Origin of the sequence: Microbispora sp. KK1-11, from assembly GCF_006874435.1 — a bacterium.
Lineage (GTDB): Bacteria > Actinomycetota > Actinomycetes > Streptosporangiales > Streptosporangiaceae > Microbispora > Microbispora catharanthi.
This window is the reverse complement of sequence record NZ_VIRJ01000013.1, coordinates 171,814-225,905: the sequence shown is the minus strand read 5'-3', so window position 1 is coordinate 225,905 and position 54,092 is coordinate 171,814. Positions and strand designations below refer to the sequence as shown.

46 protein-coding genes (1 of these 46 running past the window's edge) are annotated in these 54,092 nt (G+C 72.6%); 28 read left to right on the top strand and 18 right to left on the bottom strand.

The genetic code is table 11. The annotated features are described in order from the left end of the window. Positions 1 to 391: 391 nt before the first annotated feature. Positions 392 to 1,180 carry a dienelactone hydrolase family protein gene (locus FLW16_RS20560; protein ID WP_142561709.1) on the bottom strand — a complete coding sequence of 263 codons (789 nt, stop codon included), beginning with the start codon at positions 1,178 to 1,180 and terminating at the stop codon, positions 392 to 394. Positions 1,181 to 1,484: 304 nt separating this feature from the next. Then, positions 1,485 to 2,729: a D-alanyl-D-alanine carboxypeptidase family protein gene (locus FLW16_RS20555; protein ID WP_260615420.1), complete on the bottom strand. Its 1,245-nt coding sequence runs from the start codon at positions 2,727 to 2,729 to the stop codon at positions 1,485 to 1,487. Positions 2,730 to 2,823: 94 nt separating this feature from the next. Here FLW16_RS20555 and FLW16_RS20550 point away from each other — a divergent pair, with 94 nt between their 5' ends. The 11 genes from FLW16_RS20550 to FLW16_RS20500 all read left to right on the top strand — a co-directional run bounded on the left by FLW16_RS20550 (position 2,824) and on the right by FLW16_RS20500 (position 15,226). Continuing rightward, positions 2,824 to 3,024 (top strand): SCO4848 family membrane protein, encoded by a 201-nt coding sequence (locus tag FLW16_RS20550; RefSeq protein ID WP_079316017.1) that lies wholly within the window; start codon positions 2,824 to 2,826, stop codon positions 3,022 to 3,024. A gap of 66 nt (positions 3,025 to 3,090) precedes the next feature. Beyond that, on the top strand, positions 3,091 to 4,263 hold the full coding sequence (locus FLW16_RS20545) for a glutamate--cysteine ligase (protein WP_142561707.1): 1,173 nt from the start codon (positions 3,091 to 3,093) through the stop codon (positions 4,261 to 4,263). Positions 4,264 to 4,503: 240 nt separating this feature from the next. Further along, positions 4,504 to 5,745: an amidohydrolase gene (locus FLW16_RS20540; RefSeq protein WP_396686664.1), complete on the top strand. Its 1,242-nt coding sequence runs from the start codon at positions 4,504 to 4,506 to the stop codon at positions 5,743 to 5,745. A 45-nt stretch (positions 5,746 to 5,790) separates the two neighbouring features. Next, a complete protein-coding gene (locus FLW16_RS20535; RefSeq protein WP_142561705.1) occupies positions 5,791 to 7,107 on the top strand; it encodes a serine/threonine-protein kinase in 1,317 nt (438 codons plus the stop codon). 104 nt (positions 7,108 to 7,211) lie between these two features. Further along, positions 7,212 to 8,240 carry a BMP family protein gene (locus tag FLW16_RS20530; protein ID WP_221891183.1) on the top strand — a complete coding sequence of 343 codons (1,029 nt, stop codon included), beginning with the start codon at positions 7,212 to 7,214 and terminating at the stop codon, positions 8,238 to 8,240. Positions 8,241 to 8,408: 168 nt separating this feature from the next. Then, a complete protein-coding gene (locus tag FLW16_RS20525; protein ID WP_260615419.1) occupies positions 8,409 to 9,476 on the top strand; it encodes a BMP family protein in 1,068 nt (355 codons plus the stop codon). Positions 9,477 to 9,577: 101 nt separating this feature from the next. After that, complete coding sequence (locus FLW16_RS20520) at positions 9,578 to 11,116, top strand: ABC transporter ATP-binding protein (protein WP_142561704.1); 1,539 nt, start codon at positions 9,578 to 9,580, stop codon at positions 11,114 to 11,116. Beyond that, positions 11,113 to 12,243, top strand: coding sequence for an ABC transporter permease (locus FLW16_RS20515; protein WP_142561703.1), 1,131 nt, complete (start codon positions 11,113 to 11,115; stop codon positions 12,241 to 12,243). Before FLW16_RS20520 ends, FLW16_RS20515 begins: the two co-directional genes overlap by 4 nt. Before the next feature lie 28 nt (positions 12,244 to 12,271). Next, positions 12,272 to 13,543 carry an ABC transporter permease gene (locus FLW16_RS20510; protein ID WP_142561702.1) on the top strand — a complete coding sequence of 424 codons (1,272 nt, stop codon included), beginning with the start codon at positions 12,272 to 12,274 and terminating at the stop codon, positions 13,541 to 13,543. Continuing rightward, complete coding sequence (locus FLW16_RS20505) at positions 13,540 to 13,929, top strand: cytidine deaminase (protein ID WP_142561701.1); 390 nt, start codon at positions 13,540 to 13,542, stop codon at positions 13,927 to 13,929. Before FLW16_RS20510 ends, FLW16_RS20505 begins: the two co-directional genes overlap by 4 nt. A gap of 10 nt (positions 13,930 to 13,939) precedes the next feature. Then, a complete protein-coding gene (locus FLW16_RS20500; protein ID WP_142561700.1) occupies positions 13,940 to 15,226 on the top strand; it encodes a thymidine phosphorylase in 1,287 nt (428 codons plus the stop codon). 27 nt (positions 15,227 to 15,253) lie between these two features. Here the strand turns inward: FLW16_RS20500 and FLW16_RS20495 are convergent, their stop codons facing one another. Next, positions 15,254 to 16,597, bottom strand: coding sequence for an MFS transporter (locus FLW16_RS20495; RefSeq protein ID WP_142561730.1), 1,344 nt, complete (start codon positions 16,595 to 16,597; stop codon positions 15,254 to 15,256). On the opposite strand from FLW16_RS20495, the gene FLW16_RS20490 reads away from it, so the two are divergent. Beyond that, positions 16,598 to 17,359, top strand: coding sequence for a helix-turn-helix transcriptional regulator (locus FLW16_RS20490; protein ID WP_142561729.1), 762 nt, complete (start codon positions 16,598 to 16,600; stop codon positions 17,357 to 17,359). Here the strand turns inward: FLW16_RS20490 and FLW16_RS20485 are convergent. The 3 genes from FLW16_RS20485 to FLW16_RS20475 are packed head-to-tail and all read right to left on the bottom strand — an operon-like array spanning position 17,346 to position 19,585. Next, positions 17,346 to 17,978 (bottom strand): LysE family translocator, encoded by a 633-nt coding sequence (locus FLW16_RS20485; protein WP_142561699.1) that lies wholly within the window; start codon positions 17,976 to 17,978, stop codon positions 17,346 to 17,348. The genes FLW16_RS20490 and FLW16_RS20485 overlap by 14 nt on opposite strands. Before the next feature lie 50 nt (positions 17,979 to 18,028). Further along, a complete protein-coding gene (locus tag FLW16_RS20480) occupies positions 18,029 to 18,574 on the bottom strand; it encodes an XRE family transcriptional regulator (protein WP_142561698.1) in 546 nt (181 codons plus the stop codon). A gap of 27 nt (positions 18,575 to 18,601) precedes the next feature. Beyond that, on the bottom strand, positions 18,602 to 19,585 hold the full coding sequence (locus FLW16_RS20475; RefSeq protein ID WP_142561697.1) for a helix-turn-helix transcriptional regulator: 984 nt from the start codon (positions 19,583 to 19,585) through the stop codon (positions 18,602 to 18,604). 40 nt (positions 19,586 to 19,625) lie between these two features. Between FLW16_RS20475 and FLW16_RS20470 the strand changes: the two genes are divergently transcribed. Both FLW16_RS20470 and FLW16_RS20465 read left to right on the top strand, forming a co-directional pair. Then, entirely contained in the window at positions 19,626 to 20,846 is a 1,221-nt protein-coding gene (locus tag FLW16_RS20470; protein ID WP_221891181.1) for an MFS transporter, read from the top strand. Positions 20,847 to 20,918: 72 nt separating this feature from the next. Next, on the top strand, positions 20,919 to 21,737 hold the full coding sequence (locus FLW16_RS20465) for a VOC family protein (protein ID WP_142561696.1): 819 nt from the start codon (positions 20,919 to 20,921) through the stop codon (positions 21,735 to 21,737). A gap of 19 nt (positions 21,738 to 21,756) precedes the next feature. Here the strand turns inward: FLW16_RS20465 and FLW16_RS20460 are convergent, their stop codons facing one another. Beyond that, the gene (locus tag FLW16_RS20460) at positions 21,757 to 22,959 is read right to left on the bottom strand and encodes a sensor histidine kinase (RefSeq protein ID WP_260615418.1); all 1,203 of its coding nucleotides are present in this window, start codon (positions 22,957 to 22,959) and stop codon (positions 21,757 to 21,759) included. Between the two features lie 210 nt (positions 22,960 to 23,169). Beyond that, entirely contained in the window at positions 23,170 to 23,628 is a 459-nt protein-coding gene (locus FLW16_RS20455; protein WP_142561694.1) for a MarR family winged helix-turn-helix transcriptional regulator, read from the bottom strand. Between the two features lie 103 nt (positions 23,629 to 23,731). Between FLW16_RS20455 and FLW16_RS20450 the strand changes: the two genes are divergently transcribed. After that, complete coding sequence (locus FLW16_RS20450) at positions 23,732 to 25,150, top strand: MFS transporter (RefSeq protein WP_260615417.1); 1,419 nt, start codon at positions 23,732 to 23,734, stop codon at positions 25,148 to 25,150. A 129-nt stretch (positions 25,151 to 25,279) separates the two neighbouring features. Here FLW16_RS20450 and FLW16_RS20445 read toward each other — a convergent pair whose 3' ends face one another. Next, a complete protein-coding gene (locus FLW16_RS20445; RefSeq protein ID WP_142561692.1) occupies positions 25,280 to 26,158 on the bottom strand; it encodes a GNAT family N-acetyltransferase in 879 nt (292 codons plus the stop codon). A gap of 131 nt (positions 26,159 to 26,289) precedes the next feature. Between FLW16_RS20445 and FLW16_RS20440 the strand changes: the two genes are divergently transcribed. The 4 genes from FLW16_RS20440 to FLW16_RS20425 all read left to right on the top strand — a co-directional run bounded on the left by FLW16_RS20440 (position 26,290) and on the right by FLW16_RS20425 (position 30,578). Next, positions 26,290 to 26,643: a cupin gene (locus FLW16_RS20440; RefSeq protein ID WP_142561691.1), complete on the top strand. Its 354-nt coding sequence runs from the start codon at positions 26,290 to 26,292 to the stop codon at positions 26,641 to 26,643. Positions 26,644 to 26,694: 51 nt separating this feature from the next. After that, positions 26,695 to 27,783 (top strand): adenosine deaminase, encoded by a 1,089-nt coding sequence (locus FLW16_RS20435; protein WP_142561690.1) that lies wholly within the window; start codon positions 26,695 to 26,697, stop codon positions 27,781 to 27,783. After that, positions 27,780 to 28,361, top strand: coding sequence for a PH domain-containing protein (locus tag FLW16_RS20430; protein WP_142561689.1), 582 nt, complete (start codon positions 27,780 to 27,782; stop codon positions 28,359 to 28,361). Before FLW16_RS20435 ends, FLW16_RS20430 begins: the two co-directional genes overlap by 4 nt. Before the next feature lie 69 nt (positions 28,362 to 28,430). Then, positions 28,431 to 30,578, top strand: coding sequence for a histidine kinase (locus tag FLW16_RS20425; RefSeq protein ID WP_221891180.1), 2,148 nt, complete (start codon positions 28,431 to 28,433; stop codon positions 30,576 to 30,578). Here the strand turns inward: FLW16_RS20425 and FLW16_RS20420 are convergent. Next, on the bottom strand, positions 30,575 to 31,183 hold the full coding sequence (locus FLW16_RS20420) for a DNA-binding response regulator (RefSeq protein WP_221891179.1): 609 nt from the start codon (positions 31,181 to 31,183) through the stop codon (positions 30,575 to 30,577). The two genes, FLW16_RS20425 and FLW16_RS20420, sit on opposite strands and share 4 nt — an antisense overlap. 98 nt (positions 31,184 to 31,281) lie before the next feature. Between FLW16_RS20420 and FLW16_RS20415 the strand changes: the two genes are divergently transcribed. From FLW16_RS20415 to FLW16_RS20405, 3 genes are read left to right on the top strand one after another with little or no spacing between them, the layout of a single operon-like run. Beyond that, complete coding sequence (locus FLW16_RS20415; protein ID WP_142561687.1) at positions 31,282 to 32,016, top strand: ABC transporter ATP-binding protein; 735 nt, start codon at positions 31,282 to 31,284, stop codon at positions 32,014 to 32,016. After that, complete coding sequence (locus FLW16_RS20410) at positions 32,013 to 34,418, top strand: FtsX-like permease family protein (protein WP_142561686.1); 2,406 nt, start codon at positions 32,013 to 32,015, stop codon at positions 34,416 to 34,418. Before FLW16_RS20415 ends, FLW16_RS20410 begins: the two co-directional genes overlap by 4 nt. Positions 34,419 to 34,460: 42 nt before the next feature. Continuing rightward, positions 34,461 to 35,933, top strand: a complete 1,473-nt coding sequence (locus tag FLW16_RS20405) for an alpha/beta hydrolase (protein WP_142561685.1) — start codon at positions 34,461 to 34,463, stop codon at positions 35,931 to 35,933. A 6-nt stretch (positions 35,934 to 35,939) separates the two neighbouring features. On the opposite strand, the gene FLW16_RS20400 is transcribed toward FLW16_RS20405, so the two are convergent. The 3 genes from FLW16_RS20400 to FLW16_RS20390 are packed head-to-tail and all read right to left on the bottom strand — an operon-like array spanning position 35,940 to position 38,887. Continuing rightward, positions 35,940 to 37,574 (bottom strand): phospho-sugar mutase, encoded by a 1,635-nt coding sequence (locus tag FLW16_RS20400; RefSeq protein ID WP_142561684.1) that lies wholly within the window; start codon positions 37,572 to 37,574, stop codon positions 35,940 to 35,942. A gap of 9 nt (positions 37,575 to 37,583) precedes the next feature. Further along, positions 37,584 to 38,381: a purine-nucleoside phosphorylase gene (locus FLW16_RS20395; protein ID WP_396686651.1), complete on the bottom strand. Its 798-nt coding sequence runs from the start codon at positions 38,379 to 38,381 to the stop codon at positions 37,584 to 37,586. Positions 38,382 to 38,434: 53 nt separating this feature from the next. Next, a complete protein-coding gene (locus tag FLW16_RS20390; protein ID WP_142561682.1) occupies positions 38,435 to 38,887 on the bottom strand; it encodes a gamma-glutamylcyclotransferase in 453 nt (150 codons plus the stop codon). A gap of 140 nt (positions 38,888 to 39,027) precedes the next feature. Here FLW16_RS20390 and FLW16_RS20385 point away from each other — a divergent pair, with 140 nt between their 5' ends. Continuing rightward, a complete protein-coding gene (locus tag FLW16_RS20385) occupies positions 39,028 to 40,422 on the top strand; it encodes an NAD(P)H-quinone dehydrogenase (protein WP_142561681.1) in 1,395 nt (464 codons plus the stop codon). 21 nt (positions 40,423 to 40,443) lie between these two features. Here the strand turns inward: FLW16_RS20385 and FLW16_RS20380 are convergent, their stop codons facing one another. Continuing rightward, the gene (locus tag FLW16_RS20380) at positions 40,444 to 41,613 is read right to left on the bottom strand and encodes an MFS transporter (RefSeq protein WP_142561680.1); all 1,170 of its coding nucleotides are present in this window, start codon (positions 41,611 to 41,613) and stop codon (positions 40,444 to 40,446) included. 46 nt (positions 41,614 to 41,659) lie between these two features. Here FLW16_RS20380 and FLW16_RS20375 point away from each other — a divergent pair, with 46 nt between their 5' ends. Beyond that, on the top strand, positions 41,660 to 42,688 hold the full coding sequence (locus tag FLW16_RS20375; protein ID WP_142561679.1) for an ROK family transcriptional regulator: 1,029 nt from the start codon (positions 41,660 to 41,662) through the stop codon (positions 42,686 to 42,688). 11 nt (positions 42,689 to 42,699) lie between these two features. On the opposite strand, the gene FLW16_RS20370 is transcribed toward FLW16_RS20375, so the two are convergent. Further along, the gene (locus FLW16_RS20370) at positions 42,700 to 43,938 is read right to left on the bottom strand and encodes a pentapeptide repeat-containing protein (protein ID WP_142561678.1); all 1,239 of its coding nucleotides are present in this window, start codon (positions 43,936 to 43,938) and stop codon (positions 42,700 to 42,702) included. Between the two features lie 197 nt (positions 43,939 to 44,135). Further along, positions 44,136 to 45,545 (bottom strand): hypothetical protein, encoded by a 1,410-nt coding sequence (locus FLW16_RS44555; protein WP_260615424.1) that lies wholly within the window; start codon positions 45,543 to 45,545, stop codon positions 44,136 to 44,138. Between the two features lie 195 nt (positions 45,546 to 45,740). On the opposite strand from FLW16_RS44555, the gene FLW16_RS20350 reads away from it, so the two are divergent. Continuing rightward, positions 45,741 to 47,669: an asparagine synthase-related protein gene (locus FLW16_RS20350; RefSeq protein WP_142561676.1), complete on the top strand. Its 1,929-nt coding sequence runs from the start codon at positions 45,741 to 45,743 to the stop codon at positions 47,667 to 47,669. Between the two features lie 17 nt (positions 47,670 to 47,686). Here FLW16_RS20350 and FLW16_RS20345 read toward each other — a convergent pair whose 3' ends face one another. Next, entirely contained in the window at positions 47,687 to 49,453 is a 1,767-nt protein-coding gene (locus FLW16_RS20345) for a biotin carboxylase N-terminal domain-containing protein (protein WP_142561675.1), read from the bottom strand. Between the two features lie 211 nt (positions 49,454 to 49,664). Here FLW16_RS20345 and mycP point away from each other — a divergent pair, with 211 nt between their 5' ends. The 3 genes from mycP (at position 49,665) to FLW16_RS44550 (ending at position 53,487) form a co-directional block, all read left to right on the top strand. Beyond that, positions 49,665 to 50,819, top strand: a complete 1,155-nt coding sequence (mycP, locus tag FLW16_RS20340) for a type VII secretion-associated serine protease mycosin (RefSeq protein ID WP_142561674.1) — start codon at positions 49,665 to 49,667, stop codon at positions 50,817 to 50,819. Positions 50,820 to 50,935: 116 nt separating this feature from the next. Next, entirely contained in the window at positions 50,936 to 53,146 is a 2,211-nt protein-coding gene (locus FLW16_RS20335; protein WP_185949514.1) for a serine/threonine-protein kinase, read from the top strand. Between the two features lie 137 nt (positions 53,147 to 53,283). Beyond that, the gene (locus FLW16_RS44550; protein WP_221891177.1) at positions 53,284 to 53,487 is read left to right on the top strand and encodes a hypothetical protein; all 204 of its coding nucleotides are present in this window, start codon (positions 53,284 to 53,286) and stop codon (positions 53,485 to 53,487) included. A 4-nt stretch (positions 53,488 to 53,491) separates the two neighbouring features. On the opposite strand, the gene FLW16_RS20320 is transcribed toward FLW16_RS44550, so the two are convergent. Beyond that, a protein-coding gene (locus tag FLW16_RS20320; RefSeq protein ID WP_142561672.1) for a WXG100 family type VII secretion target crosses the window boundary here: on the bottom strand, positions 53,492 to 54,092 show its 3' portion. 527 nt of this gene lie beyond the right edge of the window; 601 of the gene's 1,128 nt are visible here — the last part of the coding sequence; the start codon falls outside the window, past its right edge; its stop codon occupies positions 53,492 to 53,494.

The window sequence follows — 54,092 nt, the reverse complement described above, 5'->3', positions numbered from 1 at the left end:
TCTCCGCGGCGAAGGACTCCAGTTGCTGCCGGACATGCGCGAGGTGCTCGGGGGTCACGCCCGCATCGCACCACTACACCCCGATGCCGACCAGCCACAAAAGGCTGACCTAACAAAGCACTACTAGGGAGTGTCTGACAAATGCTGCCCGTCGCGAGCGGGGATCCAGGTGGATGCATCGCAAGGCGGAGGAGGAGGCCATAGCGGAGCCGGGCGTCTTTCCCGGGCCCCAGGGAAATCCTGAGCCTGCGAGGGATTTTCGTGGGTGGGGCGACAACGCAGCGAGGCGCCGCCTGGGCCCCGCGCAGCAGGGCCATGATTTGTCAGACACGACCTGGCGCGTGCCCCCGGGGGCGCCGGCGCCCGCGGCCGGGCGCCGGCACCTGTCAGGTCAGGCCGGCGCCGTGCCGGCCCGGCCGAGATGGCGGGCGAGGAACCGCACCGCGCTGTCGGCCTCGAACCTGGGCGTCTCCTTGTGCCTGCCCGCGTTGGCGTGCAGTGTCTTCTCCTTCGAGGCGAAGGCGTCGAACAACGCCAGACCGGACTCGCGCGGGATGTGCTCGTCGTCCCACTGCAGCACGAACTCGATCGGGATGGTGATCAGCCTCGCCGTCTCGACCAGGAGATCGGGCCAGTGGAGGCCGAAGACCGCGGCCGTGATCCTGGGCTCGGCCGCTGCCAGCGGCACGCCGATAGCGGTGCCCATGTTCAGGCCGAAGTAGCCGACCGGCCCTTCGGCGCGGATCTCCGGCAGTTCCTGGAGCGCGTCCAGGGTCGCGCGCCATTCCGGCACGGCCTGCCGGGCCAGATGGGCGTTGTACCGGACGACGATCGGGCCTTCCGGCTCGCCCGCCGCCCTCGCCCGGAACAGCTCGGCGATCTCCTGCTCGTCGTGGGCGGTGGGGGGCCTGTCGCCGTGACCGGGCGCGTCGATGACGGCGACGTGGAAGCCGCAGCCGGTCACGAGGAGGTGCGCACGGCCCGCCATCGCCGGATGCTTCTTGTGGTTGCCGCCGCCGTGCCCCATCAACACCAGCGGAGCTCGCTCGCCGCCGGACGCGGGCGACCAGAGCACGCCGGGGATCTCGTTCACGGTGCCGTTCAGCGGGGCGTTCAGGATGAAATCGCGTTCGACGACGCCGTTCGACGAGGTCTCGCCGGTGAATCGAAGAGAGTGCACAGATTTGTCCTTCGGGGAGTGCCTTGTCACCACGGCGCTCCCGGCGACCCCTACGTCGATCGCCCGACCGTGAAGACGAGGGGGAGCACCCACATCGATACAGCGTTCATGGGTCTCACCTCCTCGCGTGATGTCACGGTTCTCGCACGCTACAGCCCGGGGCCGCACCCCGCGCAACCCTTTTTCCGCCCGCCGGCGCCGAACGCCGGGGGGACGGCGCGGCTGACGGCCGGGTCTGGGACGGCATGCATGCGCGCCGCCTGCGGCGGTGTCGCGGCGGCCTAGGCGGCCGTGTTCCTGGGCTCTAGGCGGCCGTGTCCCTGCGGCCGCGCCGGCGCAGACCGTACGCGCCGAGGGCGAGGACCACGAGGGCGCCGCCGCCGATCAGCAAGGGGGTGGTCACGCCCGCACCCTTCGAGGCGGAGTCCTCTCCGCGCGCCTTGGCCGCGTCGGCCGCGCCCGGCGTCGCGGAGGGCCGTACGGCCAGGGGAGAGGAGGAAGGCTTGGGATCGGGCGCCGGGCCGACCAACTGGCCCACGGGGGCCGCCTTGCCCCTCGCGGCGAAGCCCCAGTCGAGCAGCTTGCCGACCTCCTCCCAGAAACCGCCGGGGTGATGCATGATCACGACGAGGATGGTGTGGCCGTCACGCCGGGCCGCCCCCACGAAGCTGCCCAGGGCCTTGGACGTCCAGCCGTTCTTGACGCCGAGCATGCCCTTGTAGCTGCCCAGGAGCCGGTTGTGGTTGGCCATCTCGTAGTAGGCGGGCGCGGGAGACTCGCTGGCCTCGGAGTCGTCGCCGCGCTTCTTCTTTTTCTTCTTCAGGTAGTCCTTGGGCGCGGGGAACTTGGCGACCTTCGTGCTGATGTACTCGCGGAAGTCCGGGATCGCCAGCCCGGCCCGCGCGATCAGGGCGAGGTCGTAGGCCGAGCTGCGCTGGCCCGGGGCGTCCAGGCCGTTCGGCGTCTTGGCCACCGTGTCGTACGCCTGGAGCTTGCGCGCCTCGGTGTTCATGTCGGCGAGCGTCTTCTTCAGGCCGCCGTTCGCCTCGGCGAGCGCGACCGCGGCGTCGTTGGCGGACACCATGAGGAGCGCCCGCATGAGGTCGTCGATTTTGTAGATCGGCTCGGGGACGATGCCGACGGCGCTGCCCTCCACGTTGCACGCCTCGTCGCTCGGCTTGATCTTGCGGTTCTTGTCGAGCTTGGGGATCAGCGTGACGGCCGTCAGCGTCTTGAGCGTGCTCGCGGGCAGGTAGTGCCCGTGCGGGTCCTTGGCCGCGAGCACCGCGCCGGTGTCGGCGTCGGCCACGACGTACGCGCTGGCCTCGGTCTTGGGCGGGGCTTTGATCCCGGCGGGCCGGATGATCCCGTGGCCGGCGAGCAGGTCCCCGCCCACCGTCCCGTTCCCCGTCGCCGCCATGCCGGTCTCCCGCGGCGTCAGGTCCGGCACGGCCCGCGCGCCCGCGGCGCGAGGGGCGCCGAGCAGCGCCGTCGTCAGCACTCCCGCCGTCGTCACGGTCGCGGCGAGAGCCCGCAGGTTCGTCCCCATAGGTCGCTCAGCCTAGCCTTGACTGCCTTCGCATGAAGCGACATATGCCCCATATGCCACAGGGCCACGCAGGTGGCCGCCCGATACTGTGTGCATGACGAGACGTGTATCGATCTTTCTCGTGGCACTCGCCGCTTTCATGATCTTCGAATGGATCAACCTCGGCTTCAACCTCGCCGACGGGCACGAGACTTCCTTCTACGTCGTCCACGGCGTACTCATCGCGGTGAACATCCTCCTGGCACTGGCGCTCGGGGCGGTCGGCGTGCGGGGATGGATGAAGGGTAGGGCCTGAGCCTGGAAGGACCTTGTCCCCTGTGACCTGAGGGTCCACAGGGACCGAACGTGATGGAGGCAAGCTTTGACGATCGACTTCAACCCCTCGCGTGGCGCGACCCTCGGCGTCGAGTGGGAGCTTCAGCTCGTCGACCGGCATACGCGTCATCTCCGCCAGGACGCCAAGGAGGTGCTCGCCGCGGTTCCCGACCTCAGTGAGGGGCAGCGGCCCAAGGCCATGCACGAGCTCATGCAGTCGCAGGTCGAGATCATCACCGACGTCTGCCACACGGTGGCCGAGGCGGTGCAGGACCTGAAGAAGAGCATCGGCCGGCTGACCGAGGCCGTCGAGCCGCGCGGCATCGGGCTCGCCTGCACGGGAACCCACGCGATCAGCGACTGGCGCGACGCGGTCTACGCGCCGAGCCAGCGCTACGTGGAGCTGGTCGAGGACCTGCAGTGGCTCGCCTGGCGGATCCAGACGTTCGGCGTGCACGTCCACGTGGGGGTCAAGGAGCGGGACAAGGTCATTCCGATCGTCAACGCCCTCGCGGCCTACCTGCCGCACTTCCTCGCGCTCACCTCCTCCAGCCCCTATTGGGGCGGGCAGGACACCGGGCTGGCGTCGAGCCGGGCCATCGTCTTCGGCTCACTGCCCACGGCCGGGCCGCCGCACCTGCTGGCCGACTGGACCGAGTTCGAGGAGTACATGGACACGCTGCTGCGGGCGGGCACGATCCGCAGCATCAAGGAGGTGTGGTGGGACATCCGGCCGCATCCCGACTTCGGCACGATCGAGATCCGGATGTTCGACGGCATCCCGACGCCGCGCGAGGTGGGCATGGTGGCCGCGCTGTCCCAGTGCCTCGTGCAGCAGTTCGATCAGCAGATCGACCGGGGATACAAGCTGCCGCATCCGGCGGCGTGGGTGGTGCGCGACAACAAGTGGCGCGCCACGCGCTACGGCCTCGACGCGGACGTCATCACCGACGACCATGGCTCCACGGCGCCGATGCGCGACGTATTGTATGAACTTCAGCGTGAACTCGAACCCGTCGCCGAGCGGCTCGGCTGTGCCGACGAACTGGCGGTCGTGACCGAGGTGCTGGAGCAGGGGAGCTCATCCGAGCGCCAGCGGGCGATCCTCGCCGACGGAGGGACCCTCCAGGACGTGGTCGACGCCACGGTCATCGAGCTCGCCGAGGACAGGTTCGTCACCTCGAACCCCAATCGTGAGATCGGACAATCGGGCGCCTGACGGGGTAGGCCTGATATGTCCGGTAACAGTGCCTCAGTTCTGACAACGTGCGGAGGCCGGTGTAAATACTGGGCAATCCGCCGTATCGGAGGGTCGCGGCATGGAAGGATTGTGAATGAAGGGTCGGTGGAGGCGAGGCACGCCCGCTCGACCCTTTTGGGCTTTTTCGTGACTTTTCGTGATCATATGGACGATCCGGCGATCCGTGGCGGGACGGCGCGCCGGAGAAGGGAAAGACCCGTGGCCACCTCATCGAAGCTCGCTACGCCGGACGCGGCCGTGCCGGGAAGCAACGACCTGGCCGGACAGTTGGCGGAATTCCTTCGCGAGCACAACGATGAGCTGATCGAGTTCCGGCGCGACGTACACGCACACCCGGAGATCGCCTTCAGCGAGCATCGCACGACCGAGAAGATCGCTGAGCGGCTGACGGACGCCGGGCTCACCCCGCACCCGCTGTCGCGTGGCACCGGACTGTGGGTGGACCTCGGCCGGGACGAGGGCCCTACGGTCGCCCTGCGCGCCGACATCGACGCGCTGCCGATGGAGGACGAGAAGGACGTTCCCTACCGCTCCACGAACCCGAACGCGTGCCACGCCTGCGGCCATGACGTGCACACGGCGATCGTCGTCGGCGCCGGGCTCTTCCTGGCGTCGCAGGCCGACGCGGGAGCGCTCCCCGGCCGGGTGCGGCTGATCTTCCAGCCCGCCGAGGAGGTCGCGGGCGGCGCGCTTGAGGTCATGCGCGACGGCGGCCTCACCGAGGTCGACCGCATCTTCGCGGTGCACTGCGATCCCCGCCTCGACGTCGGTCACGTCGGCCTGCGGACCGGCCCGATCACCGGGTCCTGCGACAGCCTGCGCATCCGCGTCGCGGGCCCGGGCGGGCACACCGCCCGGCCGCACCTGACCGTGGACCTCGTCTACGCGCTCAGCAAGATCGTCACCGAGTTGCCGGCCGCGCTCTCGCGGCGCGTGGACCCCCGCTCCAGCCTCAGCCTCGTGTGGGGCCAGATCTCCGCCGGGTCCGTGGCCAACGCGATCCCGGACGTCGGGGTCGCCCAGGGCACGGTCAGGTCGCTCGACGAGGACGCCTGGCACCAGGCCCCCGACCTGGTCAAGGCCCTGCTCGACTCGGTGGCCGGCGCGTACGGCGTGGACGCCGAGATCGACTACCGGCGCGGCACGCCGCCCACGGTCAACGAGGCCACCAGCATCCAGATGCTGCACGACGCGGTCACCCAGATCATCGGCGAGGGGGCGGCCGTGCCCACGCCGCAGAGCCTCGGTGGTGAGGACTTCTCCTGGTACCTCGAGTCGGTGCCCGGCGCGCTCGCCCGGCTGGGCACCCGGCCGGTGGGCGCCGTCGACGAGGTCGACATCCACCGGCCGCAGTTCGACGTGGACGAGCGGGCGATCGGGATCGGCGTCAAGGTCCTCGCCGCCACCGCGCTGACCGCGCTGTGGGGCGGCGCCCGCTGAACCGCGTTCACCCAACCGGCCGAGCCCGCTGAGCCGTACGCCGCCATGCCCGACGTCTCCCCCCTGCGTCCCGAGGATCCCCGCCGCCTCGGGAACTACCGCCTTGACGGACGCCTGGGCGTGGGCGGCCAGGGGATCGTCTTCCGCGGCGCCGGCGCGTCGGGCGGGCCGGTGGCCGTGAAGCTCCTGCACGCGCGGCTCGACGACACCTCCGCCCGGCGCGCCTTCGCCCGTGAGATCGAGGCGGTGCGCCGGGTCGCGCCCTTCTGCACCGCCCAGGTCCTCGATGCCGACCTCGACGGCGACCGGCCGTACATCGTGAGCGAGTACGTCGACGGCCCGTCGTTACGCGAGCACGTGACGGCGGCGGGCCCGCGGACGGGCGGCGACCTCGACCGGATCGCCGTGGGGACGGCCACCGCGCTCGCCGCGATCCACCGGGCGGGGGTCGTCCACCGCGACTTCAAGCCGGGCAACGTGCTCCTGGGCTCGGACGGGCTGCGGGTCGTCGACTTCGGTATCTCCCGGCTCGCCGACGCCACCGCGACGACCGGGAATCCGGTCGGCACCCCGGCCTACATCGCGCCCGAGCAGCTCGAAGGACGACCGGCCGGGCCGCCGGCGGACGTGTTCTGCTGGGCGCTCACGCTCGTCTACGCGGCGAGCGGGCGGCACGCCTACGCCGGAGACACGTACGCGGCCGTCATGGCCCGCATCCTGTACGGCACGCCGGACCTCGGGCCGCTCACCGGCCTGCTGAAAGACCTCGTCGTGGCGTGCCTGGCCGCGGAGCCCGCCGACCGGCCGGACGCCGGACAGGTGCTGAGCGCCCTGCTCGACCGATCCCCGACGCGGCCGGGTCCGGCGCCGCCCGGACCAGTGCCGCCCGGACCCGAGGGCGCCGTGGTGGACGGGCCGACGGAGCGCGCCGGGACCGGTGGGCGCCGTCGCGGGCGGGCGCGTGTGGTCGCGCTGGTCGCCTCGCTCGCCGTCCTGGTCGCGGTGGGCGTCGCGGCGGGCGTCGCGTGGGTGCTGAAGGACCGCGAACCCGGGCGCCTGGACGGGACGTGGACGGGCGCCGCCCGCTATCCCTCGGCCGGCCGCGTCTTCCCGGTCGAAATCCGGCTGGCCTCCCCGGCGCGGATGAGGTGGGGCGCCGACCTGCACTGCTCCGGCCGTCTCACCCCCGCGAGCGGGCCGGGCGATGTGCTCGTGCTGACCCTCGACCAGGTGAAGGGCGACGCCTGTTATCCCGGAAGCGTCTCGATCACCTGGCGGGGCGAGAGCGCGGCCGACTTCGAGGTGACACGCGCGGGGGAACAGGACGCCCGATACTCGGGATCCCTTACCCGCACGAATTGACTCAAATGGGATAAATCTGTCAGAGCGTTTTGTGTGGCGCGTTCTCCCGTGCGCACAGCGGGTATCGCGGATCGTGGGACCACCATTCCGGGTTGGAGGTCCGATTGCGGGCTTTCCGGGCGGTGATGGCGGGCGTCGTCGCCGTCGCCGTGACCGCCGCCGCGGGATGCGGCGGCAGGGTGAGTACGACGTCGCCGCCCACCCGCCCGCTGCGGGTCGGGCTCGTGTACGACATCGGCGGACGGGGCGACAAGTCGTACAACGACGCCGCGGCCGCCGGAGTCGACGAGGCCAAGCGCAACCTGAGCGGCCTGCAGGTGCGGGAGGTCGAGGCCGCGCCGGGCGAGCCCGCCGTCCGGAAGGTGGAGCGGGTGCGGGCGCTCGCCGAGGCCGGCTACGACCCGATCATCGCCGTCGGCTACTCGTACGCGCCGGCGCTGGCGCGGATCGCCCCGAAGTTCCCCAGGACACGGTTCGCGATCGTGGACGAGCCGACGGTGTCCGGTCCCAACATCACCAACCTGCTGTTCGCCTCCGAGCAGGGCTCGTTCCTGATGGGCGCGGCGGCGGCGATGAAGTCCCGCACCGGCGACGTCGGCTTCGTCGGGGGCAACCGGTCGCCGCTGGTCAGGAAGTTCGAGGTCGGCTACGTCCAGGGCGTGAAGCACGTGAACCCGCGGACGCGGATCAGGATCGCCTACCTCACGGACCCGCACGACCTCAGCGGATTCGAGCGGCCGGACAAGGCGCGGCGGGCCGCTCGGCGCATGTACCGGGCGGGCGCCGACGTGGTCTACCAGGTGGCCGGGGCCTCGGGGGCCGGGGTGTTCCGCGCGGCGAAGAAGGCAGGGGCGTGGGCCATCGGCGTCGACTACGACCAGGCCAAGAGCGCCGACCCGGCCGTGCGCGACGTGATCCTGACCTCGATGATCAAAAGGATCGACGTCGCGGTCTACGACTACCTCGCCGACGTCGCCGACCAGACCGTCACCAGTGGCCGGGTCGTGTACGACCTGAAGCTCGGCGGCGTCGACTACAGCCTCACCGGCGGCCACATCACCGACATCCAGCCGCGCCTGGAGCAGCTCAAGCAGGAGATCATCCACGGCAGGGTCAAGGTTTCCCCAGGCTGACACCCTGGTCACGGTGTGGACTGGGCTCAATAACGGACATGTTGCGGACTGGTGTGCGGGTTTGGTCTATGCAGGTCAAACAACTATCTTCCGTGCAGGGTTGCCGTGCGTTCCTGCGTGCGTGCGACGAGAGTCAGACGGGCGGGGAACGGAAGGGGAGTCACGACCTTGCTCCACAATCGAGTTATCAGACTGGCCGCCGCCACCGCGGGCGGCGCCTTGCTCATGGCCGCCGCCGCGTGTGGGGGTAGCGACGACACCACCACGACCGGAGCTTCGGCCGGCGCGTCCTCCGCGCCCGCCGCCGCGCAGGTCAAGGTCGGCCTGGCATACGACATCGGTGGCCGCGGCGACGGTTCCTTCAACGACGCGGCCGCGGCCGGCCTGGACAAGGCCGAGTCGGAGCTCAAGGTCGAGAAGAAGGAGCTGGAGGCCACCCAGGGCGAGACCGACGCTCAGAAGGAGGAGCGGCTGCGCCTGCTCGCCTCCGGGGGTTACAACCCGGTCATCGCAGTGGGCTTCGCCTACTCCGGCTCCGTGGCGAAGGTCGCCAAGGAGTTCCCCGACGTCAAGTTCGCCATCGTGGACGACGACGCGGCCAAGGGCGACAACATCACGAATCTGATGTTCGCCGAGGAGCAGGGGTCGTTCCTCGTCGGGGTCGCGGCTGCGCTGAAGTCCGAGAAGGGCAACGTCGGCTTCGTGGGCGGCGTCGACGTGCCGCTGATCCACAAGTTCGAGGCGGGCTTCAAGGCCGGCGCGAAGGCCGTCAAGCCGGACATCAAGATCCAGAGCAAGTACCTCACCCAGCCCCCGGACTTCGGCGGCTTCGGTGACCCGGCCAAGGGCAAGACGGCCGCGCAGGGCATGTACGACGCCGGCGCGGACGTGGTCTACCAGGCGGCCGGCGGTTCGGGCGCGGGTGTCTTCGAGGCGGCCAAGGCCGCGAACGCGATGGCGATCGGCGTCGACTCCGACCAGGCGGCGCTCCCGGCGTACGCCGACTTCAAGGACGTGATCATCACCTCGATGATCAAGAAGGTCGACGTGGCGGTCTTCGACTTCCTGAAGAACTTCACCACCGGCGCGGTCAAGTCGGGCCCGTCGGTCTACGACCTCAAGGCGGGCGGCGTGGACTACTCCACGACCGGCGGCAAGATCGACGACATCAAGTCGAAGATCGACGAGTACAAGCAGAAGATCATTAGCGGCGAGATCACGGTCCCGACGTCCTGACCTGCGTAATCGAGGGGCCCGGAGGCACCCGCCCCGGGCCCTTTGCTCTACTCTCACTATCACTTGACCGTCACCGGGCACTCCGCGAGGAGGAGGCCGACATTACCGCCGCGACCGTTACGGAACCCGCAGTAGAACTCACCGGGATCACCAAGAGGTTCCCGGGAGTCGTCGCCAACAGCGACATCCACCTCCGCGTCGCCAAAGGGCACATCCACGCCATCGTCGGCGAGAACGGCGCGGGGAAGTCCACACTGATGAAGATCCTGTACGGGATGCAGCGCCCCGACGAGGGCGAGATCCGCGTCAACGGGTCGCCCGTGGGCTTCCACACCCCCGCCGACGCCATCTCCGCGGGCATCGGCATGGTCCACCAGCACTTCATGCTGGCCGACAACCTGACCGTGCTGGAGAACGTGGTTCTGGGCAGCGAGCCGCGCCGAGGCGGCCTCGCCCTCGACTTCGCCGCCGCGCGTAAGAAGATCAAGGAGATCTCCGACGCGTACGGCCTGGGCGTACGGCCGGACGTGCCGGTCGAGGACCTGGGGGTCGGCGACCGGCAGCGGGTGGAGATCCTGAAGGTGCTCTATCGGGGCGCCCGCATCCTGATCCTGGACGAGCCGACCGCCGTGCTCGTACCCCACGAGGTGGACGAGCTGTTCGACAACCTGCGCGGCCTGGTCCGCGAGGGGCTGACGATCCTGTTCATCTCCCACAAGCTGGACGAGGTCCTGCGAGTCGCCGACGAGATCACCGTCATCCGGCGCGGGACCACCGTGGCGACCGTGAACCCCAAGGACGTGACCTCACGCAAGCTCGCCGAGCTCATGGTCGGCAGCGAGCTGCCCAGCCCCGAGACCCGCGAGTCGACCGTCACCGACGTCGTCGCCCTGTCCGTACGCGACCTGACCGTGCGCACCGGCGACGGGCGTCCGGTGGTCGAGAACGTGAGCTTCGACATCCACAAGGGCGAGGTGCTCGGCATCGCGGGCGTCGAGGGCAACGGCCAGGCGGAACTCGTCGAGGCGATCATGGGCATGCGCCCCTGCGAGGCGGGCGCGCTCACGCTCGGCGGCGCCGACATCTCCCAGTGGTCGACGCTCAGGCGGCGCGCGGGCGGCATCGGCTACATCCCCGAGGACCGCCACAGGCACGGCCTGCTGCTGGAGTCGCCGCTCTGGGAGAACCGCATCCTCGGCCACCAGACCCGCCGGCCCAACGTCAAGGGCCCGTGGATCGACCGCGCCGGCGCGCGGGCCGACACGCGGCGCATCGTCGAGGAGTACGACGTGCGCACCCCCGGCATCGACGTGGACGCGGCCACGCTGTCCGGCGGCAACCAGCAGAAGCTGATCGTCGGGCGGGAGATGAGCGGCGACCCCGTGCTGCTCATCGCCAGCCACCCCACCCGGGGCGTGGACATCGGCGCGCAGGCGGCCATCTGGGACCACCTGCGCACCGCGCGCGCCGCCGGGCTGGCCGTGCTGCTGATCTCCGCGGACCTCGACGAGCTGATCGGGCTGTCCGACACGCTCAAGGTGATCCTGCGCGGCAGGATCGTCGCCGACGTCGATCCCGCGAACGTGACCCCCGAGCAACTGGGCTCGGCGATGACCGGTGCCGGGGAGGAGACGGTATGAACGGGTTCCTCGACCGGGTGCTCGGCCGGGTGCGGCTGGGCGGCTGGCTCGCCGTCGCCGCGCCGGTCATCGCGGTCGTCTTCGCGGTCCTGATCACCTCGGTGGTCCTGCTCGTCGCGGGCAAGGCGCCCGTGGAGGCGTTCACCACCCTCGCGGACTACGGCACCCAGCCGCGGTCGATGGCCATGATCCTCAACACCGGGGTCATGTACTACATCTCCGCGCTCGCGGTGGCCGTCGGCTTCCGGATGAACCTCTTCAACATCGGGGTGGACGGTCAGTACCGGCTCGCGGCCGTGGTCGCCGCCGGGCTCGGCGGCGCCGCCGTGGTGCCCGGGGTGCTCAACATCGTCCTCGTGATCGTCGTCGCGGTGGTCGTCGGCGCCCTGTGGGCCGCGATCGCCGGGCTGCTGCGGGTGTACCGGGGCGTGAGCGAGGTCATCTCGACCATCATGCTGAACGCGATCGCCACCGGCCTCGGGTCGTGGCTGGTCAGCGAGCACTTCGGCGTGCTGACCGGCAACGACCTCGGCACCAGGCCGATCCCCGACGACGCGCACATGCCGGGCATCCCGCTCATCGCCGGCACGCCGGTGCTGGTCAACGGGTTCATCGTGGTCGCGGTCCTGCTCGGCGTCGCGTACTGGGTGGTGCTCAACCGCACCCGGTTCGGCTTCGAGCTGCGGGCGACCGGCAAGTCCGAGTCCGCGGCGGTGGCCAGCGGCGTCAGCGTGAAGAAGATGATCGTCGTCACGATGGTCATGTCGGGGGCGGTCGCCGGTTTGATCGGCATGCCCGAGCTGCTCGGCGCCTCCTACAAGTACAGCAACAACTTCCCGGCCGGCCTCGGCTTCACGGGCATCGCGATCGCCCTGCTCGGCCGCAACAACCCGATCGGCATGGCGGTCGGCGCGCTGCTGTGGAGCTTCCTGGACAACTCGTCCAACCAGCTCCAGCTGCTCGACATCTCCAAGGAGATCGTCCAGATCATGCAGGGCGTCGTCGTGCTCTCCGTGATCATCGCGTACGAGCTGGTCCACCGCTACCGGATCGTCGCGGAGCAGCGCAGGGTCAGCCGCGAGCTCGCCGCGCCACAGGAGGCGCCGAAGGCGGAGGCGACGGCATGACAGGGCCGGACGGAATCGAGGAGACGGCATGACGGCGACGGACCTCCCGGTCGACCGCCCGGTCGAGGCGCCCCCGGCGCGGCGCTTCCGGCTGTCGGGGCCGGTGCTCCTGCTCGGCCTGGCCGGGCTCGTGGTGCTGCTGTCGGTCGCGCGGCTGGTGACCGGGGCGAACGACATCACCTCGGCGGGCACGGTCAGCGCCGCGCTCGGCCTCGCCGTGCCGATCGGGCTCGCCGGTCTCGGCGGCCTGTGGTCGGAACGGGCCGGCGTGGTCAACATCGGCCTCGAAGGCATGATGGTGCTCGGCACCTGGTTCGGGGCCTGGGGCGCCCTCCAGTTCCACAGCCCCTGGGCGGGCGTGGTCGCCGGCGCCGTCGGCGGGGCGCTGGGTGCGGCGATCCACGCCGTCGCGACCGTGACCTTCGGCGTCGACCACATCATCTCCGGCGTGGCGATCAACATCGTCGGCGTCGGCTTCACCCAGTACCTGTCCCAGCTCGTCTTCGACGGCATGCCGGGCGGCGGGACGAAGAACTCGCCGCCGCTGCCCAAGATGGGCACGGTGAGCCTGGGCTTCCTCGACGATCCGCTGCGGACCGTCGAGGCCAAGCACTGGTTCGTGCTGTCGGACTTCGCGGGCGTGCTGCGGGGCATCACCCAGGGCGTGTCCTGGTTCACGATCCTGGCGATCCTGCTGGTCCCGCTGTCGTTCTACATCCTGTGGCGCACGCCGTTCGGCCTGCGCCTGCGGGCGTGCGGCGAGCGTCCGGTCGCGGCGGAGTCGCTGGGCGTCAACGTCTACCTGTACAAGTGGGCCGCCGTGATCGTCTCCGGCGTGCTCGCCGGGCTCGGCGGCGCGTTCCTGTCGCTGGTGGCCGCGGGGATCTACCGCGACGGGCAGACGGGCGGACGCGGCTACATCGGCCTCGCCGCCATGATCTTCGGCAACTGGCGTCCCGGCGGGCTCGCCGGTGGCGCGGCGCTGTTCGGCTACACCGACGCGCTCCAGCTCCGGCAGGGCGGCATCTCCGTGCACGCGCTGCTGCTCGTCGTCGCCTTGCTGCTCGTCGCCGTGGCGGTCTACCAGCTCGTACGGCAGCGGCGCGGCGGCGCGGCACTGATCACCGGGGTCGTGGCGATCGCGGTGTTCGTGGTGTTCGCCGTGACGGACACCGTGCCGGAGCAGTTCACCTCGTTCACCCCCCACCTGACCACGCTGCTGGTGTTGTCGCTGGCCTCACAACGCCTGCGCATGCCGGCGGCCGACGGCGTTCCGTATCGAAGGGGGCAGGCGAAATGAGCATCGACTGGGAGGCGCTGCGGGTCGCGGCCCGCGAGGCCATGACCCACGCGTACGCGCCGTACTCGAAGTTTCCCGTGGGAGCCGCGGCGCTGGTCGACGACGGCCGTGTCGTGACCGGCTGCAACGTGGAGAACGCGTCGTACGGCGTGGGGTTGTGCGCCGAGTGCGGGCTGGTCTCGGCGCTGCACGCGGGCGGCGGCGGCAGGCTGGTTGCCTTCACGTGCGTGGACGGCCACGGCGAGCTGCTGATGCCGTGCGGCCGCTGCCGTCAGCTGCTGTTCGAGCACGGCGGCGCCGAGCTGCTGGTGGAGACGCCCGACGGGCCGATGCGGATGGCCGACTTCCTGCCGTTCGCCTTCGGGCCCGACGATCTGTCGCAATAAAGGGGGAAGCGTGGGGTTCGACGCGATCGAGGTCATCACCGTCAAGCGCGACCGGGGTGAGCTGTCGACCGCCCAGATCGACTGGGTGATCGGCGCGTACACACGGGGCGAGGTGGCCGACGAGCAGATGTCGGCGCTGCTGATGGCGATCCTGCTCAACGGCATGAACCGCAGGGAGATCGCGGACTGGACCCAGGCCATGATCAGGTCGGGGGAGCGGATGGACTGGTCCTCCCTCGACCGGCCCACGGCCGACAAGCACTCCACGGGCGGGGTCGGCGACAAGATCACTTTGCCGCTGGCTCCGCTGGTCGCCGCCTGCGGCGCGTACGTGCCGCAGCTGTCCGGACGGGGTCTCGGGCACACCGGCGGCACGCTGGACAAGCTGGAGTCGATCCCCGGCTGGCGGGCGTCGCTGTCGAACGACGAGATGCTCGCCGTGATCGGCTCGGCCGGGGCGGTCGTCTGCGCGGCGGGCGCTGGCCTCGCGCCCGCCGACAAGAAGCTCTACGCGCTGCGCGACGTCACCGGCACGGTCGAGTCGATCCCGCTGATCGCCTCCTCGATCATGTCCAAGAAGATCGCCGAGGGCACGGGGTCGCTCGTGCTCGACGTGAAGGCCGGCTCGGGCGCGTTCATGAAGAACGTGGACGACGCCCGGGAGCTGGCCCGGACGATGGTCGAGCTCGGCACCGACGCCGGGGTGCGCACGGTCGCCCTGCTGACCGCGATGGACCGGCCGCTGGGCCTGAAGGTGGGCAACGCGCTGGAGGTCGAGGAGGCCGTCGAGGTGCTCGCCGGCGGCGGCCCCGCCGACGTGGTCGAACTCACCGTACGGCTGGCCAGGGAGATGCTGGAGGCCGCCGCCGTCCCGGGCGCCAGGGACCCCGAGGAGGCGCTGAAGGACGGCTCGGCGATGGACGCCTGGCGGCGCATGATCGCCGCTCAGGGCGGCGACCCGGACGCGCCGCTGCCGACGGCCGCCGAGTCGGCCGTGGTCGTCGCCCCCGCCTCGGGTACGCTGCGCACGCTCGACGCGCTCAAGGTCGGCGTGGCCGCCTGGCGGCTCGGGGCCGGACGGGCCCGCAAGGAGGACCCCGTGTCGGCCGGCGCCGGGATCGTCCTGCACGCCAAGCCCGGCGAGACGGTCCGCGCCGGAGCCCCGCTGATGACCCTGTACGCCGACGAGGCCGCCAGGTTCGACCGGGCCCTCCAGGCTCTGGAGGGCGCGTACGAGATCGGCGACCGGGACGGCGCCGAGCTGCTCCCGCTGGTGATCGACCGCCTCACCGCCTGACCGGCCCACCCGAAGGGGAGGCGGACCTCACGACTGGCGCCTCGGGAGGGTGCAGGCGGCTACGGCGGTGACCAGCGCGAGGGCGGCCTCGACGAGTTCCGCGGTGACGGTGGCGGAGCCGAACCCGTGTCCGGCGGCCACCGAGAAGAACAGGGTGCCGATGCCCGCGACGCCCAGCGCTGTCGCGGTCTGCTGGGTGGTGGTCAGCACGCCGCCGGCGACGCCGGCCCGTTCCGGAGGGACGCCGGTGAGGACCAGGCCGGTCAGGGGGATTGCGATCAGCCCCTGACCGAAGCCGATCACCACCAGCGCGGGCGCCAGCGACAGCGGGGTCAGGCCGTCGTAGTCCGACCAGGCCTGCAGGGCCGTGATGGCGAAACCCGCGGCGAGCAGGAGAGCGCCGGCGACGGTCACGTACTTGCCGAACCTGGGGACCAGCCGGGGGCACAGCAGCGAGGCGGTCAGGAAGGCGATGGCGTAGGAGATGTAGGTGAGGCCCGACTCCAGAGGCCCCAGGTGCATGCCGTACTGAAGTGAGACCGTGGTCGTCAGGATCATGCCGCCGAACGCGGGGAAGAAGGCCAGCGTCGTCAGCAGGCCGCGCCGCATGCTCGGGGCGCGCAGCAGTGACGGCGGCAGCAGCGGTGCCTTGCCGTGGCGCTCCTCACGCGACTGCACGACGGCGAAGCCGACCGCGGCGAACGGCGCCGCGGCCAGGAGTACCCGGCACCACAGCGGCCAGTTCTCGTCCCGGCCGAGAGTCAGGGGCAGCATGAGCAGCAGGACGGTGGTGGCGAGCAGGGCGGTGCCCGGCCAGTCGATGGACAGGGCCTTGGGCGCGCGGCTCTCCGGGACGACGCGACGGGCGGCGAGGATGCCCAGAATGCCGATCGGGATGTTGACGAGGAAGATCGGCCGCCAGGACAGGCCGAAGAGGTCGGCGGACACCACCAGCCCGCCGAGGATCTGCCCGGCGGCCGCAGAGACGCCCAGCGTCGCGCCGAAGATCCCGATGGCCCGCCGGCGTGCCGCGCCCTGGTAGAAGACCTGGATGGTGGCCAGCACCTGCGGCACCATGAGGGCGGCGGCGCCGCCCTGGAGCACCCGCGCGACGATCAGCAGCGCGGCGTTGGGCGCGAGACCGCAGATCGCCGAGGCGACGGTGAAGCCCGCCATTCCCGTGACGAACAGTCTCCGGCGTCCGAAGGCGTCACCGAGCCGCCCGCCGATGACCAGGAGGCAGGCGTAGGCGACGGTGTAGCCGGCGACCACCAGCTCCAGCTCGGCCGGACCGGCGCCGAGAGTGCGGGAGAGAGTGGGCAGCGCGACGTTGACGACGAACACGTCGATGATGTTGAGGACGTATCCCAGCTGCCGTCCACGGGCCGCCGCAGGGCGCCCGGCCTGCGCCGGGAGGAGGTCGCCCAGCTCGCCGGCGTCGGAGTGACCTGGTACACCTGGCTGGAGCAGGGGCGGCCGATCAACGTCTCGGCCCAGGTCATCGACGCGATCGCCCGGGCGCTGCGGCTGGACAACGACGAGATCGCCCATCTGTTCACCCTGGCGGGGCTGCCCGCACCCACCGTCGTCAGCGAGGACGAGGTCATCGCCGCGTCGCTGTCGGCCATCCTCGACGGCCTCGATCCGCTGCCCGCCTACGCCGTCTCCGCCCGGTACGACTTTCTGGCGTGGAACCGTTCCTGCACGACGCTGATGGGCGACTTCGCCCGGCTGGCTCCGCACCGCCGCAACATGCTGTGGCTGCTGTTCGCCGAGCGGTCTTTACGCGAGCTGGTGGGCGGCTACGACACCGAGACCGGAACCCAGTGCGTGGCCAGGTTCCGCCGGAACTTCGCCGCCCACATCGGTGACCCCGCCTGGCAGGCTCTGGTCGACGAGCTGTACGAACGGTCCGAGGAGTTCCGCCGGCTGTGGGACCGGCACGACGTCGCCTCGAACTCCTCCAAGATCAAGGACTTCCGCCACCCCGTGGCCGGCCGTCTCCGCCTCGCGTCCACCACGCTCTGGCTGGCGGACCAGCCCGGGGCGCGCCTGGTCGTCTACAACCCCGTGGACAGCCATGGCCGGGAACTCCTCGAACGGCTGACGTGCCGCACCGTCAGCGGGGGATGAGCAGCGCGCCCATGCCGACGAACAGGCCGCCGGTGAGCAGGTCGAGCCTCTTCCTCAGCCGCCGGTAGCCCCTGGTGATCCACGGGCTGCCGGCCAGGAAGGCCACAGTGGAGAACCAGGCGAACGCGACGGCCAGCATCGCGCCGAGCGTGACCGCCCGCATGACGAGGTCCGTACGGTGCGGGAGCAGACTGGCGAACAGGGCACCGAAGAAGACCAGGGCCTTGGGGTTGGCGAGGTTGGTCAGCAGCCCGGCGCGCCACTCGCGCAGCCTGCCCGGATGGTGCGCGGCGATGGCCGGCGCCGCGTCGTCGTCGGCCTGGGATGACTCCTTGCGGGCCGCGCGGATGGTCGCGACGCCGAACGCGACGAGGAACAGCGCGCCGGCGACGCGGGCGGCGGTGTAGAGCCACTCGAACCGCTGGAGGAGCACGGTGACGCCGAACAGACCGGCGACCGCCCACACTCCGATGCCGGTGACGACGCCCGCGGCCACGCGTACGCCGCTGCGCCGCGACCCGCCGGCCGAGTATCTGAGCACGATGAGGAAGTCGGGGCCCGGGCTCATCACGACCAGGATCCAGACGCCGAGCAGGGGGAGCAGCGGTAACCACGACATGGGCGGGTCCTTCCTGGCCGGTCCGGCCGGCCGTGGACGGTTTGATCGGCTCAGCCGGTCACGGGCGAGGCGATGACGACCGTGACGTCCGCAGGGCCGTCGCCGGTGTGATAGCGGTGCGGGCGGTCGCCCGCGAAGGCCAGCAGGTCGCCCGGCCCGAGGAGGCGCGGGTCGTCGTCCGGGCCGGCCGTGATCTCGCCCGCGGCGACGAGCAGGTGCTCGACGGTGCCGGGCGCGTGCGGGATGCCGTCGAGGTCGGTGTGCGGCGGCATACGCAGCCGCCACAGCTCCAGGCTGTGTCCGCTGCCGATCCGGCGCAGCAGTTCGCGCGTCGGGCCGTCGGCGGCCGCGGGCGTCGAGGGCAGGTGGACGGGACCGGCGTCGGTGTCCCTGGTCAGCAGGTCGGTCAGGGGGATGTGCAGCGCCAGGGCGACGGCTTCCAGCGTCTCGATGGTCGGATTGCCGGTGCCCGCCTCCAGGCTGGACAGCGTCGCCTTGCCGAGACCGGCCCGGCGGGCGAGCTCGGCCGCGCTCATCCCGCGCTGCGCCCGGCGCAGCCGGATCTGCGCGCCGATCGCGGCCGCCGCCCCGCTCATGACGGCATCTTCAACGGAACCATACGTTCACTCTACCGAACGCTGATCCGCGTCGCTTACCGCGAGGGCGTCCCCGAGGGGGGTGCGGTAGTACAGGACCGACCGCCCGGCCCGGCGGCGCCGTACGAGACCGGCGTCGAGGAGCACCTTGAGGTGGCGGCCCACCGACCCCAGCCCCTGGCCGGTCAGCGCCACGAGATGGGTCGTGCTCTTCGGCGCGGCGAGCAGCACGAGCACCCGCGCCCGCGCCGGACCGAGCAGCGTGCCGAGCGACTCGGGCACCGGCGCCCGGTCCGGCTCGGCCAGCGTTCCCGCGCAGGGGTAGACCAGGGCGTAGTTGCGGCCTTCCGTCCAGGCGGTCCACGCCTGGCGGGGGGTGACCGGGACGAACATCAGCCTCGCCCCGCCGATCTGCCTCGGCGGGTAGTCGTAGGTGTTGATCTGCAGCCGGTTGCCGCCGAGCCAGCGCATCCCCTTGCGCATGTCGTTCAGCGCGGCGGCCCAGCCGCCCTGGCTGACATGGCCCACGCGGGCGACGATGTCGGCCTCCATGATCCGCCGGCGACGCGGCCAGTCGGGCAGCACGGTCCGCGTCCACACCCACTCCAGCAGGCCGGCCGCGCGCTCGGGCAGGTCGGCACGGCGCAGCGGCTCCGGCAACGGGCCGCGCAGCGCCACCTCGATGTCGGCGTGCGCGGTCTCGGGCGGGGTCGCGCGGACGCGGGCCAGTTCCTCCTCGAAGGCGGGCTCGCCCTCGCCGGTCGGAGCGGGCGTGAGGAAGTCGGCGGTCCAGTTGCGTCCCCGCGCGGCCTTCAGCAGCAGCGCCGTGATCGGGTCGCCGGCGAGGCGGGACCGGTAGGCGGGCAGGTGGGCGTCGAGCCATGCCCGCTCGCCCGGATGCGCGGCCGACGCCCTCTCCAGGGTGAACAGGCAGGCGGTCGCCTCGGCCAGCGGGGAGATCACGAACCGGCTCTCCGCGAGGGTGTCGGCGTTGACCAGCCACCAGCCCATGTTTCGCCTCCCCGCGAAACAATAACGGGGGAGCGCGGCGGTGATCGAGGCTCCCGTCATGCGCACCTATCGGGAACTGTTCCGCACCCCCGAATTCACACCCTTGTTCACCGTCGCCTCCGCGCAGGTGGCGGCCTCGACCGTGAGCGGTTTGGCGCTCGGCACGCTCGTGTACGGCGCGACGGGGTCGCCGCTGCTGTCGGCCCTGAGCATGTTCGGCTCGTCCTTCGCGCAGGTGCTCGGGGCGACGGTGCTGCTGTCGGCCGCCGACAGGCTGCCCCCGCGCGCCGCGATGACGGCGCTGGCGCTGGTCCACTGCGCCGGCACAGCCGCGCTCGCCGTGCCCGGGCTGCCGCTGTGGGCGGTGTTCGCCGTCGTCCTCGGCATGGGGCTCGCCGCCTCCCTCGGCGGCGGAGTCCGGTTCGGGCTGCTCAACGAGATCCTGCCCAGGGACGGATACCTGCTGGGCCGCTCGGTGCTCAGCATGTCGGTCGGCGTGCAGCAGATCATCGGCTTCGTCACCGGAGGCGTGCTCATGACCGCGCTGTCCCCGCGCGGCACCCTGCTCGCAGGGGCGGGGTTGTATCTCGCCGCCGCGTCCGTCGCCCGGTGGGGGCTCACGGCCCGCCCGCCGCGCGCGCAGGGACGGCCCTCGCCCGCCGAGACGTGGCGGATCAACCGCGCGCTCTGGTCGTCCGGGTCGCGCCGCCGCCTCTACCTGGCTCTGTGGGTGCCGAACGGCCTGATCGTCGGCTGCGAGTCGCTGTACGTCGCCTACGACTCCCGGCACGCCGGGCCGCTGTTCGCCTGCGCCGCCGCCGGGATGCTCGCCGGTGACACGCTGATGGGGCGGTTCGTCCCCAAGCGGTGGCGCGAGCGGCTGAGCGCTCCGCTGCGGCTGCTGCTCGCCGTGCCGTACCTGGTCTTCCTCTTCCACCCGTCCCTGCCGGTCGCGGTCGCCGCCGTCGTGCTCGCCTCGGCCGGATATTCGGCCGGCCTGCTGCTCCAGGAACGGCTCATGGCCGTCACTCCGGAGGAGATGAGCGGGCAGGCGCTCGGGCTGCAGTCGTCCGGCGTGCTCACCATGCAGGGCGTCGGCGCGGCGGCCGCGGGGGCGGTGGCCCAGTTCACCTCGGCCGCGGCCGCCATGGGCGTGATGGCGGTGGCCTCCGTCGCGGTCACCCTCGCGCTGGCGCCCGGCCTGCGGGCCGACGCGGCCGCACAGGCCCGCTCCTCCGTGCCTGCCGGGAGAGCGGCGTGATCAGCCGTACGAGACGGTGTGCCAGGGTGGTCCTGCCGCGCCGGACCGGCCGGACGCGCAGAGGGGAGAGCCATGTCCGATCACCGGGGCATCCGGCATGTCGCGATCGGCGTCGCCGACCTGGGCCGCTCGCTCGACTTCTACCGCGACCTGCTGGATCTCGCCCCCGCCGAGGGGCCGGAGGGAAGCCCGGGTGTCGCCTGGCTGGCGGCGGGGTCCGTGCTGCTCGAACTGGTCGAGACGGGCGACGGCGATCTCGGCGGCTGGGTGAACGACGACCTCCAGCGCGGCATCCGGCACATCGGTTTCAAGGTCGGCGACGTCGATCTGCGGGCCGAGCGCGTCCGCGACGCCGGGGTGCCCTTCACGCTGCCGCCCCTCGACGCGGTCGGCGGCGTGCGCATCGCGTTCTTCCAGGACCCGGACGGCACCCATCTGGAGATCACGGACAACTATCTCCGGTATCACCGGGTCGCCTCGCCGGAACTGGCCGAGCGGGAACGCCTCGCCGCCCTGAGCAGGCCGCGTACGGCGCCGCCGGTCTTCGACCACGTGGCGGTCACGTCCGCCGACCTCGATGTCGCGCTGGCCTTCTACCGGGACACGCTCGGCTACGAGGTCGTCGGCCAGATAACGCAGGACCAGGACCCGCGAGGCTTCCTGATCACATACCTGCTGGCCGGGGACGCGGTCCTGGAGGTGTTCACGTTCACCGCCCCCACGACCGCGAGCCCGTGGACCCCCGACCCGTGCCGGAGGGGGTTCCGGCACGTCGCCGTCGCCGTCCAGGACCCGGAGGAGGCGGCCGTGCGGCTGACGGAGGCGGGCGCGAGGGCGGCTCACGACGATGTGCTGGTGGACGCGGACGGCGTGCCCCTCGTGATCGTCTGACCCCGCCGCCTTCCCGTGGTCAGACGGGGTGCCGGGCGTCGACCGGCAGCGGGAGCAGGGCCTCGACCACGCTTCCGCCCCCGGGCCGGGAGGTGATCGCGCAGGTGCCGCCGAGTTCGGCCGCACGCTCGCGCATGGACGCCGTCCCGACTCCGGCGCGTGCCGCCGAGGGCAGCCCTGCGCCGTCGTCGCTGATCCGGACCCGCAACGTGGAGGTCCGTGTCACCTCCACCTCCGCCGCGCCGGCGCGGGCGTGCCTGCGGACGTTGGTGAGCGCCTCCTGCACGATGCGGTAGACGGCCGTCTCCACGGCGGACGACAGACCGGCCAGGTCGCCCGACACCGTGACCCGGGTCGCGGGCGGCCCCTCCGCGGCGAGTGCCCGGATCGCCCCTTCCAAACCGAGACCGTCCAGCGCCGGGGGACGCAGGCCGTACACGAGCCTGCGAATGTCCCCCGCGACGGCGTCCATCCCCGTGCGCAGGTCGGCGAGCAGGTGGTCGGCGGCCTTCGCCGAGTCCTGCAGCGTGATCCGGGCCATGTTGATCGTCATGGCCATGGTGCTCAGCGTCTGTCCGAGGCCGTCGTGCAGGTCGCGGCGGATCCGCCGGCGCTCCTCCTCCCGCGCGGCCAGGACGCGCTCCCGCGAGCGCCGCAGATCGGCGGACACCCGCACCGCGTGCGCCGCGTCGGCGGCGTAGGGCGCGAGCGCGGCCAGCACCCGATCGTGTGCGAGAGCGAACCGGCGCGGTCCCCGCGAGCCGACGAGGAGGCTGCCCACCAGCTCGCCGTGCCAGACGAGCGGGATCCGCCGGGGATTGGCGCCGACGTCGCCGCTCTCCAGACGGCCGGGCAGCCCGTCGGTGACCTCCACGGCCACGCCGGTGACGCCCAGGTTGTCACGGAGTGCGCCGACCACGGACGCCAGCGCCTCGGCCGGCCCCGCCTGGCGCAGCCGCTCGACGAGCCCTTCGGTGAGAAGCCGGGGATCGCCCACGCCGCCGTACGGCGTCCGCCGCGCCCGCCGCCGGAGCGCGCGCCACAGGCGGGCGAGGAGGCTGCCGGACAGCCCGGCGGCCAGCACGCCCACGAGTCCGGCGGCGCCGACGCCGGCCAGATCGAGACCGGTGGCCGGCGAGGCGACCGTAGCGGGGACGAGCATGCCGGCAGGTGCGAGCGCGGCGGCCGGCGCCGCCTGGCCGATCACTGCTGTGGCCCACATGGCCGGTGCGGGGTGGGGGACGAGCTCACGACGGGTACTCCTCGGTGGCCGGCGGACCATCCGCCGCCTACCGAGAACGATGACCGAGTTCTGTCCCGGTCCGCATGAGCCTGCTGTCCTCTTCCGGCATGGCGCTTGTCCCGTTCGTACGGGACGCGGACCGCGAAGAGGGTCCCGCCTGCTCACGTGTCGTGGGCCGGCACCCCTGCGTCAGACGGGACGAGACGCCTCGTCAGGGACGGGCGGCGCGTAGCCGGCGTTCACGAGGTGGGGGAACAGGTGCGCGGACAGGACGGCCCGATGGGCGGGGGTCGCCTCCGCGTGCCGTCGCCGGCCCTCCTCGGTGACGTGCACGAACACCCCGCGCCGGTCCGCCTCGCACAGGGCGCGGGCGACCAGTCCCTCGCGTTCGAGACGGGCGATGAGGCGCGACAGAGCGCTCTGACTCAGATGGACCTGGTCGGCGAGCTCCTGCACGCGGAACTTGACCGCCCCCGGCTCCGCGCAGGGGGACTGGGCCTCCACGAGGCGCTCCAGCACCTCGAACTCGCTCACGCCGAGCCCGTGCTTGTCGCTCAGCTCCCGCTCCAGCGCGCACGACACCTCCGCGTGCCGGGCGAGCAGTTCGCGCCAGGCCATGACCACGAAGCCGGTGTCGATGTCGTTCATGCGAGACCGCCTTTCTCGGCGCGACCATACCATGCGCGCTCATTAGATGCAAACGCATTAATTGCTTGTGCATTGAATGCATGTGCATGTAAGTTTCCGTGCCATGACTTCCTCCACTCAGGACGAGCGCTGGGGGGCCCGCCTGTGGGGTGCCCTCACCGTCCTTTGCGCCGTCGTGTTCCTCGACGCCCTCGACGTGTCGATGGTCGGGGTGGCGCTCCCGTCCATCCAGGCCGATCTCGGGATGTCCACCTCATCGCTGCAGTGGGTGGTGAGCGGCTACGTGCTGGGATACGGCGGTCTGCTGCTGCTCGGGGGCCGGACCGCCGACCTGCTCGGCCGCCGTCGCGTGTTCCTGACCGCCCTGGTCGTCTTCGCGGTCGCCTCGCTGCTCGGCGGGCTGATGAGCGACGGGACGCTGCTGATCGCGGCCCGTTTCGTGAAGGGCGTCAGCGCCGCGTTCACCGCGCCCGCCGCGTTGTCCATCATCACCACGACCTTCGCCGAGGGTCCCGCACGCAACCGGGCCCTGAGCATCTTCACCGCCTGCGGCGCCAGCGGGTTCTCGCTCGGACTGGTCCTGTCCGGCGTGCTCACCGAGATCGGATGGCGCTGGACGTTCCTCATGCCGGTGCCCGTCGCGATCATCGCTCTGGTGGCCGGGACGCGGCTGCTCCAGCGGGGTGAGGAGCGCGGCGAGGGCGGCCACGACCTCCTCGGCGCCGCGACCATCACCGCGGCCATGCTGCTCCTGGTCTTCGCCGTGGTGGAGGCGCCCAAGGTGAGCGTGGTGCGCACCGTGCTGTCGCTCGCCGCGGCCGCCGCCCTGATCGGCCTGTTCGTCTGGCTGGAGCGCCGGGTGCGGCACCCGCTGGTCCGCCTCGGCATCCTGCGCTCCGCGCCGCTCGTCCGGGCCAACATCGGCCTGGTCATCCTGTTCGGGTCGTACGTCGGCTTCCAGTTCGTGGCGATGCAGTACTTCCAGAACCTGCTGGGCTGGAGCGCGTTGCAGACCGCCATCGCGTTCCTGCCTGCCGGGCTGCTGGTCGCCGTCAGTTCGACCAAGATGGGCGGGTTCGCCGACCGCTTCGGCACCGCGCGGCTGATCGTGGTGGGCTCGGTGGCGCTGCTCGCGGGGTACGCGGTGTTCCTGCGGGTGGACCTCCACCCCAGCCTGCTCACGATGGTGCTGCCGGGCATGGTCCTGCTGGGCATCGCGTTCGCGCTGTCGTTCCCCTCGCTCAACATCCAGGCGACCGCCGGGGTGGGCGACGAGGAGCAGGGGCTCGCCTCGGGCCTGCTGAACACCTCCGGCCAGGTGGGCGGAGCCGTGGTGCTGGCGATCGTCACCGCCGTCCTGACCTCGGGGGCGGACGGCGGCGACCCGATCGCCCGCTTCCGCGCCGCGATCGTGGTCTCGGCCGGGTTCGCCCTCGTCGGCCTGGCCGTCGCCCTCACCGGGCTCCGGTTCGGACGGCAGCCGGTCGAGGCACGGGAGGAGCCGGTGCTGGAGGCGGTCTGACCCGTCCGCGGGTTCCCGGCCGTCGCCGGAGGAGGGGGGCGTCCCGGTCGCCGGGGCGCCCCTTTCCGTCGTCCGCGTGGCCGCCGGAGCCGGCGCGTCGGCCCCGAGGCGGCCGCCCGCCTCGTCCGCTCAGCCGAGCGCCGACATGAACGAGGCGACGAGACGGGACCGGTCGCCGGGGAGCGCCCGCCCCCGGTGGACCATGAACGACGTCGTGGAGGACTGCGGCACGCCGCACCCGGCGATCCACGAGATCAACTCCTGGCGGCGCTGGTCGAGGTCGATCCTGATCCGGATGTCCGCGTCCCGGGCCAGATCCGTGATGAGGGCGCGGGCGGTCTCGTCGTCCTCCGCGACGACCGGCCCGACGAACAGCCGGTCGGCGCTCCGCCAGGCCGCGCCGTAGCCGATGATCTCGCCGTCCCGCTCGGCCACCCTGACCTGCTCGGCGAAGGCGAACAGGCGGGCCAGCAGGCGCGACCGGTCGGCCCCGAAGACCTCGATGTCGAGGGCGCACAGCGCGGCCAGGTCCCGTCCGGGCTCCGCGAGCCGCGAGGAGTTCCGGCCGGGATCCGGCCCGCCGTACGGGTCGTCGCCGGCGTCGAAGCGGCCGACCCGGGCCTCGACCACGCCGACCGTCTCGAAGCCCAGCTTCTCGTACAGGGGCCGGCCGTACTCCGTCGCGCACAGGAACAGGGTCGCGTCGCCGGCCTCCGCCAGGACGTGGTCCAAGAGACGGCGTCCCAGCCCTCGCCCGCCGTAGCGGGAGGCCACCAGCATCATGCCGACCGCGGCCGCCGTCCTGCCGTAGCGGGTGAGGACGACCGTCCCCGCCAGTCCGCCGCCGTCCGGGGCGTCGACGCCGAAGCCCTCGCCGTTCTCCAGCAGGAGCCGCCATTTGCGCTCCTCCCTCGGCCAGGAGCGGTCCTGCGCCAGGTCGAGGCAGTGGGGCAGGTCTGCGAGGCCGAGGCGGCGGACAGGCAGGGCGGACGGGTCTGCGGGCTTCATGGGCGCCTTTCCCTCGACGACCTTCCGACGGTAGCGCCCCCGGCGCCTCGGCCTGTGGCGGAGCGCCGCTGAAGCGCAGCGTGGATGTGCGCATATGACGTATTTCCGGATCAACTGACAGACTGGGCGGCATGGTCAGGAGGATCGAGGGCCCCACCCGCATCCCGGTGCCGGGCGGCAAGGTCATTGACGAGTACGTCGGCCGCGTCAACAGCGGCGACGAGCAGGTCTCCATCGCGCACATGGTGGCCCCGCCCGGCTGGGAGGAGCCCGCACAGACCCCGCAGTTCGCCGAGTACACGCTCGTGCTCAAGGGGTCGGTCGTCGTGGAGCACGCGGGCGGCACGACCGTGGTCGAGGTGGGCCAGGCGTTCGTCAGCGAGCCCGGCGAGAAGATCCGCTACAGCTCCGGGCCGTCCGGCGCGGAGTACGTGGCCGTCTGCCTGCCCGCGTTCTCCCCGGACACCGCCAACCGCGAGGAGTGAGGGCGGCCAGGCTTAGGATTGCCGGAAGAACGACCGCGGCGAGGAGGGTGCATGACCAGGCTGCCCACGCTGGAGGAGATTCGCAGGGCGCCCAAGGTGCTCCTGCACGACCATCTCGACGGCGGGCTGCGGACCGGCACGATCGTCGAGCTCGCCCGCGAATGCGGCCACACGCTGCCGACGTACGACCCGGGTGAGCTGGCGGCCTGGTTCAGGGAGGCCGCGGACTCCGGCTCGCTGGAGCGCTACCTGGAGACGTTCTCGCACACCGTCGGGGTCATGCAGACCCGCGAGGCGCTGGTCAGGGTGGCCGCGGAGTGCGCCGAAGACCTGGCGGACGACGGCGTGATGTACGCCGAGGTCCGGTATGCCCCTGAGCAGCACACCTCCCGGGGCCTGTCGCTCGACCAGGTCGTGGAGGCCGTGCTCGAGGGCTTCCGGCTCGGCTCGGCCGGGCCCGACGGCAGGCCGCGGATCCGGGTGGGCACCCTGCTGACGGCCATGCGCCACCAGGCCCGCTCGATGGAGATCGCCGAGCTCGCCGTGCGCTACCGGGATCTCGGCGTGGTCGGATTCGACATCGCCGGAGCCGAGGCCGGCTACCCGCCCACCCGGCACCTGGACGCGTTCGAATACCTCCAGCGGGAGAACGCCCACTTCACGATCCACGCGGGGGAGGGCTTCGGGCTGCCGTCGATCTGGCAGGCCATCCAGTGGTGCGGCGCCGACCGGCTCGGCCACGGCGTGCGGATCATCGACGACATCACGGTGTCGGACGACGGCGAGGCCAAGCTCGGCAGGCTGGCGGCGTACGTCCGCGACAAGCGGATCCCGCTGGAGATGTGCCCGACCTCGAACCTGCAGACCGGGGCCGCCCCGTCGATCGCCGAGCATCCGATCGGCCTGCTGCGCCGCCTGTACTTCCGGGTGACGGTCAACACCGACAACCGGCTGATGAGCGGGACGAGCGTGTCGCAGGAGTTCGCCGCGCTGGTGGACGCCTTCGGCTACGACTGGGACGACCTGCAGTGGTTCACGGTCAACGCGATGAAGTCGGCCTTCATCCCGTTCGACGAACGGCTCGCGCTGATCAACGGCGTGATCAAACCCGGCTACGCGCAGATGAAGTGGCGCGCATGAAGCCGCAGGTCTTCCGCTCGAAGGCGGCCTGGCTCTTCGGCTGGGTCTGGATGCTGTTCGCCGCCTGGAACGTGTGGGACCTGACCGCCCACGGCCACCTGCCCAGCGCGCTGATCGCGGGCGCGGTGCTCGGCGTCATCACGGCGCTGGTCTTCGTGATGGCGCTGCGGCCCGCCGTCGTCGTCGAGGAGGGTGGCGTCCGCGTGCGCAACGTGCTGAGGAACGCCTACATCCCCTGGAGCGGCGTGGACGACGTGTCCGTGACCAACGCCATCGTGATCGAGTCCGGGGACACCACCGTGCGCTGCTGGACGCCCACGGCGACCGCTCGCGAGCGGGTCAGGGCCGCAGGGCGGGCCGCGAAGGCGGCCAAGTCGGCGAACAAGGCCGAGCGGGCGGCGGCCGAGGCCGTCGGCGCCCGCACCCATGCCGACTGGGTGGCCGACCAGCTCACCGAGATGAGCCGGTCGCGCCGGGAGAGCTCCTCCGGCGAGACCGGCGTCACCTGGTCGCCGTCCGCCCTGGCGGCCGTCGCCGCCGCGGTCGCCCTGGTCGTGGCCGCCTTCGTCGTCGCCTGATCACGGAGAGGGACCGGAGGCGGGGGCCGTGCGACGCCGGGGCGGTAATCGTTTGCCGAAGGGGTCCGAGTGCGTCTGGCGCGAGTGATCGTCGTCATTGTGCTCGCCGCGCTCGCGAGCGTCTACGTGGTCGCGGGTGCGCCGATCGCGCTGGCGGTGTTCGGCGTGCAGGTCCTCTACCTGCTCACGCTCAGGAAGTGGTGGCTGCTCGCCGCGCAGGCCGTCCTCGTCTACACAGCGAGCCTCGCCGGCGGCGTCTCCACCGGGATCCTGGGTTTCCTGGCGGGTTCGCTGCTGCTGACCCCTGCCCATCGTGATACCGCGCGCGTGCTCGCGCCGCTCGTGGTGGCGAGCGCGGCGCTCATCGACGCCGCCCGCGGCGGGGCGACGGCCGACGCGACGATCACCGTGGTGCTGGTCTCGCTGGTCGTCTTCGGCCTCACCCGGCTCGTGGAGCGCGCGGGCGAGATGCACGCCGCCCGGCTCTCGCTGGCCGCCGCGGCCGTGGCCGCCGAGCGGCTGCGCCTGGCGGCCGAACTGAACGACGGCCTCGGCCGGAGCCTGGAGGTGATCGTCGAGGGCGGCCGCCGCGCGCTCGCGGAGCCGGACGACGCGGCCGAGGTGCTGGCCTCGGTGACCGCGACCGCGCGTGCGGCACTGGCCGACGCCCGCGCCGCCTCCGCGAACTACCGGGCCACCTCCCTCGCTCCCGAGCTGGTCACGGCGCGGGCGATGCTCGACGCCGCGGGAATAGCCGTCGAGGTGCGCGGCGGCCACACCGAGCCGCTCGGCCCCGGAGGAGCGCTGCTGGCGAACGTGCTGCGGGAGGCCGTCACCGACGTCGTACGGCGGGGCACCGCCCGGCTGTGCGTCATCGAGACGAGCGAGCAGGGAGACGAGCAGGGAGATCGGGTGCGGCTGCGGGTCGTCGACGACGGCCACCGCACCGCCGAGGGCCCCGGCTTCGACGGCCTCAGGCTGGAGGAGGCGGGCGGCACCCTCACCACCGGTCTGTCCCCCTCCGGACGGTTCGTGGTGGAGGCGACCCTTCCCCGCGGTCCTTCCACCGAGGCGGCGCCCGGCGAGACGGGCACCGGCGACGCCCGCGCTCCGGAGTTCCCGGCGGGCCGAAGGCGGCGATGGCCCCTGCCGAAGCTCACGCACGACGCGTCGTACGCGGTGTCGGTCACGGTGCTCGCGGCCGTCCTCGTGGGCTTCAGCGTCAAGGCGCTGCTCCAGCTCCCCGGAGCCCTCGTGATCCCGGCCGCGGCGTGCCTCGCCGTGATCGTCGTCATGCAGCTCCGCTCCGTCAACGGGCGTCACATGGTGGCGCTCACCGTGATGGCGGTGCTCACGTACGCGCCCCTTCCGGTCTTCGGACCCGTCTGGCTCGGAGCGGCGGGCTTCCTCGCCGGGCCGGTCCTGCTCGCGTTCCCATGGCGGGCCGCGTGGCCGATGGCGGCGGCGATCGTGGCGAGCGTCGCCGCGGCCGGGATGCTGTTCGGCCTGCCCGCCCCCGTCCTCGCCAACAGCACGATCAGCGCGCTCGTCACCGGGCTGGTGGTCTACGCCCTGCTCCGCCTGGCCCAGATCGTGAAGGAGCTCCAGGCCGCGAGGGAGAGCCTGGCCCGCTCCGCCATCGTCGAGGAGCGCCTGCGCGCCGCCCGCGACCTGCACGACCTGCTCGGGCACTCCCTGGCCGCGATCCTTCTCACCTGTGAGCTGGCCCGCCGCCTGAAGTGCCCGCCGGAGCGGATCGAGGAGATCGTCGCCATGGCGGAGGGGGCGCGGGCGGACCTGCGCTCGGTGTCGGGCGAGCAGCGGGAGCTGTCCCTGGCGGCCGAGGTGGAGTCGGCGCGTACGGTGCTGTCGGCGGCCGGGATCCGGGTGACCGTGGAGCCGGTCGAGCCGAACCTGCCCGCCGAGGTCGAGACCGTGCTGGGCACCGTGCTCAGGGAGGCCGTGACGAACGTGCTCAGGCACAGCGAGGCCCGCCACTGCACGATCACGATGCGCGCCGACGAGAGCGGGCTGCGGCTGCGGGTGCGCAACGACGGCGTGCGGCCGGGGGAGAGGCGGCGGGGGTCGTCCGGCATCGGCAACCTGACCACCCGCCTCGCCGCCCTGGACGGCCGGCTGACCTCACACGTCGACGGCGACCGGTTCACGCTGGACGCCTGCGTGCCGCACCGCGCGCCGGTGCCCGCGCGAATCTAGATCCAGCCTGCCTCGGTGGCGATGCGCACGGCGTCGGTCCGGTTGCGGGCGTTGAGCTTGGTCACGATCACGGTGAGGTAGTTGCGCACCGTGCCCGCGGCCAGGTGGAGCCGCGCGGCGATGTCCGTGGCGTCCGCGCCGGCGGCGACCAGGCGGAGCACGTCGGCCTCGCGTGGGGTGAGCGGGTTGTCCGCCAGGTCCCAGGCGGTGACCGCGAGCGAGGGGTCGAGCACCCGTTCCCCGGCCGCGACCTTGCGGATGGCGGCCACCAGTTCGTCCGGCGGCGCCGTCTTGAGCACGAATCCGGCGACACCCGAGCCGAGGGCGCGGCGCAGGTGCCCCGGCTTGCCGTACGCCGTCAGCATCAGAGCGCGGCACGCGGGCAGGCGCGTGCGGAGCTCCGCCGCGGCCGCCAGGCCGTCCAGCCTTCCGGGCATGTCGATGTCGAGGACGGCGACGTCGGGCCGGTGGACCAGCGCGGCGGCCAGGGCGGCCTCTCCGGACTCCACGGTCGCGACGACTTCCAGGTCCTCCTCCAGCCCGAGCAGGGCGGCGAGGGCGCTCCTGATGACGTGCTGGTCCTCGGCAAGGAGTACGCGAATCACGCGCATATGTCTACCAGTGTCCGGATCATGAGGATGTCATGGGCAGGAGGTGAGGCCGTCTCTGGGACGCTTGTCCGCTGATCGGCAGGCTTGAGCACATGACAGAGGTGCTTCGCCTTGACGCGGTGAGCAAGGTGTACGGAAAGGGACAGGGCGCGGTGGCCGCCCTGCGTGAGGTCTCGGTGAACATCCCCGGCGGGAGCTTCACCGCCGTGATGGGACCGTCGGGTTCGGGCAAGAGCACGTTCCTGCACTGCGCGGCGGGGCTGGACACGCCCTCCTCCGGCTCGGTGCGGCTGGGCGGCACGGAGCTGTCCGGCATGGACGAGACCCGGTTGACGGAGCTGCGCAGGCAGCGGATCGGCTTCGTGTTCCAGGCGTTCAACCTGGTCTCGTCCCTGACCGTGCTGGAGAACATCACGCTGCCGATGCGGCTGGCCGGGGCGCGGGTCGACCGGGCGTGGCTTGAGGAGATCGTCGGGCGGGTGGGGCTCGCGGGCCGCACCGGGCACCGCCCCGCCCAGCTGTCCGGCGGGCAGCAGCAGCGGGTGGCCATCGCCAGGGCGCTGGTGACCCGGCCGCAGGTGGTCTTCGGCGACGAGCCGACCGGCGCGCTCGACACGATGACGGCCCGTGACGTGCTCCGGCTGCTGCGGGAGGTGGTGGACGGCCTCGGCCAGACCGTGGTGATGGTCACCCACGACCCGGTGGCGGCCTCCTACGCCGACACCGTCCTGTTCCTCGCCGACGGCCGGATCGTGGACGCGATGGCCGCGCCGAGCTCCGAGAAGGTCGCCGAGCGCATGACGAGGCTGGGGGCGTACGCGGCATGATCACCGGACTCGCGCTGAAGACCCTGCGGCACCGCAGGGCGGCGTTCGCGGGGGCGTTCGTGGCGCTGGTGTGCGCCGCCGCGCTGGTCTGCGCGTGCCTGATGCTGCTGGAGACCGGCCTGCGGGGCGGGGTCGCTCCGGAGCGCTACGCGGCGGCGCCGCTGGTCGTCGCCGGCGACCAGAACGTGCACGAGACCGTGACCAAGTCCTCCGGGAAGGTCAAGGCGAAGGCCAAGCCGCTGTCGGAGCGGGTCTGGATCCCCGAGGCGACGGCCGCGAAGCTGCGCGGCCTGCCGGGCGTCTCGACGGTGCTGACCGAGGTGACGTTCCCCGTGAACGGACACGCTCTCGGACACGGGTGGGAGTCGGCGGGGCTCACGCCGTTCACCATCGCGCAGGGACGCCCGCCGCGTGAGAACCGCGAGGTGGTCGTGGACGCCCGTTCCGGCCTGTCCGTGGGCGCGGCCCTGCACGTGCGGGGCGAGGCGTACCGGGTCGTGGGAGTCACGGCGCAGGCCCTGCCGAGCCAGGACACGGTGTTCTTCTCGACGTCAGAGGCCCGCCGGCTGGCCGCGCGCCCGGGGCTGGTGACCGCGATCGGCGTGTTCCCCAGGGCGGGGACGCCGGTAGATGTGTCGCCGGTGCTCTCCACAGGAGAGCGTCTCGTCGCCTACACCGGGGACGAGCGCGGCACGGTGGAGTTCCTCGACGCGGAGCAGGCACGGGTGCGGCTCATCAGCATGGGCGGCGCGCTGGGCGGCACGTCCCTGCTGGTGGCGATCCTCGTCGTGACCGGCACCGCCGCCCTCGCGGTCCAGCAGCGACGGCGCGAGATCGCCCTCCTTCGCGCGGTCGCCGCCACGCCCGGGCAGGTGCGCAGGCTGCTGGGCGGCGAGTCGCTGCTGGTCGGCCTCGCGGCCGGCGTCATCGGGTCGGCGGCCGGCATCGGCCTCGGGTTCTGGCTGCGCGGCCGGTTCGTCGAGCTGGGCGCCATGCCGGAGAACCTGCGCCTGGTGGTCAGCCCGTTCCCGGCGGCGGCCGCCCTGCTGGCCGCCGTGGCGGCGGCCTGGGCCGCGACCCGCCTGTCGGTCCGCCGCACCGCGCGGATCCGTCCCGTCGAGGCGCTCGGCGAGGCCGCCATGGGCGGAGGCCTGCCCCTCGGCCGGTCGATCGCGGGCGTCGTGTGCGTCGCCGTCGGGATCGTGCTGACGCTGGTGCTGTCGGGACTCGAGACCGAGGCGGCGTCGAGCCCCGTGACGATGCTGACCGCGCTCGTCTGGACGGTCGCCGTCACCCTGCTCGGCCCGGTGCTCGCCCGCGTCGCGACCGCCCTGCTCGGCGTCGGGCTGCGCGCCTCCCGCGCCGGATTCCTGGCGGCCCGCAACCTGCGGACGCGCCCGGGACGGATGGCCTCCGTGATGGCGCCGCTGACCCTTCTGGTCGCCATGACCTGCACCATCCTGTTCACCCAGACCACGATGGGGCACGCGTCGGCCGCGCAGGCCGCCGCGGGCACCCACGCCGACTACGTGGTGAGCGGCGCGACGGCGGACGCGGTGCGCCGCGTGCCGGGCGTGAAGGCCGTCACCTCGGTGGTGCGCACCTCGGTGCGCGTCGGGCTGGACAAGTACGGCGCGCAGGGCGTCGACGGCGGCGAGCGGCCGCTCGGGCAGGCCGTGGACCTCGGAGTCGTGTCCGGCTCGCTCGACGGATTCGGCGCCCGGTCGGCCGCGCTGAGCGAGTCGGCGGCATCCAGGCTCGGGCTGTCGGTCGGCGAGGCGCTCACGCTCACCCTGGGCGACGGCACCCCGGCCGAGCTGAAGGTCGTGGCGATCTACTCCCGCGGCCTCGGGTTCGGCGACCTGACCCTGCCGTACGCGCTGGTCGCGGATCATGTCGACGACCCCTCGGGCGCCCTGCTCGTCGAGGCGCCTTCGGTCCGGCGTGAGGCCCTGGCCGCCGTGGCGCCGGTGGTGTCGCCGACGGAAGGGACCGGGACGCAGGCGCCGAACGCCGAGGTCAACTACGTGGCCATGGGCCTGATCATCGCCTTCAGCGCGATCGCCGTCGTCAACACGCTGGCCATGTCCACCACGGACCGGTCGCGGGAGCTCGCCCTGCTCCGCCTGGTCGGCGCGACGCGGCGGCAGGTGCTGCGCATGCTTCGCCTGGAGACCCTGACCGCGCTGATCGTCTCGGTGCTCGCCGGGACCGGTATCGCGCTGATCACGCTGTCGGCCTTCAGCAGGGGGATGACCGGGTCGGCCCTGCCGTACGTCCCCCCGGCCGGCTACGCGCTGGTGATCGCCGCCGTGGCCGCGCTCGCCCTGGTCGCCACGAGCCTCCCCGCGCGTCTCGCCCTGCGTGCCCGCCCGGCCGAGACCATCGGCGCCCGCCAGTAGCCGGCCGCCGCCGACCCCCACACGAAACGAAAGCCGAGAACCATGAACCGCATCGCATCCGCAGCCGCCCTGATCTCCCTGTCCACCGCCCTGGTCGCGGCCCCGTCGGCCGCCCAGGCCGCCACCCAGGCCGCCGCGGCCTGGACCTCCTGCGGCACCGCCGCCGGGCTGGACCCCCGCCAGGAGTGCACGACGCTCCAGGTCCCTCTCACGTACGGCAAGCCCGGCGGTGGCACGGTCTCCCTGGCCGTCTCCCGGATCCGTACGGCGCGGCCGGGACTGCGCAGGGGGGTGCTGCTGCTCATCCCCGGAGGGCCGGGCAGCCCGGGCCTGAGCAGACCGAGCACGATGGTGAAGCGCCTGCCGAGCGCCGTGCTCGACCGTTACGACCTGATCGGCTTCGACCCGCGGGGGGTCGGCGAGAGCTCGCCCGTCTCCTGTGGGCTGCCGCACGAGGATTTGGCGCCCTCCCGGCTCAAGCCCTACCCCTCGGCCGGAGGTGACATCGGCGAGAACGTCGCGTACGCCCGCAGGTTCAGCGAGGCCTGCGCCCGCAACGGCGGCCCCGTGCTGCGCAGCATCAGCACGCGCAACGAGGCCAGGGACATCGACGCCATCCGCCGGGCCCTCGGCGAGGACCGCCTGTCCTACTGGGGCGTCTCCTACGGCACCTACGCCGGAGCCGTCTACGCCACGATGTTCCCCGGCAGGACCGACAGGGTCGTCCTCGACAGCAACGACGATCCCGACCCGGGCAAGGTCGCCCGGGTCTGGCTGGCCAACTACTCGGTGGGCGTCGAGGACCGCTTCCCCGACTTCGCGGCCTGGGCCGCCGCCCGCGACGACGAGTACGGCCTGGGGACGGACGCCGCGGCGGTCCGCCGCACCTTCCTGGACCTCGCCGAGCGCCTGGACCGCGCCCCGATCCCGTGGCCGGGCGCCAATCCGCCGCGGCTCGACGGCGCGGTCCTGCGCGAGACCATGCTGAACGCGCTGTACTCCGACGCCGGGTTCCCCGGCCTGGCCGGGCTCATGCGGGCGGGCCTCGGCTCGGGTCCCCTCCCCGAGCCCTCCAGCGCGCCGGACGCGGCGCTGCAGAACGCCGCGGCCTCGGTGGCCGCGACGATCTGCAACGACGTCGAGTGGCCGAGCTCGGCCGACCTGCACCGGCGGCTGGTGGCCCGCGACCGGGCGGCCCACCCGCTCACCGGCGGCATGCCGGTGAACATCGGCCCCTGCGCCTACTGGCCCTACCGGCCGGCGGAGGCGCCGGTGCGGGTCACGTCGCAGGGGCCGTCCAACGTGCTGCTCGTGCAGAACCTGCGCGACCCGGCGACGCCGTACAGCGGCGCCCTGCGGATGCGCGAGGCCTTCGGGGGCCGGGCGCGCATGGTCGCCGTCGACTCGGGCGGGCACGGGTCCTACCTGGTCAACGGCAACGCCTGTGGTGACAGGACCGTCACCGAGTTCCTGGTCACCGGCAAGCGGCCGGCCCGCGACACGATCTGCCGGTAGGCACGCTCAAAGGCCGAGGGCGACGGCGAGGTCCTTCTTCAGGTCCTCCAGGTCCTGCGCGGCCCGGACCCGGGCGGGCGCGACGTCGTCGCCCTCGACCGGTACGACGACCTCCAGGTAGCACTTGAGCTTGGGCTCGGTGCCGCTGGGCCGGACGACGATCCGGGCGTCGCCGGACAGGCGGTAGCGCAGGCCCTCGGTCGGCGGCAACCCCGCCACCCCCTGGGACAGGTCCTCGGCCGACTCCACCGTCCGGCCCGCCAGCTCCATCGGCGGGTGCGTACGGAGGCGCTCGATGGCCTTCGCGATCAGCGACAGGTCCTCGACCCGGACGGAGAGCTGGGCGGTCGCGTGCAGGCCGTAGCGGCGGGCCTGGTCGTCCAGCAGGTCGAGCAGCGACCTGCCGTCCCGCTTGGCCGCCGCGGCCATCCCGGCCACGGTGAGGGCGGCCCCCACGCCGTCCTTGTCGTGGACCGGCAGCCCGGCGTCCGACCCCACGCTGTAGCCCAGCGCCTCCTCGTAGCCGAAGACCAGCCCCGGACCCGTCTTCATGATCCACTTGAAGCCGGTCAGGGTCTCGGCGTGCCGCACGCCGTGACCGGCGGCGATCTTGGCGAGCAGCGACGACGACACGATCGAGGTGGCGACCAGCCGGTCGCCGCCCGAGGTGTGCCGCAGCACGTGCTCGGCCAGCAGGCCGCCCACCTCGTCGCCGGTCAGCATGCGGTAGCCGCCGCCCGGCAGCGGGGTGCCCACCGCGCAGCGGTCCGCGTCCGGGTCGTTGGCGATCACCAGGTCGGCGCGGGTCGCGGTGGCGAGTTCGAGCGCGAGGTCCATGGCGCCCGGTTCCTCCGGGTTGGGGAACGCCACGGTGGGGAAGTCCGGGTCGGGCATGGCCTGCCGGCTCACCATGACCGGCACCTCGAAGCCCGCCACGCGGAACGCCTCGGACACGGTCGCGCCGCCGACGCCGTGCAGCGGCGTGTACGCGACCGCGATCTCGCGGGCGTCGCCGATCGGGAGCGAGGCAAGGGCCCGCAGGTACGGCACGACGATGTCGTCGTGGTCGAGGGTCTGCCAGTCCTCGCCCAGCGGGAGGGCGTCCACCCGGCCGACCGCGTCGATGGCGGCGGAGATCTCCTGGTCGATCGGCGGCACGATCTGCGCGCCGTCGCCCCAGTAGACCTTGTAGCCGTTGTCCTGGGGAGGGTTGTGCGAGGCGGTGACCATGACGCCCGCGTCCGCGCCCAGGTGGCGCACGGCGAACGCCAGGACAGGGGTGGGCCACTTGCCGGCCATGACCGAGGCGCGCAGGCCCGCCCCGGTCAGCACGCGGGCCGTGTCGGCGGCGAACACGTCGGACTTGTGCCGCCCGTCGTAGCCGATCACCACGTGGCGTCCCGGCCCGAGGACGCGGGCCAGCCCGGCGGCCGCCCGCATCACCGTGACCCGGTTCATCCGGTTCGGGCCGGCGCCCAGCGCGCCGCGCAGGCCCGCCGTGCCGAACTCCAGCTTCGCGCCGAAGCGGTCCTCCAGGGCGGACAGATCGCCATGCTGCAGGAGCGCGTCGAGCTCCGCCCGCGTCTCGGGGTCGGGGTCCTGGTCGCGCCACTGTTCGGCGAGCCGTACGAGGTCGGTCATTGGTGCTCCCTACAGCTTGTCGACGACCTGGGCGAGCAGGACGCCCATGCGGGCGGCCGTGGCCCGGCCGACCTGCAGGACCTCCTCGTGGTTGAGCGGCTCGCCCACCAGGCCCGCGCCGGGGTTGGTGACCAGGGAGATCCCGAGCACCTCCGCCCCGGCCTCCCGGGCGGCGACCGCCTCCAGCACGGTGGACATGCCCACCATGTCGCCGCCGAGCGTGCGCAGCATGCGGATCTCCGCGGGCGTCTCGTACGTCGGGCCGCGGAAGGCGACGTAGACGCCCTCGGCCAGGGTGGGGTCCACCACGCGCGCGAGGTCGCGCAGGCGCTTGGAGTACACCTCCGTGAGGTCGATGAACGTCGCACCCGTGATCGGGTTGCTGCCGGTGAGGTTGATGTGGTCGCTGATCAGGACCGGGTCGCCGACCTTCTGGGTCTCCGGCCGCAGCCCGCCCGCCGCGTTGGTCAGCACCACCGTGCGCACCCCGGCCGCGACGGCCGTGCGCACCCCGTGGACCACCGGCTCCACCCCGCGGCCCTCGTACAGGTGCGTACGTCCAAGGAAGATCAGGGCGTTGAGCCCGGCGGCCGTGCGCACCGCGCGCACCGTGCCCGCGTGACCGGCGACCGCGGGAGGGGAGAACCCGGGCAGTTTCGTCACCGCGAGCTCGGCGACCGTCTCGCCGATCGCGTCCGCGGCCGGGACCCAGCCCGAGCCCATGACGAGGGCGACGTCGAAGGAAGGGATGCCGGTCAGGTTCCTCAGCGTGGTCGCGGCCTCGGCCGCCAGGTCATATGGGGTCACTTTGCTGAGGGTACAGAAGAGCATGAACCCGGCCGATAAGAGCCGGGCCCGTGTCAGTCGCCGAGCTTCTTGCAGGGACGGGTGCGCAGCGAGGTGACGTAGTCGTCGGGTGCGCCCGCCTTCTCGGCGGCCTCGGCCAGGATGCCGATGTATCGCGCCGACGGCAGCCCGCCCTCGTAGGAGTTCAGCACGTAGGACCAGGCGAGCACGTCGCCCTCCAGCGTCGCGACGCGGAGCCGGAGCTTCCGGTAGAGGCCGAGGTCGGTGCCCATCCAGCGGTCGAGGGACGCCTCGTCCCACTCCGGCACGTCGTACAGGACGACGAATACCTGCTCGTCGGCGTCCTCGACTATCGTGGCGAGAGCGCCCTCCCAGCTGACGTCCTCGCCGCCGAAGGTGAGCCGCCAGCCCGGGAGCCAGCCCGTTCCTCGCATGGGCGAGTGGGGCGCCCACTCCGCCATCTGCTTGGGGTCCATGTTGCTGCCGTAGGCCGCGTAAACAGGCACGGCACACAAGCCTAAACCAAGATCCCGAAAGTTGGACGGGTAGCGCGCGCACGGGGGTGTGGCGAGAAAAATCCGCGTAGTCAGCCCGTTACGCGCACCTCGCCGGGAATACGAAGCCAGGATGCGGGACAATGGAGCATGTGACAAGGATCGTGATCATCGGTGGTGGCCCCGGCGGATATGAGGCGGCCCTGGTCGCCGCGCAACTGGGCGCCCAAGTCACCGTCGTGGAGGAGGAAGGACCCGGCGGGGCGTGCGTGCTCACCGACTGCGTGCCGTCCAAGACCCTGATCGCCTCCTCCGTCCGCAAGCAGGCGCTTCTCGACGCGTCGTCGCTGGGGGTCCGCTTCGACGGCGGCGCTGACCACGACGCCGGCGGCGTCGCCGTGGACATGATCGACGTGAACAAACGCGTCAAGGAGCTCGCGCTGGCGCAGTCGAACGACATCGCCGCCCGGCTGGCCGCCGAGGGCGTCGAGGTCATCCGCGCCCGGGGCCGTCTGGTCGATCCCCAGGTGGTGCGCGCGGGCGACCGCACGATCCGGGCCGACGTGGTCATCGTGGCGACCGGCGCCCACCCCCGCGTGCTGCCCGGGGCGGAGCCCGACGGCGAGCGCATCCTCAGCTGGCGCCAGCTGTACGACCTGGAGGAGCTGCCCGAGCACCTGATCGTGGTCGGCTCCGGCGTCACCGGCGCCGAGTTCGCCGGCGCCTACCGGTCGCTCGGGTCGGAGGTCACGCTGGTCTCCTCGCGCGACCGGATGATGCCCAACGAGGACGCCGACGCGGCCGAGGTGCTTGAGGAGGTCTACCGGCGCCGCGGCATGAACGTCATGGGCCGCTCGCGCGCCGCCTCGGTCAAGCGCACCGAGCACGGCGTCGTCGTGACCCTGGAGGACGGCCGCACCGCCGAGGGCAGCCACTGCCTCATGACCGTCGGCATGGTCCCCAACACGTCCGGGCTCGGGCTGGAGGACAACGGCGTGCGGCTCGACCGCAACGGCTTCATCGAGGTCGACAAGGTGTCGAGGACCTCCGCGTCCGGCGTGTACGCCGCGGGGGACTGCACCGGCGTCCTGATGCTCGCCTCGGTCGCCGCCATGCAGGGCAGGATCGCGGTCTGGCACGCGCTTGGCGAGGCCGTGCAGCCGATCCGGCTGGCCACCGTCGCCGCCAACATCTTCACCGACCCGGAGATCGCCGCCGTGGGCGTGTCGCAGCGGCAGATCGAGGCGGGCGAGATCGAGGCGAACGTCGTCAAGCTGCCGCTGGCCACCAACGCCCGGGCCAAGATGCAGGGCTTCAACGACGGTTTCGTGAAGCTGTTCTGCCGTCCGAACACCGGCATCGTGCTCGGCGGCGTCGTGGTCGCCCCGCGCGCGTCGGAGCTGATCCTGGCCCTGTCGGTGGCCGTGCAGCACCGCCTGACCGTGGACCAGCTCGCCCACACCTTCGCCGTCTACCCGTCGCTGTCGGGCTCGGTCACCGAGGCCGCCCGCCGTCTCATGTCCCCGCTGACCGCCGGAGGCATCTGACCCGCCCCCTCCACGGCCGGGTCAGTCCGCGCACGCCGCGGCGACCGGTTCGCGGGCGGCGGCAGTGCGCGGGCTCAGCGCGCGCGTCGGCCAGATCATCGCCGCGACCATGCACGTCACCAGGGCGAACGCGAACGGGAAGGCGAACGTGCCGGCCAGCCAGCCGATGACGGAAGGCGCCACGAGCCCCGACATCCAGGTGATCGTCGCGACCCCCGCGACGCCCTCCGCGGGCGTACGGGCGACCTGGCCCGCCGCCGCGAACACCAGCGGCACGACGACGGCGATGCCGGCGCCGAACATCGCGAACCCGGCGATCACCGGCGCGGGCGTGCGGAACGCGACCACGATCACACCGCCGAGGACGGCGGTGACGGCCCCGGCGCGCACGGTCGCGACCGGCCCGAGCCTGCGCACCACGAAGTCCCCGCCGAGCCGCACCGCGACCATGCACGCGGTGAACACGGCATAGCCGGCCGCGGCGACGCCCGCCCCCGCCCCCGCGACGTTGGTGAGGTAGATCGCCGCCCACTGGCCGGCGGCCCGCTCCGCGAAGGTGGCGAAGAAGCCGATCAGGCCGATCAGCAGGACGGCCCTCGGCGGCACCGTGAAGCGGGACGGCGGCTTCTCGTCCGGCGCGGGTGTGTCGTCCAGGAGCGCGCGGCTTCCCACGGCGCCCGCGGCGATCAGCGCGGCCGCCATGAGGGGGAGATGCGCGCGCGCGTCCAGGCCCGCCTGCGCCGCCGCGGCCCCGACGCCCGCGCCGCACAGGTTGCCGACGCTCCACATGCCGTGCAGGCCGGACATGATCGAACGGCCCAGCCGCCGTTCGACGAGCACGCCCTGGGCGTTCATCGCCAGGTCGCACATGCCCGCGGCGGCGCCGGACGTGAGGAACACGGGGACCAGCCACAGGGGGCCCGGCGCCAGCACGGGGAGGGCCAGTGAGGCGCACCACAGGGCCAGGAGAGTCCGGGTCGTCGCCCTGGCCCCGAACCGGTAGGCCAGCCGGGCGGTCAGCGGCATCGTGAGGAACGAGCCGATTGGCGGGCAGAGCAGGACAAGCCCGAGGGCGGCAGTGCCCAGGCCGAAGTGGTCCTGGAGCCAGGGCATCCGGGTGGCGAGGGTGCCCGCCACCGCTCCGTGAACGGCGAAGACGAGGGCGGTGGCCCGTTGATGTCTGTCTCGCATACGGCTAAATTAACAGGCAGGGTTCCTGATAAAAAGAGGTTTTTCCGTGAAGACCGCGACACCCCAGCTCGCGCGGGCCATCAACGACAGGCTCGCCCTCGACCTGCTCCTGGAGCGGGGCCCGCTGACCGCGCCCCAGTTGCGCGCGCTCACCGGCCTGTCCCGCCCGACCGTGTCGGACCTGATCGAACGCCTCCAGGTCAACGGCCTGATCCGGGTCACGGGTGAGAGCGGCGGCGACCGGCGCGGTCCCAACGCGCGGCTCTACGGGATCGTCGCCGACCGGGCGTTCGTGGGTGGGGTGGACGTGCGGCGCGACGTGGTCAACGTCACGGTCGCCGACATCGCCGGCGTCACCGTGGGCGAGGCGACGCGGTCTCTCGGGGAGAACCTTCCCGCGCTGGTCGCGGAGGCGCTCACCGAGGCGGCCGGCTCACGTCCCCTGGACGCCGTCGTGATCGGCGCGCCCGGCATGGTCGACCCGCAGACCGGAGACCTCGCCGCCGGGAATGTGGAGCCCGCCTGGCGCCCCGGGCTGCTCCCGGCCCTGCGCACCCTGGTCGACGCGCCGGTCATCATGGAGAACGAGGTCAACCTGGCCGCCGTCGCCGAGCAGGCCACCGGGGCGGCCGCCGGGCGGGACGACTTCGTCCTGCTGTGGCTGGACGACGGCGTCGGCGCGGCCGTCGTGCTGGACGGCAGGCTCCGCCGGGGCGCATCCGGCGGCGCCGGCGAGATCGGCTTCCTCGGCCGGCTCGACATCAAGGTGTGCGACCTGCTGGGTGCGCAGGCCGTACGCGGACTGGACCTCCCGGCCCTGGCGGAGAGGGTCGCGACGGCCGCCTTCACGCTCGTGGCCGTGCTCGACCCCGGCCTCGTCGTCCTCGGCGGCGCCACCAGCATGGCGGGCGGCGACCCGCTGGCCGCCCTGGTCGCCGAGCGGCTGGCGGAGGTATCGCCCGTCCCCGTGCACGTACGCGTGAGCGGCATTCCGGACAATCCCGTCCTGAGGGGCGCGGTCTCCACCGCCCTCTCGATCGCTCGCGACGCCGTCTTCGGGCAGGGCCGCCCGTGAACTCGCCGAGGTCAGGGGTGGCCGCCCGTGGCGGACAGCCGTGACCTGACCTCGTGCAGGGCGTGCCGTCCCCGCGCCACGGCCGTGGCCGCCCCCTGCAGGTCGTAGGGCGTCTGGGCGACGTTCAGCGCCTGCTTGGCCGCCTCGTACGCGTCGAGCGCCGCGCGCCACTCATGCGTCGGGCCGCTGACCTGGTTGATCTTCATTTCGAAGTCGAGGGCGTCGATCTCCTCGCCGAAGCGGGTCACGTCCTCCTCGGCGGCGTGCCTGGCCACGGCCATCTCGGCCACGAAGCGCTCCTTGCGCCGGTGCGCCACGCCCCACAGGATCAGCGTCAGGCTCAGGCCGAGTCCGGACACGATGACGAGGATGAGCGCGGGCGACGGGCCCTTCGCCGAGACTTCCCTGCCGAGCACGTCCTTCCCGAACGGCGACGCCTCCGCGGCCGCGTCGTCCTCGGTGGCGGCGCCGGGCGCGACGGCGTCGTCGGGGAGATTGACCGGCGTGCCCCGCGCCCCGGTGAGGTCCACGTCGTCGGCCTGGGTGAAAGAGGCCTTGTCGACGTTCGCCCCGTGGAAGTCCGCACCGTCGAGTTCTGCCTGGGTGAACTCCGCCTCGGACAGGTCGGCGTCCTTCAGCGCGGCGTGCTCCAGGTGAGCCTGGCCGAGCTTGGCCTCGCCGAGCTTGGCCCGGGTGAAGTCGGCCTTACGGCCCTTGATCTGCCCGAGCGTGGCGTCCTTCAGGTCGGCGTCCACGAGTCTCGCGTCGGTGAGGTCGGCCTGGGTGAGCACGGCCCGGGTGAGGACCGCGCCGGTCAGGTCGGAATGCGGGAACTCGGCCTGCACGGCGTCCGCGTCGGTGAGGATCGTCCCGCGCAGGTTCGCCCGCTTGGCCTGCATCTGGCCGAGGTCGGCATCGGTGAGGTCGGCGCCGCGCAGGTCGGCGTAGTCGAGATGCGCCTGGCCGAGGTCGGCCTCCTTCAGCGATGCCTTGCGCAGGACGGCCCCGGTGAGGTCCTTGCCCGTGAGGTCCACCCCGTCCAGCTTCGCGCCGGTGAGGTCGGCGCACCGCATGACGGGGGGCAGGGCGGCGCCGGTGAGGTCCTTGCCGTGCAGATCGACGCCGCTGCCCGGCTTGCAGGGCGCGGACGCCGCGTGAACGGCGGTCGCGGGAAACGACACGAACGCGAGCGACAGGAACGCGAGCGACAGGAACGGGGCGGCGACGAAGAGGGGGACGAAGCGACGCACGGGGGGCCTCCTGAAGGGAACGCGCCGAGTCTCCCACGCGATCTTTAATCGCACTTGCAATCCGCTGACCGCCCCCGGCGCCGGCGGCTCAGGAGCGGCGAACGTGGCCGGAACCCGTGGTCGGGGCCCCCGGACATGACGAAGGGGCGGACCACCGGGTCCGCCCCTCGTCGATGCCGTGCCGAAGCGCTCAGGCGTTACCAGTCGCCGCCGCCGAAGTCCCCTCCGCCGAAGTCGCCGCCGCCGAAGTCGCCGCCGCCGCCACCCCAGTCGCCGCCACCGCCGCCGAAGTCGCCGCCGCCGCCCCAGTCGCCGCCACCGGCCTCCACGCCCGCGGCGTAGCCGGAGTCGTAGCCGGCGCCGTATCCGCCGTGGCCCCAGCCGCCGAACGCGTTGCCGAGCATGGTGCCGACGAGCATGCCGGTCAGCAGGTCACCGCCGCCGAAGCCGCCGTAGTAGCCGTACGCGTAGGGCTGGTAGGCGGGACCGGCGTCCCAATAGGGCCTGCGCTGGCCGTTCACCATGACCTCGCGCATCTGCGGGTCGAAGCCGCGCTCCACCGCCTCGGCGTCCGCCGCGCAGGCGGGGACGTCGCGCACCGCGCCGCCGGGGGGCGCCCACCGGACGTTGCGGACCGACGGGCCGTGCTGCGGGTTGAAGAAGCACGGCGGGAGCCGCTCGGGCAGCGGCTGGTTGTTCACTCGCGCCTTCACGCAGGCCAGGGCGTAGCGGCCGTCCTCCAGCGTCGAGGTCACCGTGCGCAGGTCCTCGGGCCGCTTGATTCCGTCCAGCTCGGTCTTGGCCCGCTCGTAGGAGTCGAGCGCGCGCTGCCAGTCGCCGGCCGTCTCGGCCTGCGGGAGCATCTTGACGTCCACGTCGAGTGCGGTGATCTCCTCACCGAACTTGGTGACGTCCTCCTCGACCGTCTGCTTGACGGCGGCGAGCTCGGCGGCCTCGCGCTCCTCGCGCTTGCGCTTGTTACGGCGTCCGATGATCCACAAACCGGCACCTCCCACAACCGCGATGCCCAGAATGCCGACGAGCACACCCGAACCGCCACCGCCGCTCTTGCTGCCAGGAGTCAGGGGCTCCTTGCGGTTGCCGCCCGCGAACTGGTCGATGCGGTGGACGAAGTCCTCCATCACGGCGACCGGGTCGCCCTTGTTGTTGGCGGCGGCCAGGTTGGCGATCTGGCCGGCGGCGCCCCGGGAGTTCCTGCCGAGCGCGCTGGACCCGGCGAACAGGTTCGTGCCGTCGATCACGGCGACGGTCGCCGAGGTCCGGCCCGCCTGGGCGAGCGCGTTGCCGAGCTGCGTGATGTAGGCGCCCGCCTGCTGCGACGAGGTGATCGTCCCGTCGGGCAGGGCGACCGTGTAGATCTTCGTGTTCGCGTTCTCGAGCGCGTCGCGTATGCCCGACTGCTGGTCGGAGGTCAGCGGGGCGCCGCTCTGCACGAACAGCGGATTGCCGCTCTTCCAGGACGACAGGACCGTGGTGGGGTCCGGGGGAGCCGCCGCCATAGCGGACGGCGCGAGCGCGAGCAGAGTGATGAGCCCGGCGAGCAGCGCCGCCAGGGCGGCCCCCACCCGGCCGAGCGGTGTCTTCATGGTCACGGCTTCAAGCCTCCTTCGCCCTACTGGACGAACGGCAGGGCGCGATGGTTCCTCCACAAAAACCTATCGTTCCGCACCCGGGAGGCGGCATGCGTACTCCTGCCGGTGAACGACGGTCGCGTCGGCCGCCGAACCGTCCGCCGCGATCCCGCATCGAACCCCTCAACGATCGACAAAGTGAGGTGGGAGTTGCGTGTCTACTTGGGCATCGCCGCCAAGCGGGCCGGTGCGCCGTTGCCTTCCGTGGGGCTCGCCGCGGCCCGGGCCGCGATCGGCCGCGCCTTCCCCGTGCCCGCCGAGACCGTCACCGCGGAGGAGTGGCGGTCCGGCGCGGGCGACGTGGCGTTGCTGGCGTGGTCGAACGAGCCGGGGGACGGCGCCCTGCCTCTCCTGGTCAAGGGCGACCGGCTCACGGGCGAGCGGCGGGTCGCCGGCGTCACCGGGCACCTCGCCGACCCCGCCGACGCCGCACGACTGCTGGCGGCCGGTCATCTGGGGGAGACCGCGTGCCGTACGGGCGGGTGCTTCTCGGTGTTCCGGGCGGGGGAGGGCGAGCTGACGGCCGCCACGGGGATGACGGCGGCCTGCCCGGTGTTCCACGCCGAGACACCGGACGTCCACGTCGTCGGGAACCGGGCGCTGCTCGTCCACCTGGTCGCCCGCGCCGTGGTGACGGGCACGGCCCGTCCGGCCGTCGCCTGGAACCTCCCGGCGCTGCAGTCCATGGTTCGAATGGGCTACTTCCTGTCCGACGAGACCCCGTTCGACGGGGTGCGGGCGCTGCCGCCGGCCACGGAGATCGGCGTCGTGCGAGGGACCGGCGTGACCCACCAGGTCCCGCCACCGGAGGCGCGGCCCCGGCCCGGCTCCGCGCGCGGCATGCGCGCCCAGGCCGACGAGCTCGCCGCGGCGCTGCTGGCCGCCGTACGACCGCTGACGGCCGTCACGGAGCCCGTACGGCTGTCGCTCACCGGCGGCAGGGACAGCAGGCTCCTGGCTGCGCTGCTCCATCACGCGGGCATCCCGTTCACCACGGCCACCTCCGGGCGTGCGGGAACCGCCGACGTGCTGCTGGCACGGCGCGTCGCCGCGGCCCTGGGCGTGGAGCACCGGACGGTCGAGCCGAAGCGGTCGGCGGACGCCGCGCACCTGGTCGTCGCCCACCCCAGGGTCCGCGCGCACAACGTCGTGCACGTCTGCGAGGGCATGCTGTCGGCGTACGAGAACGTGCCGGAGGCGGCGGTCTTCGACCCGAGGCCGCGGATGTCCGGGCACGGCGGGGAGGTGCTGAGGGCCGGGTTCCTCCACAACCAGGAGGACCTCGCCGTCACCGCCATGCGGCGCAGGATCGAGGGGGTGTTCACCAGGAACGCCGACCTGCTGAGCCGGGAGGCCGCGGATCACGCCCGCGACCTGGCGGAGCCGTGGCGGCGGCGCGGGCAGGACGACCCGGCGGGGACGCTCGACCGGCTCTATCTCACCTACCGCGTCGGCCGCTGGCACGCCGCCTCCCGGGCCGCGCTGCTGCGCGGCGGCACGCCGGTTCCGCCGTTCCTCGACAACCTCGTCGTGCGGACCGCGCTGAGCATCGACCCGATGTGGCGGCGTTCCGAGGAGGTGGTCCACCGGTGCATCGCGGCCTTCGCGCCCGGGCTGCGGGACGTCCCGATCGAGGGCAGGCCGTGGCGGTTCGCCGCCGAGCCCGCGGGCTGGACGTTGCTGGGCCGCGTACGGCGTCGCCTGCGGGAGGTCCCCTCGCCGGTCGCCGGTGGAGGTGGCCCCAAGCCCTGGAATTGGCGCGTCGAGGTTCCGGAGGCCCTGGCCGCCGAGCTCCGGGCCGGCGTCCTCGCGTGGGACGGGACGGCCGTCATGGACGAGCTGGCGCGAATCGTGGACGAGGCGGCGGTGGCCGGTCTGTTCTGCGACCTGTCCGCCCTGTCCGGGGGACGGCAGAAGGCGCGGCGGCCCCACGTGGCGTGGCACCTCTACACGGTGGCCGCCATGCTGGCCGACGGCTTCTCCGGCTCCGTGCCCCCGGCGGACTCGCCGTTGCGGATCGCCGATCCGGTGGACGAGCGCGAGGGCGATGGCCGCGCGTCTTCGGGGGCACGGGCGTGACCGGCCCCCGCGGAGGCTCAGGCGTCCTTGATCTCGCACAGGACGGCCCCGGCGGTGACCGTCTGGCCCACGGCGGCCGCGAGGCCGGTGATCGTGCCGCCCTTGTGGGCGGTCAGCGGCTGCTCCATCTTCATGGCCTCGAGGACGACGATCGTGTCGCCGGGCTCGACGGTGTCGCCGTCGGCGACGACGACCTTCACGATCGTGCCCTGCATCGGGCTGACGAGGGAGTCGCCGCTCGCCGCGGCCTTCTTGGCGCCGCTCCCGCCGGATCGCCGGGGCGCCGCCTTCTTCGCCGGGGCGGAGCCACCGGTCGCGCCCCAGCCCGACGAGCCCAGGCCCGCGGGCAGGACGACCTCCAGGCGCTTGCCGCCGACCTCGACCGTGATCCGCTCACGCTCGGCGGGCTCGGCCGCCTCCGCGGCCCCCTCGTACGGGGGGATCTCGTTCACGAACTCGGTCTCGATCCATCGCGTGTGGACCGAGAACGGCTCGCCGGTGAAGGCGGGGTCGTCCACCACGGCGCGGTGGAACGGCAGCACGGTCGGCATGCCGCCGATCTCGTACTCCGCCAGGGCGCGGCGCGACCGCTCCAGCGCCTGCTCACGGGTCGCGCCGGTGACGATCAGCTTGGCCACGAGCGAGTCGAACGCCTGCGGCACGCTCATGCCGGTCTCGTAGCCGCCGTCCAGCCGCACGCCGGGGCCGGACGGGACGCGCATCGACGTGATCGTCCCCGGCGCGGGCAGGAAGTTGCGGCCCGCGTCCTCGGCGTTGATGCGGAACTCGATGGAGTGGCCGCGCAGCACGGGGTCGTCGTAGCCCAGCGGCTCGCCGTCGGCGACGCGGAACATCTCGCGGACCAGGTCGATGCCGGCGACCTCCTCGCTGACCGGGTGCTCGACCTGCAGCCGGGTGTTGACCTCCAGGAAAGAGATTGTGCCGTCCTGGCCGACGAGGAACTCGCAGGTGCCCGCGCCGACGTAGCCCGCCTCGCGCAGGATCGCCTTGGACGACGAGTAGAGCAGCTCCAACTGCTCGTCGGTCAGGAACGGGGCCGGGGCCTCCTCCACCAGCTTCTGGTGGCGGCGCTGGAGTGAGCAGTCGCGGGTGCTGACGACCACGACGTTGCCGTGGGTGTCGGCCAGGCACTGGGTCTCGACGTGACGCGGCCGGTCGAGGTAGCGCTCGACGAAGCACTCCCCGCGCCCGAAGGCCGTGACGGCCTCGCGCACCGCGGACTCGTACAGGTCGGGGATCTCCTCCATGGTGCGGGCCACCTTGAGCCCGCGCCCGCCGCCGCCGAACGCCGCCTTGATCGCGATCGGCAGGCCGTGCTCCGCGGCGAAGGCGACGACCTCGTCCACTCCGGAGACCGGGTCGGGGGTTCCGGCCACCAGCGGCGCGCCGACGCGCTGCGCGATGTGCCGGGCCTGGACCTTGTCGCCCAGCGCGGTGATGGCCGAGGGCGGCGGGCCGATCCAGATCAGGCCGGCGTCGAGCACGGCCTGGGCGAAGCCGGCGTTCTCGGCGAGGAAGCCGTATCCGGGGTGGACGGCGTCCGCGCCCGTCTTCTTCGCCACCGACAGGATCTTGTCGATGTCGAGGTAGGTCTCGGCCGGGCTCTGCCCGCCGAGCGCGTGCGCCTCGTCGGCCACCCGCACGTGCAGCGCGTCCAGGTCCTGGTCCGCGTAGACCGCGACACTGGACATCCCGGCGTCTCTGCAGGCCCGGGCGATCCGTACGGCGATCTCACCGCGATTGGCGATCAGGACCTTGTGCACCGCGTCCATCCTTCCCTCGGACCCCTGGGTTACGAGCCTTGGTGGATTTTATGCACCTGCCGACGCTGGACGGCGTCCGCCCCCTTGCTGAGTGGGACTGCTGTCGCGTCTCGTTCCCACACCGCTCCCCGTCCCCATCACCGGTATGCCGGATTTGAACCGGCATGTTGTGAAGCGTCATCACCGGCCGGGTTCGTTAGGCTGATCACTTATGCGGGGACCCGGCCTTCTGGCGACCGTGTTGGCGCTGCTTCTCCTGGCACCGCCCGCGCCGCCCGCCCAGGCGCGCACCGCGCCGGTGCGGTGCGCGCCGCGCAAGGGCAGCATGGGGGTGGCCGAGCCGTGGGCGCAGCGCAGGCTCGACCCGAAGCGGTTGTGGCCGCTCACCACGGGCGACGGGGTCACGGTCGCGGTCATCGACAGCGGGGTGGATTTGACCCACCCCCAGATCCGGGTGGCCAAGGAGGTGGACTACACCGGGACGGGACACCGCGACTGCGTCGGCCACGGCACCGCCGTCGCCGGGATCATCTCCGCCCAGTACATGAAGGGCGTCCCCTTCGTCGGCGTCGCGCCGGGCGTGCGGCTCATCTCGCTGAAGCAGACGAACGAGGAGAACGGCGACCCGGACACGCTGGCCAGGGCCATCGTGGACGCGGCCGACTTCGGCGCCGACGTGATCAACGTGTCGATCCAGGCCCACGACGATCCGAAGCTCAGGCAGGCCGTGGCGTACGCGCTGGGCAAGGACGCCGTGATCGTGGCGGCGGCCGGCAACACGACCGCGGAGGACGGCACGCCGGAGGCCTCCTACCCCGCCGCCTACCCGGGCGTGCTCGCCGTGGGGTCGGCCACCCCGGACGGCAGGCGTGCCGACTTCTCCAACACCATCACTCCCGTCTCCGTCCTCGGTCCCGGTCAGGACATCACCTCCACCTGGCCCGGACGGTCGTACATGAGCGGGCTCGAAGGCACCAGCTTCGCCGCGCCGTACGTCGCGGGGGTGGCGGCGCTGGTGCGCGCCCGCCACCCGGAGCTGAACCAGGAGCGGGTGCGGTGGCGCATCACCGCCACGGCGGACGGCGGCGTGGGGACGGGCACGGGCGCCGGGATGGTGAACCCGATGCTCGCCGTCACCGCGATCCTGCCGCTGGAGGCCGTCGACGCCCCCGTCATCGCGCCGCCGGCGCCGGCCCCGCTGCCGCAGAACGCGGTGAGCAGGGCTGCTCCGGTGGACCGGGAGGCGATCGACCTGGCGCTGACGATCGCGGCGGCGGCGCTGTGCGGTGTGGGGCTGATCATGGCCGTGCGGGTGTTCGTGCCGATGGGCAGGCGCAGAAGGTGGCGCCCCGGCCGCGAGGGTTGACTCGTCGGCTTTGAGTAATTGACGGTTAAATGTTTTGGCCTGCCGGAAACAGCTGCTTTGTGCCGCGTCCTCTTGGTTGAATGATCCTGATCAGGTCACTTCCAGAAAGGACTGAGATGCACCCTTTACGGCCGGGTGATCCCGAGCAGATAGGCGAGTACGCCATCCTGGGACGGCTGGACGAGGGGCCCCGCGGCGACGTCTATGTCGGCAAGGAGACCGGCGACGACGCCCCTGTGCGGGTGATCAAGCTCTTGGCCGCCGAGCCGGGTTCGGGGCAGGCCGTCCTCGACCGGCTCACTGTGGCCACGCGTGTGTCCAGCTCATATGTGGCCCGCACGATCACGGCGGGCCTGCTCGGTGATCGACCGTACGTCGTCAGGGAACACGTCGAGGGGCGCAGCCTGGCCGCCGCCGTGGCGGCCGAGGGCCCGCTCTCCGGGGAGGCGCTCGAACGGGTCGCGGTGGGCGTGCTCACCGCGCTGACCGCCGTGCACCTCGCCGACCTCGCGCACGGCTCGCTCACCCCGCACAACGTCATCGTCGCGGACGACGGCGTCAAGCTGACCGACGTCGCCGCCGGGCCCCCGTCGGGCGAGCCGGCGTACCGGGCTCCGGAGCAGATCAGAGGCGAGCGGTACGACGCGTACGCGGACATGTTCGCCTGGGCCGCCACGGTGGTCTTCGCCGCGACCGGGCGTCCGCCGTTCCCTCAGGAGCCGCAGGCGGTGCTGAACGCGCAGCCCGACCTCGGCGGACTTGAGGAGCGGCTGCGCCAGGTCGTGCTGCCCGCGCTGGCCAAGGAGCCGGGGCAGCGGCCGACCGCCTACACCGCCATGCTGCAACTGCTCGGCGGCGGCGCCGCCGGGGCGCAACCGTCGGCGGGTCCCGGCACGGCGGTGGTGCTGCCCGCGCAGCCGCCGCAGCCGCTGGTCGGGGGAGTCCCCGTTCCGCCGGCTCCGCAGCAGACGTGGGGTCCGCCGCCGGTGCCCCAGCAGCCGCAGCAGGCGCCCACCGCCGCCTGGCAGCCGCCCGCCATGCCGCAGGAACAGACCCAGCAGCAGACGTGGGGGCCGCCGACGACCCAGGGCCAGGTCGAGACGCCCAGGCGCAAGCCGTTCCCCGTCGGCCTCGCGGCGGCGGTCGGCGCCGTGGTCCTGCTCTCAGGAGTGGGTCTGTGGGGCGCCGGCCACTACACCGAGGTCCAGCTGTCGCCGGCCGCCGCGGAGCGCGCCGCGGGCCAGCACGGGACCGGTGGGCGTCTGATCGCGGACGCCGGAAACGTGGGCGGCGGGACCACGGGAGGCGCGACCGGAGGCGGCGGGCAGGCCCCGACGCCGGCGCCGCAGGTGACGGTGCCGTGGGCGCTGTCGTCCGACGACCCGGACTCGCCGGTGGAGCCGCTGGTGCTGCCGAGCGAGTGGCCGACGGACGCTCCGGTGACGCCGGAGCTCACCTCGGTCCCGACTCCCGGCCCGATCGTGCCGGTGCCGACCCAGCCGGTGGTCCCGCCGCCGGCGCAGCCGACCGGGCAGACGACGCAGCCGACGGTCCGGGTGACGACCACCGCCACGGTCACCGCGCAACCCAGCCCGGTGCCGACGGAGCCGACTCCCGAGCCCCCGCCCACGCAGTCGCCGAGCCCGACGGCCACGGAGAGGCAGGAGCAGGTGCCGAGCCCGCAGCCCACCGCGCCTTCCGAGGAGCCCACCGGGAAGCCCACCGGGAAGCCCACCGAGAGGCCGGACGAGAGGCCCAGCTGGGTTCCCTCCTGGGTGCCCACCGAGAAGCCCACCGTCAGGCCCACTGAGGAGCCGACGGCGCCCGCGCGGCCGAGCCCGTCCAAGGCTCCGGTGCCGACCACCCAGGCGCCGAAGCCGAGCACTCCGGCTCCCAAGCCGACGACGGTGGCACCGAAGCCGAGCACTCCGGCTCCCAAGCCGACCACGGTGGCACCGAAGCCGAGCACTCCGGCTCCGAAGCCGACGACCGCGGCGCCGGTCCGGAACCCCTACGGCCCGGTCCGGGTCTGCGGGGCGGGCTTCTCCGTGCAGCGCAGCAGCCCTATGGCGGGTGGCACCGCCTACCAGCTGTACAACCCCGGCACGGGGGAGAACTGCGTCGTCACGATCAAGACGGCCGACGTCGGCAAGGCGACGCCCGTCTCCGCGACCCTGGAGGTCCAGGGCGGCGGGAGCAGGACCGACAGCGGTAACTACGAGTACTACGCCGGCCCGGTGAAGCTGCAGGCCAAGGGCAAGTGCGTCAGGTACTCCGGCCGCGTCGGCTCGGCCGGGGCCAGCTCCGACTGGGGCAACTGCGGCTGACCGGTTCACAGGAAGGCCGGACCGCCAGGTCCGATTCGTGAAGGCCGGGCGGGCACCCGCCCGGCCTTTCGTCTGCGCGGCACCGCTCGCTGCCGGCTCCACTGCCGGCCCCACTGCCGGCCCCACTGCCGGCCCCAGTGTCGGCTCCGCCGGCTTCCGCGGCTCGTGGATCCCCGGCAGCCCCTCCGCCTGAGATCGCCACCACCGGGCGGGAGCTCCCGCTGCGGCTGCTGTTCGGCTCGGACGCCCACTCCTACGCCACGGCCAAGGTCGAGGCGCTGCGGGCGAACGTCGAGGCCGCCGCGCTCAGCGCGCCCGCCACCGACTTCCCCGCCGCCTGAGCGATCAGTATCCGCGGTATCCGGTGCCGGTCTTCATGCCCACCACACCGGGAACGGCGGAGACCGAGCCGTAGCGCTCGATGGCATAGCGGACGCCCGCGATGATGTTGTCCACCGGATTCCAGATGTCCTTGTGCCCCGGCAGGGACCAGCGGTTGAACGTCGGGTCGATGGTCTGCATCAGCCCCTTCGAAGGGGTTCCCGCCTTCGCGTTCGAGTCCCAGTTGTTGATCGCGTGCGGGTTCCCGCCCGACTCGTGCCGGATGATCACCCAGATGTCGTCCCGGTTCATCTTCCCGGCGGGGTAGCCCTGGGCCGTGAGGATCTCGATGGCCTGCTCGATCCACTCCTTGACCTGGCCGGTGGGCGCCGGCCCGCCGCCGGCCGGCGGCGGGCCGCTGGGGCCGTAGCCGCCGAAGCCGCCGCTCCCGCCCGAGCCGCTCACGCCGCTCAGGCTCGTCCCGCCGTACGAGGCGTACGTCGGGTGCACGGTGTCACCGGGGCCCCCGGTGTAGCCGGGGGTGCGCTGCCAGTCGACGGTGTGCCCATGCCGGGGCACGAACTCCTGTTTGCCCGGGTCCGGGATCTTCGCGAAGGTGAGCGCG

Bases quoted from the DNA above. Each gene is read 5' to 3' on its own strand.
- FLW16_RS20405 (WP_142561685.1), top strand. From the start codon at position 34,461: ATGAACCGCATCGCATCCGCAGCCGCCCTGATCTCCCTGTCCACCGCC.
- FLW16_RS20510 (WP_142561702.1), top strand. From the start codon at position 12,272: ATGACGGCGACGGACCTCCCGGTCGACCGCCCGGTCGAGGCGCCCCCG.
- FLW16_RS20485 (WP_142561699.1), bottom strand. From the start codon at position 17,978: ATGTCGTGGTTACCGCTGCTCCCCCTGCTCGGCGTCTGGATCCTGGTC.
- FLW16_RS20480 (WP_142561698.1), bottom strand. From the start codon at position 18,574: ATGAGCGGGGCGGCGGCCGCGATCGGCGCGCAGATCCGGCTGCGCCGG.
- FLW16_RS20450 (WP_260615417.1), top strand. From the start codon at position 23,732: ATGACTTCCTCCACTCAGGACGAGCGCTGGGGGGCCCGCCTGTGGGGT.
- FLW16_RS20415 (WP_142561687.1), top strand. From the start codon at position 31,282: ATGACAGAGGTGCTTCGCCTTGACGCGGTGAGCAAGGTGTACGGAAAG.
- FLW16_RS20440 (WP_142561691.1), top strand. From the start codon at position 26,290: ATGGTCAGGAGGATCGAGGGCCCCACCCGCATCCCGGTGCCGGGCGGC.
- FLW16_RS20445 (WP_142561692.1), bottom strand. From the start codon at position 26,158: ATGAAGCCCGCAGACCCGTCCGCCCTGCCTGTCCGCCGCCTCGGCCTC.
- FLW16_RS20550 (WP_079316017.1), top strand. From the start codon at position 2,824: ATGACGAGACGTGTATCGATCTTTCTCGTGGCACTCGCCGCTTTCATG.
- FLW16_RS20380 (WP_142561680.1), bottom strand. From the start codon at position 41,613: ATGCGAGACAGACATCAACGGGCCACCGCCCTCGTCTTCGCCGTTCAC.
- FLW16_RS20335 (WP_185949514.1), top strand. From the start codon at position 50,936: ATGCACCCTTTACGGCCGGGTGATCCCGAGCAGATAGGCGAGTACGCC.
- FLW16_RS20555 (WP_260615420.1), bottom strand. From the start codon at position 2,729: ATGGGGACGAACCTGCGGGCTCTCGCCGCGACCGTGACGACGGCGGGA.
- FLW16_RS44555 (WP_260615424.1), bottom strand. From the start codon at position 45,545: ATGAAGACACCGCTCGGCCGGGTGGGGGCCGCCCTGGCGGCGCTGCTC.
- FLW16_RS20505 (WP_142561701.1), top strand. From the start codon at position 13,540: ATGAGCATCGACTGGGAGGCGCTGCGGGTCGCGGCCCGCGAGGCCATG.
- FLW16_RS20460 (WP_260615418.1), bottom strand. From the start codon at position 22,959: ATGTGGGCCACAGCAGTGATCGGCCAGGCGGCGCCGGCCGCCGCGCTC.
- FLW16_RS20515 (WP_142561703.1), top strand. From the start codon at position 11,113: ATGAACGGGTTCCTCGACCGGGTGCTCGGCCGGGTGCGGCTGGGCGGC.
- FLW16_RS20435 (WP_142561690.1), top strand. From the start codon at position 26,695: ATGACCAGGCTGCCCACGCTGGAGGAGATTCGCAGGGCGCCCAAGGTG.
- FLW16_RS20535 (WP_142561705.1), top strand. From the start codon at position 5,791: ATGCCCGACGTCTCCCCCCTGCGTCCCGAGGATCCCCGCCGCCTCGGG.
- FLW16_RS20430 (WP_142561689.1), top strand. From the start codon at position 27,780: ATGAAGCCGCAGGTCTTCCGCTCGAAGGCGGCCTGGCTCTTCGGCTGG.
- FLW16_RS20410 (WP_142561686.1), top strand. From the start codon at position 32,013: ATGATCACCGGACTCGCGCTGAAGACCCTGCGGCACCGCAGGGCGGCG.
- FLW16_RS20455 (WP_142561694.1), bottom strand. From the start codon at position 23,628: ATGAACGACATCGACACCGGCTTCGTGGTCATGGCCTGGCGCGAACTG.
- FLW16_RS20400 (WP_142561684.1), bottom strand. From the start codon at position 37,574: ATGACCGACCTCGTACGGCTCGCCGAACAGTGGCGCGACCAGGACCCC.
- mycP (WP_142561674.1), top strand. From the start codon at position 49,665: ATGCGGGGACCCGGCCTTCTGGCGACCGTGTTGGCGCTGCTTCTCCTG.
- FLW16_RS20465 (WP_142561696.1), top strand. From the start codon at position 20,919: ATGTCCGATCACCGGGGCATCCGGCATGTCGCGATCGGCGTCGCCGAC.
- FLW16_RS20475 (WP_142561697.1), bottom strand. From the start codon at position 19,585: ATGGGCTGGTGGCTGGTCAACGCCGACACCCTCGCGGAGAGCCGGTTC.